The following is a 56,412-nucleotide window of genomic DNA, read 5'->3' as shown; positions in this document are numbered from 1 at the left end:
AGGTGACGTCCCGCTCGAAGCATCCGCTCCTGGTGATCGACGAGTTGCCTTACCTGCTCCAGCACTCGCCCGAGATCCCGGGACTGCTTCAGCAGCTCTACGACGAGCGCCAGCGCGGTGCCCGGCGTGGTGCCGGGCCGGGACCGCGGCTGATCCTGTGCGGCTCCGCGATGAGCGTCATGCACGAACTGCTCTCGGGAACCAAGCCGCTGCGGGGCCGGGCCGTGGTCGATCTGCGGCTGGGCGCCTTCGACTACCGCGACAGCCGGGACTTCTGGCAGATCACCGATCCGCTGACCGCGCTGAAGGTGCACGCGGTCCTCGGCGGGGCACCCGGCTACCGACCGGTGGCCGGCCGTCCGCATCCGGACGACGGCTTTGACGCGTGGCTCACTCGCACACTGCTCGATCCGGGCCGGGCGGTGTATTCGCGTACTGAGACCGAGTATCTGCTGCGCGAGGACCCCAGGATCACGCAGCACACCCTGTACTACGACATCCTCACCGCGATCGCGAACGGCGCCACCACCCCCAGCAAGATCGGGGCTGCTCTGGAGCGCCCGCGCAATGCGGTCGCTCACCCCCTAGGTGTGCTGGAGTCCACCGGCTACATCCGCAGGGAGCAGGACATCCTCCGCTCCAAGCACCCCGTCATCACCCTCGCCGACCCCGTCATCCGCTTCAACCAGCTCATCACCCTCCCGCAGGCGGCTGCCGTGGAGCAGGGCTTCGCAGAGCAGGTCTGGCAGCAGGCCGCCCCGACCTTCAACTCCAAAATCCTCGGGCCGCACTTCGAGGACCTGGCCCGAGACTTCACCCGCCGCTACGCGCACACCTTGCTCCCCGGTGGGCTGCCCGGGCCGGTCGGCACCACCGAGGTTGCCGACCAGGCCGCCCGCACGAAGCACGAGGTCGATGTCATCGCGCTGGCAGCCGGCGAGCGCCCGCAGGCACCCCGAGCGAGGATCGCGCTGCTGGGCGAAGCCAAGGCGACCGCCGCTCGCCGTGGGACCGGCGACCTGGAACGCCTGGAACGCATCCGTGGCCTGCTCGCAGATCAGGGGCACGACACCGCTGCCACCACTCTGGCTCTGTACTCCCTGCACGGCTTCTATCCCGACCTGGTCGACCTGGCCGATCGTCGTGACGACCTCCTTCTGGTCGATCTGCCCGCCCTCTACGGCAGTTGACCAAGACAGCCAAGGCTCCTGCCGAAGCTCGCTGAGCCATGGGCGGAACAGCGCGATGTCGGCCTACGTGCAATGGCTGCTGACGGGTGGGTCGGGGTGAGGAGGGCCTGACGTGCGACGAAAGTCTGGTCGGGTTCACTGGCCAGACCGCGCCATGGCCCAGCACGGCGAGCGCCGAGTCGAAGAGGCCCGAGACCCAACATCCGGGACGGTTCAGTACCTCGTACTGGATAGGATCACGCGAGGTATCCGGCCGGTTGGTCACGCGGTGGCCACGTTCGTCACGGAATCTGTGTATCGCCGCAGGTCAGAGACCTGAGACCGAAGCAACGGCCGGGGCCGCCACCCCCCACAGGAGAGGCCCCGGCCGTCGCGCGGTCGGGCCGCGCGGCGGCCCGTACTCTCTACAGCGCCGTGAGTGCGGTTTCTGTCACACCCCGGGTACAGCGCGCCCTCATCAGGGTGGTTGCATGGTGTACGGACATGGACGAGCGGCGGTTTCAGGTCGTAACGTGCCTTTCGCGCCGGGCGCGGAAGACGAACGACCATCGCGGACCATCGCAACGATCGGCGGCCTCGACGCCGCGACCATCGAACGAGGAACCATCGGGTGCTGGGGGACGACGCGGAGCTGACCGCCGCGGTGCTTGCGGCACAGGACGGGAACGAGACCGCGTTCCGGACTGTGTACCGAGCCGTGCATCCGCGGCTGCTCGGGTACGTCCGCACGCTCGTCGGCGACCCGGACGCCGAGGACGTCACGTCCGAGGCCTGGCTGCAGATCGCCCGTGATCTGGACCGGTTCAGCGGCGACGCGGACCGCTTTCGCGGCTGGGCCGCCCGGATAGCCCGCAACCGCGCGCTGGACCACATACGGATGCGCGGCCGCCGCCCCGCGATCGGCGGCGACGAAACGGAACTGACGGGCAGGGCCGCCGAGTCCGACACCGCCGGTGAGGCCATGGAGTCCCTGGCCACCGACCACACGCTCTCGCTGATCGCCCGGCTGCCGCAGGACCAGGCCGAGGCCGTCGTGCTGCGCGTGGTCGTGGGCCTCGACGCCAAGACCGCCGCCGAGACGCTGGGCAAGCGCCCGGGGGCCGTACGCACGGCGGCGCACCGCGGTCTGAAGCGGCTCGCGGAGCTGCTCGGCGAGGATCCGGAATCGAGCGTCGGCCTGGACGGGCTGCCGCCCCAGAGGGAACCGCGCGGCCGCGCGGTGACGTCCGCGAGTGTGACGCAAAGCGTTGCGCGGACGCAGAAGGACATGTGATGGCCGACGAGCGCTGTGCCTTTCCGGGGGATTCGGAGTCCGCCGGCGGCTCCGCCGCGGGCCCGGCCCCCGCCCGGTGGTTGGACCGCGAAACAGCGGAGCTCCTGCTGCGCGGAGAGTCACTCGAAACTGTCGATGCCGCCGCCCGCGACCAGGCCGAACGGCTCGCGAAGACCCTCGAAGGGCTGATCGTCGAGTCCCCGCCGAGCAGCGCGGAACTCCCCGGCGAGGCCGCCGCGCTGGCCGCCTTCCGAGCGGCCCGGTCCGGCGCGCTCCCCGAGCAGGCCGTCGCCGGCCCCCACCGTGCCCGTCCCCGGAACTCCGACGCGGGGCTCGTCCGCATCGGCGGCCCCGCCCCGGGCCCCCGGCGCTCCCGCTGGGGCCGGCCCGCGCGCTTCGGGCTGACGGCCGTACTGGCCGCCGGCATGGTCGGCGGTGTCGCGTTCGCGGCGACGACCGGAGTGCTCCCGGCGCCGTTCGGCCACGACGAGCCCCACCCCGTGACCTCCGTCTCGGTCGGCGCGAGCCCCCGTCCGCTGGTGTCGCCCTCGCAGAACAGCGCGTTGGGCGCCCCCACCCCCGACGGCTCCAGCTCCCCTTCCGCCGGCCCGACGACCCCGCACGGCCGGGCGGACGGCGGCTCCTCGGCCAAGCCCGGCTCCGGCTCCGACGACGGGCGGGCCACCGGCGGCTGGTGGCTCGGGGCCCCGTCGGCCTGCCGTGACGTGCGCGACGGCAGGGAACTCACCGCCGACCGCAGGCGTGCCCTGGAGGGCGCGGCGGGCGGCTCCGGCGCGGCCCGCGTCTGGAAGTACTGCAAGAACGTCCTCGCCGGCACCGACGGTGCGTCCCGCAGCGGCGACGACAAGGACGGCAAGGGCAAGGGCAAGGGCGGACAGGGCCACGAGAACGGCAAGGGCGGCGACCAGGGGGACCAGGGTGGTGACGGCGACGGCCATCACATAGCCCCCGGCCCCACCGTCATGCCGTCCCTCCCGCCCCTGCTGCCGAGGCACCTGGTGACCACGCCGACCCCGTCGCCGAAGCCGACGTACAGCGCGCTCTGACCTGCGGTTTTGTAGCTCCCAAAATTTTCTTTGGCCTGCCAGTAACGTTTTCGGCCCCACCCGCGCAGTACTGAGTGAGCCGACTGGTCATCGGCCGTCGCACAGAGCCGGGGTTCCCCCCGTACCCACGGCTCGTGCATCGGCGCGGGCGGGACACGTTCCCCCGGTCCCGCCCGCGCCCCACTCACTTCTCTCCCGCTTCCGGGACTCACCGGTACACGACGACCTTGTCGCCGTTGTTCACCTGCGCGTACAGACCCGCGATCGCCGTCTCGTCGCGGACGTTGACGCAGCCGTGCGAGGCGCCGGCGTAACCGCGGGCTGCGAAGTCGTACGAGTAGTGCACGGCCTGGCCGCCGCTGAAGAACATCGCGTACGGCATGGACGAGTCGTAGAGCGTCGACCAGTGGTGGCGGGACTTCCAGTACACGTGGAAGACGCCCTCGCGGGTGGGCGTGCCCGTCGCGCCGAAGCGGACCGACATGGTCGACACCGTCCGCCCGTCGATCATCCAGCGCAGGGTGCGGGTCGTCTTGTCGATGCACAGCACCCGCCCGGTCAGACACCGCGGGTCGGCAGGACCGGCGGGCTGACCGCCCATCAGATACAGCTCCCACTTCCCGGGTTCGTGCGTCATCTTCAGCAGCCGATGCCAGGTGACGGTGTCCGTCTCCCCGGTCCTCGGCAGCCCGCGCTTGCCCTGGAACCCCCTGACCGCGTCCTCGGTCAGGTCGTCGTACGTCCCGGTCGGACCGTCGTAGAGCCAGGCGACCTGACGCAGCCGGGCCTGGAGTTCACGCACGTCGTCCCCGGAGTCGCCGCGGGACCACAGCACGGCCGGACCTGCGGTCGAGGGGGACGCGCTCGGCTTGCTGCCGGAGCCGGAGCCGGAGCCGGAGCCGGAGCCGGAGCCGGACCCCGAGCCGGACCCGCCGGAGGGAGCCTTGCTGCTCGGCAGCTGGATGTGCACGGGCGAGTGACCCTTGCCGTCCGTGCCCTGCACGGTGCAGCCGCACACGGTGACCAGGGCCGCGAGTGCCGCCGCAGCGGCGATCGATCTCCCCATGCCCGTCTTACGCACAGCGACCCCCGTCGTCTCACCGATGCAACCGAAAGACCCGCGTGTCACCTGAGATGCTGCCCGCGGATGACTGGTTGCGAACGGCGGGGCATGGTTGTGACGGAGACCGCAAAAGCGCTGTGAGGAAGCTCCCAGCGTGCTTCCCTCCACCGGCTGCACGCACCCCGCTACAGTCCGCAGGAGGGTCGGTCTGTACTGGCCAGTAAATCGGCGGGAGGCATCACACCATGGCGCGCGACTCGGAGTCCGGACTGCCCATCGAACCGGTCTACGGGCCTGAGGACCTTGCGGGCTGGGACCCGGCCGGGAAGCTGGGCGAGCCCGGCCGGTACCCCTTCACCCGCGGTGTCTACCCGTCGATGTACACGGGCCGCCCCTGGACCATGCGCCAGTACGCCGGTTTCGGCACGGCGGTGGAGTCCAACGCCCGCTACAAGCAGCTCATCGCCAACGGCACGATGGGCCTCTCGGTCGCCTTCGACCTGCCGACCCAGATGGGCCACGACTCCGACGCCCCCATCGCGCACGGTGAGGTCGGCAAGGTCGGCGTGGCGATCGACTCCGTCGAGGACATGCGGGTGCTGTTCGGCGGCATCCCGCTGGACAAGGTCTCGACGTCGATGACGATCAACGCGCCGGCGGCCCTGCTGCTGCTCATGTACCAGCTGGTCGGCGAGGAGCAGGGCGTGCCGGCCTCCCAGCTCACCGGCACGATCCAGAACGACGTGCTGAAGGAGTACATCGCGCGGGGAACGTACATCTTCCCGCCGAAGCCCTCCCTCCGGCTGATCGCCGACATCTTCAAGTACTGCAAGGCCGAGATCCCGAAGTGGAACACGATCTCGATCTCCGGCTACCACATGGCCGAGGCGGGTGCCTCCCCCGCGCAGGAGATCGCCTTCACCCTGGCCGACGGCATCGAGTACGTCCGCACGGCGGTCGCCGCCGGTATGGACGTCGACGACTTCGCGCCCCGGCTCTCCTTCTTCTTCGTGGCCCGTACGACGATCCTCGAAGAGGTCGCCAAGTTCCGTGCGGCCAGGCGCATTTGGGCCCGCGTGATGAAGGAGGAGTTCGGCGCGAAGAACCCGAAGTCGCTGATGCTGCGCTTCCACACGCAGACCGCGGGCGTCCAGCTGACGGCGCAGCAGCCGGAGGTGAACCTGGTCCGGGTCGCCGTCCAGGGCCTGGCCGCGGTCCTCGGCGGCACGCAGTCGCTGCACACGAACTCCTTCGACGAGGCGATCGCGCTGCCCACGGACAAGTCCGCGCGGCTGGCCCTGCGTACCCAGCAGGTGCTGGCCTACGAGACCGACGTGACGGCGACGGTCGACCCCTTCGCGGGGTCGTATGTCATCGAGAAGATGACGGACGACGTGGAGGCGGCCGCCGTCGAGCTGATGGCCAAGGTGGAGGAGCTGGGCGGCGCGGTCAACGCGATCGAGCACGGCTTCCAGAAGTCCGAGATCGAGCGCAGCGCCTACCGCATCGCCCAGGAGACCGACTCCGGCGAGCGGGTCGTGGTCGGCGTCAACCGCTTCCAGCTGGACGAGGAGGAGCCCTATGAGCCGCTCCGCGTCGACCCGGCCATCGAGGCCCAGCAGGCGGAACGCCTGGCGAAGCTGCGCGCCGAGCGGGACCAGCCGGCGGTCGACGCCGCCCTGGCGGCCCTGAAGAAGGCGGCGGAGGGCGAGGACAACGTCCTCTACCCGATGAAGGACGCGCTGCGGGCCCGGGCGACGGTGGGCGAGGTGTGCAACGCGCTGCGGGAGATCTGGGGGACCTACGTCCCCTCGGACACCTTCTGAGCAGGGGTTCCGTCATGTGATCCGCCCGGGGGGAGTGTCGTACCGTCGTGCGACACTCCCTCTCATGCTTGGCGTCATCGATCTGCCCACCTATTTGGCAGGACTTGTCCTGATCGTCCTGCTTCCCGGGCCCAACTCCCTGTACGTGCTCTCGGTTGCCGCTCGCCGTGGGATACGGGCCGGGTACACCGCCGCGGCCGGAGTGTGGTGCGGGGACACCGTGCTGATGACCCTCTCCGCCGCCGGGGTCGCCTCGTTGCTGCAGGCGAATGACGTGCTGTTCGGGATCGTGAAGTACGCGGGGGCCGGCTATCTGACGTGGCTGGCGGTCGGGATGATGCGGGCCGCGTGGGGGATGTGGCGGACCCGGCGGGAGCAGCCCCGGCACGAGGAGGAGGCCGTCGTCACCGACGAGCGGCCCTACCGGCGGGCGTTCGTCGTCAGTCTCTTCAACCCCAAGGCGATCCTGTTCTTCGTCGCCTTCTTCGTGCAGTTCGTCGACCCCGGATACGCCTACCCGGCGCTGTCCTTCGTCGTCCTCGGCGCCTTCGCCCAGCTCGCGAGCTTCCTCTACCTCAGCGCGCTGATCTTCGGCGGCACCAAGCTCGCCACCGCCTTCCGCCGCCGCAAACGCCTCTCGGCGACGGCCACTTCGGCGGCGGGGGTCCTGTTCCTGGGCTTCGCGGTGAAACTGTCGCTGGCGAGTGCGTGAGCGTTCCACGGGGGCGAACTCCTGCCGGGGCGGTGTGACGTTTCGGCTCGGTGACCGCATCCGGCACGCGGCTCCGGCCGGTGGGCGCCCCGTCGCCGCGGTTCATCCGACCCGGATGCCGTACCGCGCCGCGTAGTCCGGCAGGCCCTCCGCCGTCCGTCCCGCCCAGCCCACGTAACCGTCGGGACGGATCAGGAAGACGCCGGTGCCGTACGCCTCGTGAGACGGGACGCAGACCGTCGGGACATCGGCCCGGGGGGCTTCGGAGCCCACCGCGAGCAGCGTCCAGTGCGGGCCCCGGAACGCGTCGAAGAGCCGTACGTCCCCCACCGTCCCGTCCGGTGCCCGGTCCCCCGCACGGACCGGGCCCGTGGCCGCGCGTGTGTCCTCGGTGAGGGGCGACTGCCGGTAGCCGAGGCCGAGTTGGACGGTGGCGGCGCCGCGTTTGACCTCGCCGCGGTGGACCCCCGTGGAGATGTCGAGCATCTGCGCCGCAATCGGACGCCGCTCCTCCTCGTACGTGTCCAGCAGGGCCGTGTCCGTGCCGTTCCGCAGTACCGCGCCCAGCTTCCAGCCCAGGTTGTAGGCGTCCTGGATGCTGGTGTTGAGGCCCTGGCCGCCGGCAGGGGAGTGGACGTGGGCCGCGTCTCCGGCGAGGAAGACCCGGCCGGAGCGGAAGTGGTCTGCCAGGGCCGCCCGGGGGCGGAAGTCCGAGGCCCACCGGACCTCCGTGATGTCCTGAGGCGCCAGGTGCGAGCGTGCGGCGGCGACCTTGCGGATGCCGTCCAGGGACAGGTCCACGTCCGTGCCCTCCGGGAACTGGGCGACCAGTTGGAAGTCCTCCGTGCCGGCGAGCGGGCAGATGGCCATGTAGCCGTCGCCGTCCCCGCTCGGCGGGAAGACATGCCAGTTGTCGCGGTCCAGGCCGGTGATCCGGACGTCCGAGACCAGGACCGGGTTCGGGTCGACCTCCCCCGCTTTCGCATTCGGTCGAGCGGGGGCACCCCCGCCGCCGGTCATGCCGATGCCGAGCGCGCGCCGGACCGCCGAGCGTCCGCCGTCCGCGGCGACGGCGTACCGGGCGCGCAGACCGGGCCCGGACGCGAAGTGCAGGGTCACGCCGTCCTCGTCCTGGTCGAGTCCGGCGACCTCCCGGCCGAACTCCACCCTGCCGCCCAGCTCCCGGAGCCGCGCGAAGAGGATCTCCTGCGTCCGCCACTGCGGCACCATCCACGGCTCGGTGAACGCCGAGTCCCCGGCCGCCTCCTTCACCTCGTCGGCGTCGAACATCCGGTGCTCGCCGACCCGCTCGCCGTCCTGCCAGATCATCCCGACCGGGTAGCGCCCGCCGGCCGTGAGGATCGCGTCCAGCACCCCGAGGTCCTCCAGGACCTCCATCGTGCGCGGCTGGATGCCCTTGCCGCGCGAGCCCGGGAACAGTCGGTCCGCCTTCTCCACGACCAGCGCGTCCACTCCCCGCCGGGCGAGGTCGACGCCCAGGGCCAGACCGGTCGGGCCCGCGCCCACGATGACGACATCGAGATCGTTCATGATCCACTCTCCTTAACGCTGTTAAGTGCCAACGGATCCGAGAGTGCCCTTAACGCTGTTAAGCTGTCAAGTGTGAGTACGGAGAAGCGCGCACCCCTGGACCGCAAGCGGGTCGCCGACACGGCCCTGAAGCTGCTGAACGAGGTCGGCCTGGACGGCCTCACCCTGCGGGCCATCGCCAAGGAGCTGGACGTCAAGGCGCCCGCCCTGTACTGGCACTTCAAGGACAAGCAGGCGCTGCTCGACGAGATGGCGACGGAGATGTGCCGCCGGATGGTCGCGGGCGCCGCCCTCGATCCGGCCGACACCTGGCAGGAGCGGCTGCTGAAGGCCAACCGCGGTCTGCGTGCGGCCCTGCTCGGCTACCGCGACGGCGCGAAGGTGTACAGCGGCTCACGCTTCACGGGCACCGATCATGCCCGGGAGTTGGAGGAGAACCTGCGCCTGCTCACTGCCGCCGGCTTCACCCTCACCCAGGCGGTGCGCGCGGGCGCCACGGCGTACTCGTACACCATCGGTTTCGTCACCGAGGAACAGGGCGTCCGGCCCCTGCCCGACGAACGCCGCGAGGGCTACGGCGTCGAGGAGAGGGCCCGCCTGCTGGCCGACTTCCCGCTCGCGGCCGCGGCCGGCGCGGAGATCTTCGAGGACTACGACCGGCACTTCGAGGAAGGGCTGGAGCTGGTCGTCGCGGGGATCGAGGCGCGGTACGGCAGTACCTGAGCGCTGCGTCGGCGTCCGGTGAGCGGGCCTCAGCGCGGTCCGGACAGTGCCGCCCGCAGCTTCGGCGTCAGTCGCTTCTCGACGTAGCGATTGAGCAGCCAGGCCAGCAGCAGCATCGATGCGATCGTCAGGACGAAGGTCGCTGCCGACGGCAGGCCGAGGCTGATGTGCAGGGCGTGGATCACCACCCAGCCCAGGTGCTCGTGGACCAGGTAGAACGGGTACGTCAGCGCCCCGGCCACGGTCAGCCAGCGCCAGTTCGCCCAGTTCAGCCAGCCCAGAGCGATCGCGGCGACCGCGACGAAGCCGAATGCGACGATGAGGGTGATGCCGAGCGAGGAGCGGTGGGCGAAGGCGTTCGGGTCCGACGCGTTCCACAGGCTGCGCACCGCGTAGTGCTGCCCGATCAGGAAGCTCACGGCCACGATGCCCCAGGCGTAGACGTCGCGCCGGTCGCGGTGGACGAGGTAGAGCCCGACACCGCCGATGAAGAAGGGCGCGTACTCGGGTATCAGCACGATGTCGAGCAGCGGCATCTTCGCTCCCTGCGCGATCGCCGCCGCCAGCGTCCAGCCGGCGCAGAACAGGATCACGCGGCGACGGGTCGCCCCAGGCAGTACGACGCACAGCGCGAACAGCGCGTAGAAGCGGATCTCCGCCCAGAGCGTCCAGCACACCCCCAGCACCCGGTCCACGCCCAGCGGTTGCTGAAGCATCGTCAGGTTCACCAGGGTGTCGCTCGGCGACAGGGCCTTGTAGGCGACCATCGGCAGCGCGAACACCGCCGACACGATGAGTATCGCCGCCCAGTAGGCCGGCAGCAGCCGGGAGGCGCGGGAGGCGAAGAACGACTTCAGGGGCCGGCCCCAGCCGCTCATGCAGATCACGAATCCGCTGATCACGAAGAAGACCTGGACACCGAGGCAGCCGTAGGCGAAGTAGCCGTGCAGCGCGGGGAACTGGTGCTTGGCGGAACTTCCCCAGGCTCTGGTGACCTCGCCGCCGCGTCCGCCGTAGTGATACGCCGCCACCATCAGCGCGGCGATCAGTCGCAGTCCGTCCAGGGCGCGGAGCCGGGTCTCGCGGGGTGCCGTCCGTATCGGCCGATGGTTTACCGGCGCGTTTGCCGGCGTGTCGGGCACCGGTCGGACGGTCGTGCTGGTCACTGGATTCCCCTCGCTGCACTCACTCTCATGGGTGTGTCACAGCACATTAGTCCGAATCACAGGGTTGCCTTGATGTGCAGGCCGACCATTTGTCTTACGGTCCCGGCAAGTTCATCTGAATGTCGTTTTAACTTCCTGGGCATGCCCAGAATCCCCCCATGGCGCACGCGATGGCTGCGCCGGGTTCCTGACCCAGAACGGCGGGTCCTCACACCGGTGGGGACCCGCCCTCCTTTATCGCGCTACGGCCTTCTTCAGCGCCCGCGCCCGGCGGACCACCCGACGGGCCGTGGAGTTGCGGGGGAGGAACGCCAGACGCTCCGGGATGCCGCCCGGCAGCCCCAGCGCGGTGAGCCGCTTCCGCCTGAAGTACCGCTTGGTGCGGGCCGAGAGGTGCTTGGAGAGGTGTCGTTCCGCAGCCGTCCGCAGGGACGGGTAGATCTGCGGCTGCATCGTGTAGCTGAGAGCGTCGAGCAGACCGTCCAGGGTGCTCGCGGGCAGCGTCTTCTCGTTCTTGCCGTCTTCCAGGTCCGGCAGCAGCGCGTCGGCCAGGACGACCGGGACCCGGTTGCTGTTCTGGAACGGCGTGAGACCGTCCAGCAGCGGTGCCGTACCGATGCGGGCGACCGGGAGGCCGTAGAACGCGGACGCCGTGAAGAGCGCCGTGGAGAAGCAGCCCACGACCAGGGCGGGCCGCGACTGCTCGAACAGCACCTCGGCGAGGACGGGCAGGTCGAGGACGGTGAGGTCCACGCCCAGCTTCCCGGCCTCGGTCTCCAGGGCGCGGCTGTAGCGGGCCGGCGCGGTGGGGTGCGGCTTGAAGACGATCGAGCGGTGCCCGCGCTCGACCGCTCCGCGCATCATCCGCACGTGCAGGTCCTCCTCCTCCTCGGGGGAGAGGATGCCCAGAGCGGACAGGTACTGGCCGAGCAGCAGCGCCGAGTTGTCGGGGAGGACGGGCAGGTCCTCGACGGAGGAGGTGAGTTCGCCCATCACCTTCAGGAACGCCTCGGTCGACACGAGCTCCGCCGGTACGTCGAACTCGGTCAGCAGGCGCGGGGTCAGCCCCGGCACCAGGTCCAGGTGGAGCAGGCGCCGCACGCGCGTGCCGACCAGCGGGTCGATCTTGTTGCGGGTGGGGCCGTAGCTCATCAGGCCGTCGGCGTAGACGTGCACGGGCGCGTCGGTGAACAGCTGGGCCACCGTCAGCGCCGGGGCGACCTGGATGGACTCCACGACCAGCTCCACCCGGTCGTCGCCCAGGCCCCAGAGCAGCCGCAGATAGCGCTCGAAGAGCGGGATGTCGTCCTGGCGCGGGGTCCAGGCACCGGGATGGAAGGGGCGGATGGCCTCGTTCCAGGACAGGACCTCGTCGAAGTGGTCGCGCAGCGGCTCGAAGCCCGGCATCTCGTCGACGGGCGGCGTCGTCTCCGGGGTCGCCGAGTTGTTGAAGACCAGCAGCAGACTGCGGTCCTCGTCCTCGAAGCAGTCCGAGTCCAGCGCGGCGGCCAGGGTGGCGGCGCCGTACAGGGTCGAGACGCAGTAGATGCGGGTGGTACGGGGCATCAGGCAGCCGCCTTCGCTGTCGTGATCCTGCGCCGCAGCCGCCGCAGCTTGGAGGAACGGTGCATGTCCATCGTTTCGAGTACGTCGCCGAGCATGTCCTGCGGCAGGCGCTGGATGGCCGCCGCGCTCCTCGCCCGCAGCTGCCGGTACACCGACGGCTCCCACTTGTCCTCGTCCGAGACGTGGTGGGCGATGATCGCGCAGTACGTGCGCACCGCCTTCGGCAGCAGCCGGTCCGCGTCCGGGTCCTTCGCCGTCTCCTCGATGACCTGGTCGAAGGCGCGGATGAAGTCGAGCTGGCGGACGTCGCCGATCTGCGTCAGGGAGGACGCCACCCCGCGCCGGTAGAAGACGCCGAGCAGACTCACCACGGCGAACGACTCCGCCTCGCGGTGCAGCTTCCAGATCCAGGGCCGGTCCTCGGCCGTGCGCAGCCCGTCGGTGAAGTGCAGCAGGCCCTTGTCGAGGAGCCGGCGGTGGTAGGCGCCGGCCCAGGCGAAGGCGTAGTCCACGGAGGTCGAACGGTCGGCGGGCAGGATCGCCTCGCGCGGGTTCAGTGCCTCCCAGCGGCGCCCGATGGGGACCCGGTTCACGCTGCGCGCGCGGGCGGTCGCCTGCACATGGTCGGTGCGCACGAAGTCGACGCCCAACCCTTCGATGGCCTCGACCAGTTCGGCGAAGTAGCCGGGAGCCAGCCAGTCGTCGCCGTCCAGGAACGTCAGGTACTCGCCCTGCGCCGCGTCCAGGCCGGTGTTGCGGGCGGTGGCGAGTCCCCCGTTCTTCTCATGGCGGATATACCGCACCTGCGCCACGTCGGAGAGCTCCTCGGCCGCGCGTTCGAGAATCGCCGGAGTTTCGTCCTTCGAATGGTCGTCGACCAGTACGAACTCGAAATCCCGTCGCGCGTTCAAGCGAAGGCTTTTGAGGGTGTCCGGGGCGTATTGCTGCACGTTGTAGAACGGCACGATCACGGAAAGCTTTGGCACATGCGAAAGCGTAGGAGGCAGTCCGGCGGCGTACCTTTCCGGTGCCCGTACAGGGGGTGAACTCAATGTGTCGGAACGGTGCATCGACTGTAGCTCCGGGGATTTGGCGGGCCAGTTCGGCTGTCGGCGGGGTGTTGTTAACTTTTTGTTGAGGTGCGGTTGGGCCGCTCCTCGGAATTGCTTCCTAGCGTCTTCGTCGTGCCACCAAGTACCTCGAAGCCCACGCGAATCGCCGTACTCGCGGACTCCGACACCCGCTGGAAATGGGGTGCGCTGACCGCGGCTCGTATCGCCCCGGGCCCGTCCATGGAAACCGCAGCCGGCGAGGACGCGCAAGTCGGTCTCGAGCTGAGCGGATTCCTGCTGCGCGGGCGGGCGACCCCGACCCCCCGCCAGCTGGCGGAGGTCGGTGTGCGCGCCGACTCCCTTCGCGAGGTCACGGCCGTGGAGTTCCTGCGCGCCATGGGCGAGGAGGAGTACGACGTCGTCGTGCTCGCCCTCGTCGGCGGCGGCGTCCAGGCGATGCTGCACGGGCTGCGGCGGTTGTGGGAGGGCCGCGAGCGGCGTCCCGTCGTCGTCACCGGCTATGTCGGCGTCGTCTACGAGAAGCTCGCCGACGGCCTCCTGCTGCGACACGGCGCGGACCTCGTCCTCGCCAACTCCCGCCAGGACGCGGAGCGTTTCCGGGCCGTGTACGAGGGGGTGGGCGCCGACGCCTCGTCGGTGACCGAGGTGGCACTCCCGTTCCTCGGCGGAGCGGCCTACGAAGGTGAACACGATCCGTACACGGTGGTGTTCGCCGTCCAGCCGTCCGTCCCGGACAGCCGCAAGGACCGCACATACCTGCTCAACCGGCTGATCCAGCACGCCCGGCTGCACCCCGAGCGCGAGGTGCTGCTGAAGCTGCGCTCCAAGCCGGGCGAGCACACCACGCACATCGAGGAGCAGCCCTACCAGAAGCTGGTCCAGCGGCTCGATCCGCCGGCCAACTTCCGCCTGGTGTACGGGAACATGGGCGAGGTCCTCGACCGCACCGACCTGCTGGTCACCATCAGCTCGACGGCCGCACTGGAGTCGCTGCACCGCCGGATCCCGACGGTCGTCCTGACCGACCTCGGTGTGCGCGAGGTGCTCGGCAACCACCACTTCGTGGGCTCCGGATGCCTCGCCTCCTGGGACCAGCTGGACGCCGGGCACCGGCCGACCGCCGACGAGGAGTGGGTGGCCCGGCAGGGCGTCGTCGCGGACGGCTCCTACGCCACCGCCTTCGACGCGGCCCGCGAACGCATCGCCAAGCTGCTCGACCGCGGCCCGGCCCCCCTCACCCCGTACTACACACCGGCGACCGCCCCCGGCTACCTGCCCGGCATCCTCGCCCGCCACCACCTCGGTCCGGACGGCAGCCCGCTGCCCGGCGCCCCGGCCGCCGACAGGGAGCCGGGCCCGGTCCGCCAGATCGTGCGCCGCGCCGCGCGCGGTGCCTATCGGCACGGGGTGCAGCGGGTGGCCCCGGTGATCCGGCGGATGGGGGAGCTGTGAGCACCGACCGGACGACCGGCGCGCAGGCCGCAGGCGCCGCGGAAGCGGCGGTCGCGCGAGTCGTGTCCGCCGTGACGGCGGGTGCGGTCCCGCAGGGCGGCGGGCGAAGCAGGCCCGGCGAAGTCCGTTGCGGTTCGGCCGCGCCCCAAGGGGGCGCGGGGCTGTATCGATCTGCGGCTCCGCCGCGATGGGGGTCCCCCCGCTCGAGCGAAGCCGAGAGTGGGGGAGCGACCAGCCACGACGAACCGGCAGACGACCGACGTCCCAGCGCGGCCCCGCGGCCGGGCCGCACATCGGCCCAGCCCGCGGAGCGCCCCACCCCGATGTCTCCGCAAGGAGCCCAAGGAGTAGTCCCCATGTCCAACCCGCAAGCGGGCCAAGGCGCTTCCGTGCGTCGGGTGCTCGCGGTGATTCCAGCGCGCGGCGGCTCCAAGGGCGTGCCCGCGAAGAACCTCGCCCCCGTCGGCGGTGTGCCGCTGGTGGCGCGGGCGGTGCGCGAGTGCCTCGCCACCCGCCTCGTGACCGATGTCGTCGTGTCCACCGACGACCAGGCCATCGCAGCCGCCGCCCGCGAGGCCGGCGCCGAGGTCGTGCTGCGCCCCGCCGCCATCGCCGGGGACACCGCGACCTCCGAGGCCGCCGTCCTGCACGCCATGGACGCCCACGAGGCCCTGCACGGCGCGGCCGTCGACGTCGTGGTGTTCGTGCAGTGCACCAGCCCGTTCATCATCCGCGAGGACATCGACGGAGTGGCGGCCGCGGTCGCCGAGAACGGCGCCGACACCGCCGTCACCGTGGCCCCCTTCCACGGCTTCATCTGGCGCGACGCCGAGGACGAGGTCGCCGCCGGCACCGTCTCCGAGGCCGACGCGGCCACCGGCGGCGGCTACGGCGTCAACCACGACAAGTCCTTCCGCCCCCGCCGCCAGGACCGCCCCCAGGACCTCCTGGAGACCGGCGCCGCCTACGCGATGGACGCTCCCGGCTTCCGCAAGCACCAGCACCGCTTCTTCGGCCGCACCGAACTCGTGCGCACCGACCCCGCGCGCGTGCTGGAGATCGACGACCCGCACGACCTGGCCCGCGCCCGGGCGCTGGCCCCCCTCTTCGACGCGGACCGCCCCGGTTCGCTGCCGACCGCCGACGACATCGACGCGGTCGTACTCGACTTCGACGGCACCCAGACCGACGACAGGGTGCTGATCGACGCCGATGGAAAGGAGTTCGTCTCCGTGCACCGCGGAGACGGGCTGGGCATCGCCGCGCTGCGCAAGAGCAGCCTGAAGATGCTGATCCTCTCCACGGAGCAGAACCCGGTCGTCGCCGCCCGCGCACGGAAGCTGAAGATCCCCGTGCTGCACGGCATCGACCGGAAGGACCTCGCACTGAAGCAGTGGTGCGAGGAGCAGGGCATCGCGCCCGAGCGCGTGCTCTACGTCGGCAACGACGTCAACGACCTCCCGTGCTTCGCCCTCGTGGGCTGGCCCGTGGCGGTCGCGAGCGCCCACGACGTGGTACGCGGCGCCGCCCGTGCGGTCACCACCGTCCCCGGTGGCGACGGCGCGATCCGAGAGATCGCCAGCTGGATCCTCGGCCCCTCTCTCGATTCCCTAACCAAGTAAGGACAGTTCCTGCCATGAGCACCAACTCCCGTCTGCGCACGTTCGGTTCGAAGACCGCCGGCCCGGGTCAGCCCGTCTACGTCGTCGGCGAGATCGGCATCAACCACAACGGCGAGCTCGAGAACGCCTTCAAGCTGATCGACGCCGCCGCCGAGGCCGGCTGCGACGCGGTCAAGTTCCAGAAGCGCACCCCCGAGATCTGCACCCCGCGCGACCAGTGGGACATCGAGCGCGACACCCCCTGGGGCCGGATGACGTACATCGACTACCGCCACCGCGTGGAGTTCGGCGAGGACGAGTACCGCCAGATCGACGAGTACTCCAAGGAGAAGGGCATCGCCTGGTTCGCCTCCCCGTGGGACACCGAGGCCGTCGCCTTCCTGGAGAAGTTCGACGTCCCGGCCCACAAGGTGGCCTCCGCCTCCCTCACCGACGACGAGCTGCTGCGCTCCCTGCGCGCCACCGGCCGCACGGTCATCCTCTCCACCGGCATGTCGACGCCGAAGCAGATCCGTCACGCCGTCGAGGTCCTCGGCTCGGACAACATCCTGCTCTGCCACGCCACTTCGACGTACCCGGCGAAGGCCGAGGAGCTCAACCTCCGCGTCATCAACACCCTGCAGGCCGAGTACCCGAACGTCCCGATCGGCTACTCCGGCCACGAGACCGGCCTGCAGACCACCCTCGCCGCGGTCGCCCTCGGCGCCACCTTCGTCGAGCGCCACATCACCCTGGACCGCGCGATGTGGGGCTCCGACCAGGCCGCCTCCGTCGAGCCGCAGGGCCTGACCCGCCTCGTCCGCGACATCCGCACCATCGAGGCCTCCCTCGGCGACGGCGTCAAGAAGGTCTACGAGTCCGAGCTCGGCCCCATGAAGAAGCTGCGCCGCGTCGCGGGCGTCGTCGCCGAGGCGGAGATCGCCGCGGCTGCGGGCGAGCCGGTCTCGGTCTGACCCTGATCCGAACACCCTGTAACGCTCTACGACGGGACGGTCGTACGTAGGATGAGCCCCCGCGCCGGGTCAGCCGGCTCCCACACTCTCGCGTTCGTCGAGAGCCCGGTACAGCTGCTGAACGTGCTGGAGTGGGCGCACCTCCATGCCCTCAGGGACCTGGAGGCACCCGGAGGGGGACTCACCCTCGTCGTCCTGTCCCCGAACGACCCCATGAGCCGCGGCCAGCTGCGCCGGATGGCCGAGCTGGCCCGGGACGAGGGGTACGAGGTCCGCTGGGAGGAGGCGCGCGGCGGTCCGGGCGCCCCCTTCCACACCATCGGCGGCCTCACCCCGCTGCTGCGCAGGGCCCGCCGGGTCGTGATGGGCGATCCTTTCTCCCGCTACGTACAACTCCTGCTGACGATCACCAAGGCCCGTGATCTCGTCGTCGTGGACGACGGCACGGCGACCATGGAGTTCGTCGCCCAGCTGGCCCGCGGCGAACGCCTCGTCCGCTGGCACCGCAAGGGCGGCCGCCCCGGCGCCCGGGACCTGATCTTCGCCCCCGTCTCCTCCTCGGCCCGCCGCCGGCTCACCCCCAGCGCAAAGCGGCACGTGGAGATCTTCTCCTCCATGCCGATGGACGAGAAGCCGGACGGCGTGACGGTGACGGCGAACGACTTCACCTGGACCCGGGCCCGCTTCGGCCCGCCCCGCATCACCAAGGGCGCCGACATGGTGGGCACCTCGCTGGTGGAGACCGGCGTGGTGGACGGCGACCGCTACCTGGAGGCCGTCCGCAGCCTGGCGAAGACCCACGGCGCCACCCGCTACTTCGCCCACCGCCGCGAGAGCACGGACAAGCTCCACCGGCTGGCCGCCGAGACGGGCCTGGAGATCGTCCGCCCCGACCTCCCCCTGGAGCTGATCGCCCGCCGCGGCCCCATCGGTCGCACCATCCTGAGCTTCCCCTCCACCGTCGTCCACACCCTCCCCCTCGCCCTGATAGGCACAGAGGTCCGGGTCGCGGTCTGCGACATCGACCCCGGCTGGCTGACGGAGAACGCATCACCGCGGGCACAGGGGTTCCTGTCGGGGGTGACGGGAACGGCACGGGATGTGACCCGCCTTTCGGCGGTCACGGCAGCGTGAAGCGCCCCAAGGGGCCCGGGGCTGTGTCGATATGCGGCTCCGGGCGCGACAAGCCACGACGGGCCGGCAGACGATCGACGGCATATCGCGGCACTCCCTAATCGCCGCCCTCCCCAGCGGAGCGCTTCCGCGCCAGCAGAAACGCCCGCGGCCGCGTCTCCTCCTCCTGAGGCTCACGCAGCACACGGGCGTGCAGCCGCAGCCCTGCCTTGACCAGATGCTCGGCCACGGCCTCCGGCGTACGCCAGTAATAGTCCAGCGAGATCTCCTGGCCGAAGCGCTCCGAGAGGTGCAGGCGCCCGTCCTCCTCACCGCTCTGGAAGCCCAGCAGCACATGCCCCCCGGGCACCAGCACGCGCCGGAACTCGTCGAAAACCGCCGACAGGTGCTCGTCCGGGACATGGATGATCGAGTAGAGGGCGAGCACCCCGCCCAGCGTCTCGTCCGGCAGGTCCAGCGAGGTCATCGAACCCACGTGGAACCGCAGCCCGGGATGCGCCTGCCGGGCCAGCGCCACCATGCCGGGCGACACGTCGACCCCGAAGGCCGGCACCCCGAGCGCGTCGAGCCGGGCGGTGACATGACCGGGCCCGCTGCCGACATCGGCGACAGGCGCCGTACCGGCCGCACGGACGAGCTCGGCGAATGCGGTGATCAGGGCCAGGTCCAGCGGTCTGCCGCTCAGATGGTCGGCGAACTGCTCGCTGTACGGGCGGGCGATCGCGTCGTAGGAGGTTCGGGTGGCATGCAGGAAATCCGGGCTGCCCGGTATCGCGGAGCTCACGGGCCCGCACCCTACTAGCGGTCGTCCGTCGTCCAGGTGAAACCGCCGAGAGAGTCCTGCGACGACTGTTCGAACCTTTCCCCGGACCTCTCCCCGAGGCCCTCCCCGGATGTCTCGCCGACCTCGTCCGACCACGGCGGGTACCGCCACCGTCGGTACAGCGAGACCGTCAGCACCAGCAGCCAGCCCGCCAGGATCATCGCGACCAGCAGGCCCAGGAACAGGCCGGCCGTGCCGAGCAGACCGAATTTCGCCAGCATCCAGGGGATGTGTTCCTCACCGCAGCCGCATGCCTCCATGGGGGCATGCTGCCCGCGACCCACCCGCCGTGTGCGCTGCGTGGCGGAAACGTCGCGCGGTGGTGATGATTCCGGGATCCGGGCCCGTATGTCCCACAGTGCGGTCCCGACAGGTGGAACGGAACCACCGGACAGACGCGGGGCGTGGTATGCGTAGAGAAAAGCAAGGTATACCCACCTCAACCCTTGCCCATGCGTCGAGCGGCCAGATTTTCTCCCCCTGACGGGTTGAATTTTTGTTGATCGAGGGGCAGCTGGCCACCCCGGCGTCCTACGCTTTAGAGGGTGAAGCAACTGATGTCACCAGAGTCCGAGGTCGATCATCCCGGGGCAGCCGTGCTCCCCGGCACGCTGCCCGAGGCGCTGCGTGCCGAACTCGTGGCCTTCCGGCGCGACTTGCACATGCACCCCGAGCTCGGCAACCAGGAGTTCCGTACCACCGCGGCGATCAAGGAGCGGCTCGAGGCGGCAGGCCTGCAGCCCCGTGTGCTCGCCACCGGTACCGGGCTCGTCTGTGACATCGGGGAGTGGGACGGCGGGCGGCCCATGCTCGGCATGCGCGCCGACATCGACGGCCTGCCCATCCCGGACACGAAGACCGAGTGCTCCTACCGCTCGACCGTGCCCGACCGCGCGCACGCCTGCGGTCACGACGTGCACACGACCGTGGTGCTGGGCGCCGGCCTGGTCCTGGCCGAGCTGCACAGGCAGGGGAAGCTTCCGCGGCCCGTGCGGCTGGTGTTCCAGCCGGCCGAGGAAGTACTCCCCGGTGGCGCCGCCGACGCCATCGAGTGCGGGGTGCTCGACGGGGTGGGACGGATGATCGCCGTGCACTGCGACCCCCGGGTGGACGCCGGGCGCATCGGCCTCAGGCAGGGCGCCATCACCTCCGCCTGCGACCGGCTCGAGGTCGCCCTGGACGGGCCCGGCGGGCACACCGCCCGCCCGCACCTCACCACCGACCTGGTCACCGCCGCCGCCCGCGTCGCCATCGACGTGCCCGCCCTGGCCGGGCGGCGCATGGACACCCGCAGCGGGCTCGCCATCACCTGGGGCCGCATCGAGTCGGGGCACGCCCCGAACGTCATCCCGCAGCACGCCGAGCTCTCCGGAACCGTCCGCTGCCTCGACCTCGAGGCCTGGCGGCAGGCGCCGGACCTCGTGGTCGCCGCCATCGACGAGGTCGCGAACCTGCACGGCGCCAAGTCGGAGATCAACTACGTGCGGGGCGTCCCGCCCGTGGTCAACGACGCGGACGTGACCGACCTGCTGCGCGACGCCATGACCGCCCGCCGCGGCGCCCTGTCCGTCGAGGACACCGAGCAGAGCCTCGGCGGCGAGGACTTCTCCTGGTACCTGGAGCATGTACCCGGCTCCATGGCCCGCCTCGGCGTCCGCACCCCGGGTGAGCGCACGGTGCGCGACCTGCACCAGGGCGACTTCGACGCCGACGAGTCGGCGATCACGGTCGGTGTCGAGCTGTTCACGGCGGCGGCCCTGCTGGACGCGGCGGAGTGATCCGAGCGTGCCGAGCGGCCCCCTCGGGGGCCGTTCCGCCGACCGGCGCAACATGCTCGTAAGCCAATCGTGCACGCATCGAAATCCTGGTGTGTGACGGCGTAAGAGCCTGAGTTCAGGCAGTGTTTGCCTCGAATCGATAACGGCTTCGGTAGGGGTGTTTTTCTGACATCTACGCGCGTTACGATGCCGCGAAGCCGACGCCGCAGGGGCGTCCGGGCCCGAGCACTGGCAAGGTGCTCACATGAAGCGCCGACATGGCGCTCAGGTCAGGTGAAGGAGCCTCCCGTGCGCCGGGTAGCCAAGCTTTCCGCTGCGTGTATCGCCACCGCAGCTCTTGCACTGACTGCCACAGCCTGTGGCAGCACCTCGTCCGAGAAGGACAACGCGTCCTCCTCCGCTTCCTCCGGCGGCGGCAAGGGCATCAAGATCGGTCTCGCCTACGACGTCGGCGGCCGTGGTGACCGTTCCTTCAACGACTCCGCCGCGCGCGGTGCCGACAAGGCCGAGAAGGAGTTCGGCGGTTCCATCAAGGAGCTGACCGCGAAGAACTCGGACACCGAGGCCGACCGCGAGCAGCGGCTGACCGACCTGGCGGACGCCGGCTACAACCCGATCGTGGCCGTCGGTTTCTCCTACGCCACCTCGGTCGACAAGGTCGCCGCGAAGTACCCGAAGGTCAACTTCGGCCTCATCGACTCGGTCGCGACCGCCAAGAACGTCGACAGCATCACCTTCACCGAGGAGCAGGGCTCCTACCTGGCCGGTGTCGCCGCGGCGCTGAAGACCAAGAAGAACCACGTCGGCTTCATCGGCGGTGTCGACACCCCGCTGATCAAGAAGTTCGAGGCGGGCTACGTCCAGGGCGTCAAGGACACCAAGCCGAGCGTCAAGGTCGACGTCCAGTACCTGACCCACGGCTCGGACCTGTCCGGCTTCTCCAGCCCCGACAAGGGCAAGGAGGCCGCGTCCGGCATGCTCGACAACGGCGCCGACGTGGTCTACGCCGCGGCCGGCTCCTCCGGCAACGGCTCGATCGAGGCCGTCAACGGCGTCAAGGGTGCCTGGGCCATCGGCGTGGACTCGGACCAGTACAACATCCCGGGTCTGGCCAAGTACAAGAGCTCGATCCTGACCTCGATGGTCAAGAACGTGGACGTCGGTGTCTACGACTTCATCAAGTCCGTGCACGACGGCAAGCCGCTGACCGGCAACCAGTCCTACTCGCTCGCCAAGGACGGTGTCGGCCTGGCCACCAGCGGTGGCTTCATCGACGACATCAAGGCCCAGCTGGACGCCGCGAAGAAGAAGATCGTCGACGGCACCGTCAAGGTCAAGACCGCCCCGTGATCTGACGGTTCCCGCCGAACCCCGGCTCGGCGAGGGCTGGTTCCCACAGCCCCTCGCCGAGCCATAACAATGTGTCAACTCTACGCGTGTAGCATGGAGTTGCCGCGCTAGCGTCGCCGACGCCTGCCCTCCCCCTCAGCCCCTTTGTCCCCCGAGGAGAGTGCGCCATCAACGCGTCCAGCCCTCCCGCTGCCGTCGAACTGCGCGGCATCACCAAGCGATTCCCCGGTGTCGTGGCCAACAAGGACATCGACATCACCGTCCGTACGGGCACCGTCCACGCCCTGTGCGGTGAGAACGGCGCCGGCAAGTCCACCCTGATGAAGATCCTCTACGGCATGCAGCAGCCGGACGAGGGCACCATCACGGTGAACGGCGAGAAGGTCACCTTCAACAACCCCGCCGACGCCATCGCCCGCGGCATCGGCATGGTGCACCAGCACTTCATGCTCGCCGACAACCTCACCGTCCTGGAGAACGTCGTCCTGGGCGCCGAGAAGCTGTACGGCATCGGCTCCAAGGCCCGCGCCAAGATCAAGGAGATCTCCGGCGCGTACGGTCTGAACGTCCGCCCCGACGTCCTCCTGGAGGAGCTCGGCGTCGCCGACCGCCAGCGCGTGGAGATCCTCAAGGTCCTCTACCGCGGCGCCAAGACCCTCATCCTCGACGAGCCCACCGCCGTCCTCGTGCCGCAGGAGGTCGACGCCCTCTTCGACAACCTGCGCGAGCTCAAGGCCGAGGGCCTCACGGTCATCTTCATCTCCCACAAGCTGGGCGAAGTCCTGTCCGTGGCCGACGAGATCACCGTCATCCGCCGCGGCACCACCGTCGGCACGGTCGAGCCGGCCGGCACCACCCCCAAGCAGCTCGCCGAGCTGATGGTCGGCAGCGAACTGCCCACGCCGGAGACCGAGGAGTCCACGGTCACGGACGTCCCGCTGCTGAAGCTGGACGGCCTGCGCCTGGCCCAGACCGACCTCGACGGCGTCGAGCGGATCATCCTCGACGACATCTCCTTCACCATCCACAAGGGCGAGGTCCTCGGCATCGCCGGCGTGGAGGGCAACGGCCAGTCCGAGCTGGTCGAGGCGATCATGGGCATCCGCGACCCGGACGGCGGAGTCATCACCCTCGACGGCACCGACATCTCCCACGCCCCCACCCGCGACCGCCGCGAGGCCGGCGTCGGCTACATCCCCGAGGACCGCCACCGCCACGGCCTGCTCCTCGAAGCCCCGCTGTGGGAGAACCGCATCCTCGGCCATGTCACCGAGAAGCCCAACTCCCGCGGCCAGCTGCTCGACATCAAGGGCGCCCGCACCGACACCCAGCGCATCATCCAGGCGTACGACGTCCGCACCCCCGGCATCGACGTCACCGCCGCCTCCCTCTCCGGCGGCAACCAGCAGAAGCTGATCGTCGGCCGCGAGATGAGCCATGCGCCCAAGCTGCTGATCGCCGCCCACCCCACCCGCGGTGTGGACGTCGGCGCGCAGGCAGCGATCTGGGACCACATCCGCGAGGCCCGCCGCGAGGGCCTGGCCGTGCTGCTGATCTCCGCCGACCTGGACGAGCTCATCGGCCTGTCCGACACCCTGCGGGTGATGTACCGCGGCCGCCTGGTCGCCGACGCCGACCCCGCCACGATCACCCCCGAGGAGCTGGGCTCCGCCATGACCGGTGCGGCCACCGGCCACCTGGAGCACACAGAGGACTCCGCCGAGGACCACGAGGACGACGCCCGATGAACAAGCTGACCCAACGCATCGACAAGGAGCGGCTGCTCCTCGGCATCGCGGCGCCGCTGCTGGCGATCGTCGCCGCGCTCGTCGTCACCGCCCTGGTCATCCTCGCCACCGGCAAGAACCCGGGCTCCGCCTTCAGCGACATGGTGAGCTACGGCACCGCCAGCGACAGCCAGGTCTACATCCTCAACAAGGCGACGACGTACTACCTGGCGGGCGTCTCGGTGGCCATCGGCTTCCGGATGAACCTGTTCAACATCGGCGTCGACGGCCAGTACCGGATCGCCGCGTTCTTCGCCGCCGTCCTCGGCGGCGCGCTGACCACGCCCGGCTGGATCTCCATCCCGCTGATCATCCTGTGCGCCATGGCGACCGGTGCCCTGTGGGCGGCCATCGCGGGTGTCCTCAAGGTGACCCGGGGTGTCAGCGAGGTCATCTCGACGATCATGCTGAACTCGATCGCCACCGCGATCATCGCCTACCTGCTGCAGCCAGGGAAGCTCGCCGAGCTCCAGAGCGGCGGCACGGTGATCTCCACCAAGCCGCTGCCTTCGTCCTCGTACTTCTTCCAGATCGACACCGGCGCGGCGGGCGAGCTGTGGGGCTTCATCGTGATCGCCGTGGCCGTCGGCATCGCGTACTGGTTCGTGCTCGGCCGCACCCGCTTCGGCTTCGACCTGCGCACCGTCGGCCAGTCCGAGAGCGCGGCCGCCGCGAGCGGTGTCTCCGTCAAGAAGATGATCGCCACCAGCATGGTCATCTCAGGCGCGGTGGCCGGTCTGATCGGCATGCCCACCCTGCTCAACGACAGCCACCAGTTCAGCAACGACTTCCCGACGGGCATCGGCTTCACCGGTATCGCCATCGCCCTGCTCGGCCGCAACAACCCGGTCGGCATCGCGCTCGGCGCGCTCCTGTGGGGCTTCCTGGAGCGCACCACCAACCACCTCGAGTTCGAGGGCTACGACAAGGAGATCCTCGGCGTCATCCAGGGCGTGATCGTCCTGTGCGTCGTCATCGCCTACGAGCTCGTACGCCGCTACGGCCTCAAGCGCCAGCAGCAGCGGGTCGGCGCCGAGCTCGCCGCCCAGGCCGCTGCCACGACGAAGAAGCAGGAGGTGGCGTGATGACTGCCACGATGACCGACACGCCGCCCCCCGCGGCTCCCAAGGCGGACAGCGAACGCGGCCGCTCGGGCCGCTCGCTCGGCCAGATCCTGATGATCGTCGCCGGTGCGCTGCTGCTCGTCGCCGCGGTGCGCGTCATCTCCGGCTCGGACCAGCTCACCTCCGAGGGCCAGGTCTCCGCCGCGCTCAGCCTCGCCGTGCCCATCGGCCTCGCGGGTCTCGCCGGCCTGTGGTCCGAGCGGTCCGGCGTGGTCAACATCGGCCTCGAAGGCATGATGATCCTCGGCACCTTCGGCGCCGGCTGGATCGGCTGGCAGTCCAACCCGTGGCTCGGCCTGCTGTGCGGCATCGGCTTCGGTGTCCTCGGCGGCCTGGTGCACGCCGTCGCGACCATCACCTTCGGCGTCGACCACATCGTCTCCGGTGTCGCGGTCAACCTCCTCGCACTGGGCACCACCCAGTACCTCGCCAAGATCTTCTTCGCGGACGGCAAGGCGGCCGACGCGGGTGGCAACCCCAAGCAGTCCCCGCCGGTGGACTCGCTGCCCAACATCGACGTACCGGGCCTGTCGGACGGTCTGAAGTCCCTCGAGAACCACCACTGGTTCCTGATCTCCGACATCGCCGGCATCCTCGGCGGCCTGGTCACCGACCTGTCCGTGGTGACGATCTTCGCCATCCTGCTGTTCGTCGGCAGCTGGTGGCTGCTGTGGCGCACGCCGTTCGGTCTGCGGCTGCGCTCCTGCGGTGAGAACCCGATCGCCGCGGAGTCCCTCGGCGTCAACGTCTACAAGTACAAGTACGCGGCCGTCGCCGTCTCCGGCGGCCTCGCGGGCCTCGGCGGCGCCTTCCTCGCGCTGGTCACCTCGCACACCTACCTGGAGGCCCAGACCGGCGGGCGCGGCTTCATCGGTCTCGCGGCCATGATCTTCGGCAACTGGCGAGTCGGCGGCCTCGCCATGGGCGCGGGCCTGTTCGGCTACTCCGACGCGCTGCAGCTGCGCAACGGCGGTGCGACCGTCCATGCGCTGCTGCTCCTGCTGGTGGTGCTGCTCGCGGCGATGGCGGGCTGGAAGCTGTACAAGAAGGCGCTCTGGCAGGGCGGCATCAGCCTCCTGGTGGGCGCGGGTGTCCTGGTCTGGTACCTGGTCACCGACGAGGTCCCGAGCGACTTCGTGGGCGCCACCCCGTACGTCGTCACCCTGCTGGTGCTGTCGCTGTCCGCGCAGCGCCTCAGGATGCCCAAGGCGGACGGTATGCGTTACCGGAAGGGTCAGGGCAAGTGACCCCGCCGGCCGCCGTCGACTGGGAGGCGCTCCGGGACCTGGCCCGCGAGGCCATGTCCCACGCGTACGCCCCCTACTCGGGCTTCCCGGTCGGAGTGGCCGCCCTGGTCAACGACGGCCGTACGGTCTCCGGCTGCAACGTCGAGAACGCCTCCTACGGCCTCGGCCTGTGCGCCGAGTGCGGGCTGGTCTCGGAGCTGCAGCGCACGGGCGGCGGCCGGCTGACGCACTTCACATGCGTGGACGGGCGGGGCGAGATCCTCGTCCCGTGCGGCCGCTGCCGTCAGCTGTTGTACGAGTTCGGGGGCCCGGAGCTCCTCCTGGAGACCCCGGCGGGAATCCTCCCCCTCTCGGAGATGCTGCCGCAGGCCTTCGGGCCGGGCCATCTCGACAAGTAACTCCCGTGCGGCCCCTCCGGCTTGAACCCTTCGAGCGGAGGGGCCGCACACTTCCATGAACCTCGGAAGGAACGCACCCCATGGCCATGGACGCCATCTCCGTCATCCGCACCAAGCGGGACCGCGGCGAGCTCAGCGACGAGCAGATCGACTGGGTCATCGACGCGTACACCCGCGGGGAGGTCGCCGACGAGCAGATGTCCGCGCTCGCCATGGCCATCCTCCTCAACGGCATGAACCGCCGTGAGATCGCCCGCTGGACCGCGGCGATGATCGCCTCCGGCGAGCGCATGGACTTCTCGTCCCTGTCCCGCCCGACGGCCGACAAGCACTCGACGGGCGGCGTCGGCGACAAGATCACCCTCCCGCTGGCGCCCCTGGTCGCGGCCTGCGGAGCGGCCGTTCCGCAGCTGTCGGGCCGCGGCCTCGGCCACACCGGCGGCACCCTGGACAAGCTGGAGTCGATCCCCGGCTGGCGCGCGCTGCTGTCGAACGAGGAGATGCTGAACGTCCTCGACACGACCGGCGCGGTGATCTGCGCGGCGGGCGACGGCCTGGCCCCCGCGGACAAGAAGCTCTACGCGCTGCGGGACGTGACCGGCACGGTCGAGGCGATCCCGCTGATCGCCTCCTCGATCATGTCCAAGAAGATCGCCGAGGGCACCGGCTCCCTGGTCCTGGACGTGAAGGTGGGCACGGGCGCCTTCATGAAGACGATCGAGGACGCGCGGGAGCTGGCGTCCACGATGGTCGGCCTGGGCACGGACCACGGCGTGAAGACCGTCGCGCTGCTGACGGACATGTCGACCCCGCTGGGCCTGACGGCGGGCAACGCCCTCGAAGTCCGCGAGTCGGTCGAGGTCCTCGCGGGCGGCGGCCCCTCGGACGTCGTGGAACTGACCATCGCGCTCGCCCGCGAAATGCTGGACGCGGCCGGAGTGAAGGACGCCGACCCGGCGAAGGCCCTGGCCGACGGCTCCGCGATGGACGTGTGGCGCCGCATGATCGCGGCCCAGGGCGGCGACCCGGACGCGGCCCTGCCCACGTCGAAGGAACAGCACGTCATCAAGGCCCCGTCCTCGGGCGTCCTGACCCGCCTCGACGCGTACGACATCGGCGTCGCCGCCTGGCGCCTCGGCGCGGGCCGCGCCCGCAAGGAGGACCCGGTGCAGGCGGGCGCGGGCGTGGAGATGCACGCCAAGCCGGGCGACACGGTGACGGCGGGCCAGCCCCTGCTGACCCTGCACACCGACACCCCCGAGCGCTTCGAGTACGCGCTGCAGGCGGTGGAGGGTTCTTACGACATCGGGGCGGCGGGGACGCAGTTCTCGGCGTCGCCGGTAGTGCTGGAACGTATCGCCTGACCTGGGGTTTCCTCGTATGGGTTAACGGGATCGGTGGACCGCCGCCGGTCCCGTTCGGCATGCTGGGATCGGTGACGACCGATTGGAGACCGCCATGAGCGCACTCGCCGCCGAGTCCGGATCCTCCAGGGGAACGGGCTGGGACGAGATCGTCCGTATCTGGGAAGAGACGGACGCTCCCGAGGGCAGCAAGGTGGAGATCATCGAAGGGGTCGTCACCGTGGCGCCGCCGCCGTCCGAAGAGCACAACGACACTGCTGAGCTGGTTCAGCGCCTTCTGTACACGGCGATTCCAGACGACTGGGGGGTCTATCAGACACTCGGCCTCGCATGCCCTGAGACGGGCGGCCTCTTCATGCCCGACCTGTGCGTGGTGCCGAGGGCCGCTCTGCGCCGCGGAACGCGCGTGCATGCGGGGGAAGCCGAACTCGTCGTAGAGGTCACGTCGAAGAGCAACGCGAACCACGACCGCATCAAGAAGGCGCATGGCTACGCTGTCGCCGGCGTACCTCTCTACCTCCTGCTGGATGCGTGGCAGTCGGGGCGTCCCACGGCGACGCTCTACGGAGAACCGCAGAGCGGCACCTATCGAGTCCTCGCTTCGGTGGAATATGGCGAGGAACTGACGCTGCCCGCACCCTTCAAGTTAGTCCTGGACACGGGCATCTTCCCGCTGGGCTGAGGTCCCCTCAGCCCAGCAGCGCCGCCACGACCACCAGCACCGGCACCGACAACACCGTCGACAACAGGATCGAGTCCCGGGCCAACCCCTCCGCCACCCGATAGCGACTCGCGTACGTGTAAAGGTTCTGCGCGGCCGGCAGCGCCGACGTCACCACCACGTCGAGGAGTTGGTGGCCTTCCAGCCCGAACACCCCCACCGCCAGGCCCCAGGCAGCCATCGGCTGGCCAACCGCCTTCAGCGCGACGGACAGGAACACGGGGAACCTGTCGGCACCCCGCCCCGGCATCGTGCTGCCGCACAGGGAGATGCCGAAAGCCAGTAGGACCGCGGGCACCGACATGTTGCCGATCAGGGTCACCGGGTCCATGACCGGATCCGGGACATGAACGCCGGTCGCGGCCACCGCGACGCCGGCCAGTGAGCCGACTGCGATCGGGTTACGCAGGGGCGTGAGCAGCCGGAGCCACAGCGGACCCTTCTCGCCCTTCCCCGACAGGTCCAGGACCGTCAGCGCGATCGGGGTGACCCCGATGAGCTGGAACAGCAGCACCGGAGCCACCAGCGAGGCGTCACCCAGCACATACACCGCGATCGGGATGCCGAGGTTGCCCGAGTTGACGTAACTGGAGCACAGGGCGCCGATCGTCGTACGGCCCACACTCCAGCCCCGTACGACACCGACCGCGACGAAGACACTCGCCGCCGCTGCTGTGCTCATGGCCGTCACCAGCAGCCGGCTGGAGAAGATCACCGACAGGTCGGCCCGGGCGAGCGTGGTGAACAGCAGGGCCGGGGATGCCACGTGGAAGGCCAGCTTGGTCAGCACCTCGCGTCCGTGCTCGCCGAGATGGCCCTGCCGTCCGATGACGTAGCCCACCCCGATGACGACCGCGATGACCGCGAAGCCCGTCAGCACTCCCTGCACGGTGCCCCCTCGGCGGGGAGGAGGCCGTCGGGTATCCAGGGCGGTGCTGATGCTTGGGGCATACACCCAACCCTCTGGGGCAGGAGGTCACCGGGTCAATGTGATCCCGGTCGGCGGACACGCCCCGTAGGCGGGCGCCGCCGATGAGTTCCGCCCGCCCGCACGGTCTACCGCTCGTGGACGAGATGACACCCGCCGTACTCCTGCTGCCCGGCCCCGTCACCCGTGACGAGGCGGCCGGGCTGTGCGAGGACGTGCGCGCGCTGCTGGGGTCCACCGGGGCCGCGGTCGTGGTCGTCGACGTCGCCGCGATCGGGCCGCCGGGGCTGGGTGCCGTGGATCTGCTGGCGCGGCTGGAGCTGGCCGCCCGGCGGGCCGGGGGCCGGATACGGCTGCGCGATCCCGCCCCGTCCCTACACGCCCTCCTCGACCTGGTCGGGCTCCGCTTCGAGGTGGAGGGGCAGGCCGAACAGCGGGAACCAGCGCTCGGTGTCGAGGAAGAAGTGGAACCCGGAGAGCCCGCCGTCTGATATCTCCAGCACCTGCACCGCCCACGGGGTGAAGCCGCCCTTCTCCGGGTCCGGCTTGTACTGGGCGAACCCCGGCAGGCCGTTGACCTGGACCGGAAGCAGCCGGGAGCCCTCGCAGGCGGAGCCCAGGGTCGTCATGAAGCCCGTGATGTCGTCATGGCCCGTCAGCCACAGGTCGAACGGCGGCATCGTCATCACGGCGTCCTCGTGCAGCAACGCCGTGAGTGCGGTCATGTCGTACCCCTCGAAGGCCGCCACATAGCGGTCCAGGAGCTTGCGCTGCTCCTCGTCCAGAAGGTCGGAGACGGCCGCGGCCGCCGCCCTGTCGCCCTGCTCGCGCTCGGCGAGCGTCGCCCGCGCCCGCTGCAGGGCGCTGTTGACGGACGCGACCGAGGTGCCGAGCAGCTCGGCGACCTCGCTCGCCTTCCAGGCCAGGACCTCGCGGAGGATCAGCACCGCCCGCTGCTTGGGCGGCAGTTGCTGCAGGGCCGCCATGAAGGCGAGCCGCACGGACTCCTTGGCGACGGCGGCTTCCGCCGGGTCCTCGACGGTCGGCAGCACGCGGGCGTCCGGCATCGGCTCCAGCCAGGTGTCGTCCGGGCGGGGGGAGAGGGCGGCTTGGGCGAGGGGCGTCGACTCGCGCAGGTCCATCGGGCGGGCGCGCTTGTTGCCGGCGGTCAGCATGTCCAGGCAGACGTTCGTCGCGATGCGGTAGAGCCAGGAGCGGAGGCTGGAGCGGCCCTCGAACTTCTCGTAACTGCGCCAGGCGCGGACCATGGTGTCCTGTACCGCGTCCTCGGCCTCGAAGGAGGAGCCGAGCATGCGGTAGCAGTAGCCGGTCAGTTCGACGCGGTGCTTTTCCAGCCTGACGTCGAGGTCTGTTGTCGTCGTCGCCGTACCGTCGGTCATGGTCCACCCACCCCTGTGGCATTCCTGTCGCGCGCCTTTGCGCCCAGCACGTTCGAAGCTAGCGCAGGGCACTGACAATGGCGTGCCGAGCGGGGAAATGTGCAGGTGGGTAGCGGTCGCCGTCCGCTGGGGGCTGCCGCCCCCAGACCCCCCGCCTTCGGCCTGAACGGCCTCGTCCTCAAACGCCGGACGGGCTGAAGAACTCAGCCCGTCCGGCGTTTGAGGAGCGGGGGTCCGGGGGCGAGGAAAGTTCAGTGCGCCGGCACCGGGGCCCGCCGCGCAGCGACCCGCGCCGCTCGCGTCCCGAACACCGTGATCGTCACGACCCCCAGCACCGCCAGCAGCCCGACCAGCACCGTCCCGGCCCAGCCGCCCGCGTGGAAGGCCAGCGCCCCGACCGTGCTGCCCGCACTGGACCCGATGTAGTACGCCGACTGGTACAGCGCGGAGGCCTGCGCCCGTCCCGCCGTCGCCGTCTTGCTCACGGCCGACGACGCGACCGCATGCCCGGCGAAGAACCCCGCGGTGATCAGCACCAGCCCCAGCAGCACCGGCACCAGCGACCCCGCGAGGGTCAGGGCCAGGCCCGTCGCCGTCGTACCGCCCGCCAGATACAGCGCCCCACGGCGGCCCAGCCGCCCCACCAACCGGCCCGCGGTCGAGGCGGACACCGTACCCACCAGGTACACCAGGAAGATCGACCCGATGACGCCCTGCGGCAGCGAGAACGGCGCCTCCGTCAGGCGGTAACCGATCACCGTGTACACCCCGCCGAACACCGTCATGAACAGCGCACCGATCGCGTACAGCCGGCACAGCAGCGGGTTCGACAGGTGGTCGCGCACCGTACGGGCCAGGACCCGCGGCCGCAGCGAGCCCGCCCTGAAATGGCGCGGAGCGGGCAGCAGCAACCGGAATGCCACGGCACAGACCACCGCGATCGCCCCGATCACACCGACCGCGGCCCGCCAGCCCCACTCCTGCGCGACCCACCCGGTGATGACCCGGCCGCTCATCCCGCCGACACTGTTGCCCGCGACGAACAGCCCGATCGCCGTGACCAGCGCCTTCGGGCGGACCTCCTCCGCGAGATACGCGGTCGCCGACGCCGGAAGCCCGGCCAGCGCAGCCCCCTGCACCGCCCGCAGCACGACCAGCGCGGTCAGCGAGGGTGCGAACGGGACCAGGAGCCCCACCGTCACCGCAACCGCCAGCGAACCCGTCATCACCGTACGACGCCCGAACCGCTCCGACAGCGCACTCATCGGAAGGACGAACACCGCCAGACCACCGGTCGCAGCCGCCACCGTCCAGCTCGCCTCACTCGCCGCCACCCCGAACTCGCCCGAGATCAGCGGCAGCAGGGCCTGAGTGGAGTAAAGCAGCGCGAAGGTCGCGACCCCGGCGAGGAAGAGCGCGAAGCTCATACGGCGGTAGCCGGGCCCACCCGGCGTCATACGGGAATCGACGACAGGGACGACGGGGACAACGGATTCGGCGCCCACGACGGTGGACGCCCCGGTACTGGCGGGAGACATGCCTCGAAGCTACGTACGGCCCCGCTCATCCGTCCAATGCATGGAATCGCCATAATCGTTCCCATGGTGCATCAGCAGAGGTCACAAGCTCGCTTGTCACCGTCCAGTGACACAAAAGACACCGAGGACATCGTCTCGCTGCTCGCCCCGCGCCTCGCCCACTTCGCCGGCGTCGCCCGCACCGAGCACGTCACGCGCGCCGCCCAGGAGATGCAGGTCCCGCAGTCCACCCTCTCCCGGGCCATGGTTCGCCTCGAACAGGACCTGGGCGTCGACCTGTTCGCCCGCCGCGGCCGCACCGTCTCCCTCACCCCGGCCGGCCGTACCTTCCTCGGCTCCGTCGAACGCGCCCTCGCCGAGATCGAGCGCGCCGCCGAGGAGGTCCGAGCCGACGCCGACCCGGCCACCGGCAAGGTCGCCTTCGGCTTTCTGCACACCATGGGCGCGGAGACGGTCCCGGGTCTCATCCAGGCCTTCCGCGTCGACCATCCCCGCGTCCGCTTCAGCCTCGTCCAGAACTACGGCGAGGCGATGCTGGAGAAGCTGCGCGCGGGCGAACTCGACCTCTGTCTGACCTCCCCGGTCCCCGACGCCCCCGACCTGGTGGCCCGCCGACTCGACGAACAGAAACTCCGCCTGGTCGTCCCCGCCGACCACCCCCTCGCGTCCCGCCGCCGCATCCGCCTGGCAGAAGCGGCCGACGAGACCTTCGTGACCCTCGAACCGGGCTACGGCATGCGCCTCATCACTGACGACCTCTGCAAGGAGGCCGGCTTCCGCCCGAGGATCGCCTTCGAGGGGGAAGAGGCGGAGACCCTACGGGGCCTGGTTGCAGCGGGCCTCGGGGTAGCGCTCCTGCCCCCACCCGCCTTCCCCCGCCCAGGAGTTGTGGAACTCACGGTCACCGCCCCAAGAGCGGCCCGCGATATCGGCGTCGCCTGGCTGGACGGCCACCCGGACACACCCCCGGTGGCAGCCTTCAAAAAGTTCCTGCTCTCGAGGCGGGGCAACTTGCTGCCAACCTGAACGGGAGCGCCCCTTCAGGGGCGCGAGAAACCACGACGCACCCGCACCCCGCACACAACCCGAACCCCCGAGCTCTCACCGGCGCAGAGACTTACCGAACCCCGCAGCCAACGGCATCCGCAACCCCAACGGCGGCGGAGCCGCCAACGCGTCCTCCACCGGCCGCGAAAAGGCACGTCCGAACAACGCCCCCATCACGAAGTCCTCGGCCAGCGCCTGCACTTCGCTCCGGTACTGGTGCAACCCATGACCGTCGGAGTGCACTTCGAACCGGCACACGTCCCGGTTCGTCTTCTTCGCCCGCGCCGCCAGCCGGAAGGAGAGCTCGGGGTCCGAGACGTCGTCATTCGTGCCATGAACAATCAGCACCCGCCGCCCGGCGAGCTGCTTCACCGGTTCAGGCGAAGCCGCGACGTCCTCCTCCGGCAGCCAAGGCGCCATCGCCAGTACGGAGTTGACGGCCTCGTGGCCGCCCGCGCGCAGTGCGGCACGGCCGCCCATGCCGAGGCCGGCCAGGCACACGGGGACGTCCCCGTAGCGTCGTACGGCTTCGTCCGCGGCCCAGGACGCGTCCCGTGCCAGATGTGCCTCGCTGCCGTTCCAGCCGCGGTAGCGGTAGTGGACGACATGCGTGGCCAGGCCCTCCTGCCGCCCCGCGCGGGCCAGGCGGCGGCCCAGTGCGCGTACGGAGGCGGTCGCCAGCATGGGGGACGGTCTGCGGGCCGACTCCTCGTCGCCGCCGGGGAGCAGCAGAACCACTCCGCTCACCGCCGTCGGTTCCGGGCCGAGTGCCCTCCCCAGCCGGGCCCGTCGAACCGGCGTCGCTTGGTGTGCCATGACAGAACAGTGTCAGAAGCGCGGGTGTACGTGCCCCGTCCTTGCGGTCACCGTTACGTATCGACGGAGTTGTACACCGCGTGATCTACGCGCGTAGGAGGTAGAGTGCGGAAATGACGAGCCAGACCATCTCGAACACCCCGACGCCGGAGCAGATCCGCCGGGCGCCGAAGGTTCTGCTGCACGACCACCTCGACGGCGGTCTCCGCCCGGGGACGATCGTCGAACTCGCCCGCGACGCGGGCTATGACCGCCTCCCCGAGACCGACTCCGACAAGCTCGGCGTCTGGTTCCGGGAGGCCGCCGACTCCGGTTCTCTGGAGCGGTACCTGGAGACCTTCTCCCACACCGTCGGCGTGATGCAGACCCGGGACGCGCTGGTGCGGGTCGCGCGGGAGTGCGCCGAGGATCTCGCCGAGGACGGGGTCGTGTACGCCGAGGTGCGATACGCCCCCGAGCAGCATCTGGAGGGCGGGCTCAGCCTCGAGGAGGTCGTCGAGGCCGTCAACGAGGGCTTCCGGGAAGGGGAGCGGCTCGCGCGTCAGAGCGGTCACCGGATCCGCGTCGGCGCCCTGCTCACCGCCATGCGGCACGCCGCGCGTGCCCTGGAGATCGCCGAACTCGCCAACCGGTACCGGGACCTTGGGGTGGTGGGCTTCGACATCGCGGGCGCCGAGGCCGGTTACCCGCCCACCCGGCACCTCGACGCCTTCGAGTATCTGAAGCGCGAGAACAACCACTTCACCATCCACGCCGGCGAGGCCTTCGGGCTGCCGTCCATCTGGCAGGCCCTGCAGTGGTGCGGCGCCGACCGGCTCGGGCACGGAGTGCGCATCATCGACGACATCCAGGTGCATGCCGACGGCTCGGTGAAGCTCGGGCGGCTCGCCTCGTACGTACGGGACAAGCGCATCCCGCTCGAACTGTGCCCCAGCTCCAACCTCCAGACCGGGGCGGCCGAGTCGTATGCCGAACACCCGATCGGGCTGCTGCGTCGACTGCACTTCCGTGCGACCGTGAATACGGACAATCGACTCATGTCCGGCACGAGTATGAGCCGTGAATTCGAGCACCTTGTCGACGCCTTCGGTTATTCGCTCGAAGACATGCAGTGGTTCTCCGTCAATGCGATGAAATCAGCGTTCATTCCTTTCGATGAACGACTGGCGATGATCAATGACGTGATCAAGCCCGGATATGCCGAGCTGAAGTCCGAATGGCTGTTCCAGCAAACCGCTTCCACCAGCGGTTCTGTTCCCTCGGAGGGGTAACTGGGGATATTGGGGTGTGTGGAATGGGGACGGGTATTCACAACCCGTTCGCATTTCGATGTTTGCGGCGGGCGGGTGCCCGTGTTTACGGTCGTGGACACCGCTCACATTTCCCCAACCCCATTTCGAGGACGCATTTTATGAAGCAGTCTGCTGCCAAGACCCTCGGTGTCGCCGCTCTCGGTGCCGCCTTCGCCGCCACGGGCGCGGGCGCCGCGAACGCGGCCCCGGCGGTCCCGGACGCCACCGGCGCGCTGGGCTCCGTCACCAGTGCGCTCCCGGCGCAGAACGTCTCCCAGGCGCTGCCGGGTGCCCAGGCGGCGGTGGCCCAGGGCAAGCCCGCCCTCGAACGCGGTCTGTCCTCCGTGCGGCCGTCCGCCGGTGCGCTCACCGACGGCTCCGCGCCGGTCGCCGGCCTGCTCGGCGGTATGCCGGTGCAGTCGAGCCTGCCCACGCACGGTCTGCCCGTGAACGGTCTGCCGATCGGCTGACCCGCCTCGGAACGCGCCGATGGGGCGCACCCCCGGGCACGGGGTGCGCCCCATCGGCGTACCTGCGAGAAGGGCTCACCAGGCGGTGCGGGCCGCCTTCTCCTCCGAGGGCAGCAGGATCCACAGCGCTATGTAGAGCAGGAACTGCGGGCCCGGCAGCAGGCAGGAGAGCAGGAAGATCACGCGCATGGTGGTCGCGGAGGTGCCGAAGCGCCGCGCCAGACCGGCGCACACGCCGCCGATCATGCGGCCGTGGGTGGGGCGGACGAGGGCGGACATGTGCGGCTCCTTCGTGAGCGTCGGGTGAGGGGCCTCTTGGCGGCTTCCTCATCTGTCTTCAACGCTACGGAGACGAAGGGGGCAAAGCGTCGCTCTACGGTGCGATCCCGACCCTGGGAAACGTCGGGGTTCGACCCTGAACCGCTTCCTCCTGGCGGACGGCCGCCCGTTCCTCCCGCTCGGACCTGCGGCGGAGCCAGGAGCGGGCCGCGGGGACGACCGCGAGGTGGGCGAGGGCCACGCCCACGGTGTTCATGAGTACCGAGTCCACGTCCGGGACGCGGCCCGGGACCCCGGTCTGCAGCAGCAGAATGCCCAGGGAGACCAGCGCGCCCGCGGCGACCGTTCGGACGAACGAGGCGAACGGGAAGGCCCACAGCCTGCCGTGCGCCATCGGGAGCAGTACGCCGAGCGGCGCGAGGAGGCCGACGCCCTCGCCGATGCGGCGGGCCGCCGCCGGCCCGCCCAGGGCCAGGTCGGCGCGTATGCCGGCGAACGGATGCAGGTTGGGGGGCATCACCCAGGGCACATCCAGCGGGCGCAGCGTGAGCCAGGCGACGAACGCGAGGTGTGCGATGAGGATGACACTCCCTGTCGCACGGATGCGGATGCGCTCCGCGGGGAGGTCGGTCTGGAATCCGCGGGTTGGTTGTGGCTGGTCGCGCCGTTCCCCGCGCCCCTTCAGGGGCGCGGTAGTCCACCGGGGGTCACCTGTCCCGCCTTGACGCTGCACGACCCCCTAGACGCCGCCCGCGGCGGGATCGGTTCCGGCTTGGGCGCAGGTACCTGTATGAGGCCTCCACCACACCCGTACGTCAGCCGCCCGTAACGTCGGTCGAGGGCGGCTGCTCGGTGCCCGGGCGGGAGCGGACCTCGTCCGTGCACTCGTAGCGGCGCAGCGGCTCCTTGCCGGGGCCGCCGAGGATGACCGAGCCGTCGCCCTCGGCCGCCGCCGAGTCGGAGAACGTGCAGACGACCTGGGCGAGCGCGAAGGACGTGAGATCACCGGGCGGGTTGCTCAGCCGGAGCGTGTCGTCGGGGTCGCCGGAGCCGGGGCCGCGCACGGTCATGCCGCCACGGACGTCCGTGGTGTACCCGGCCTCCTTCTCGGCGGCCGACGGCGTCGCCGCGAGCTGGTCGAGCAGCCCCTGCGCCACCAGTACCCGCCGCTGCGAGTCCGGGGAGCCGTCCGGGACCCGTACCGTCCGGTCCACGGCGACCAGCGAGGACCCGCACAGCAGGAACACCTGCACCGGCAGCCCGCGCGAGGCCTGGGTCGAGACCTCCGGCTCGGCCGGCGAGCACTGCACCTGGGAGGGCGCGGCCCCGAAGTCCGTGGGCACCTCGGTGGGCCGGATGCCGCAGCCGGTGAGCAGCGCGGCCATTCCGACGAAGAAGGGGAGCGCCGGCAGGCGTCGTACGGTCATGAGGCGTTCCCGTTCTTCCCCGTGTCCTTCTCGGACTCCTCCGTCAGCGCCGACGCGTCCCGCGGCAGCCGCAGCGTGAACACCGCACCCCCGTCGGGGGAGTTGGCGGCGGTGATCTCACCGCCGTGGATGTGGGCGTTCTCCAGGGCGATGGACAGGCCGAGGCCGCTGCCCTCGGAGCGCGGGCGGGAGGCGCTCGCCTTGTAGAAGCGGTCGAAGACGTGCGGCAGGACGTCCTCGGGGATGCCGGGCCCATGGTCGCGGACGGCGATGACGATCGAGTCGTCCTCGGGCCGCACCGACACCCGCACCGGCGACCCGCCGTGCTTGAGCGCGTTGCCGATCAGGTTGGCGAGGATCACGTCCAGGCGGCGCGGGTCGAGACGGGCGTGGAGGCCGCGCTCGGCGTCCAGGTCCACCGCGTCCAGCCAGGCCCGGGCGTCGATGCAGGCGGTGATCTGGTCGGCGAGGTCGACGTCGTCCAGGACCAGCCGAGCGGTGCCCGCGTCGAAGCGGGTGACCTCCATGAGGTTCTCGACGAGGTCGTTGAGCCGCCGGGTCTCGCTGACGACGAGCCGCACGGCGGGCTCGATCATCGGGTCCATCGACCCGGACTCCGCCTCCAGCTCCTCCTCCAGGATCTCCGTCACGGCGGTGATCGCGGTGAGCGGCGTACGGAGTTCATGACTCATGTCGGCGACGAACCGCCGGGACGCATCGTCCCGCGCGGCCATGTCCTCGACCCGTTTCTCCAGCGCCTCGGCCGCGTAGTTGAACGTCCGTGACAGATCGGCGAGTTCGTCGGTCCCCGACACCCTGAGCCGGGTGTCCAGCTTGCCCTCGCCGAGCCTGCGCGCGGCCACCCCGAGCCGCTGCACCGGCTTGAGCACGGTCGAGGCGGCGGCCTGCGCGAGCAGCGCCGAGCCGACCAGCGCGAGCCCGGTGGCGATCCCCAGCGACCAGGCGAGGGAGTTGAGGTCCTTGGCCTCCGGCTCCAGCGACTTGAGCATGTAGCCGGTCGCCCCGCCGTTGATCACCCTCGTGCCCGCCACCAGGTAGGGCGTGCCGTGGTCGACGACGCGCTGCCAGTACAGGTGGTAGGCGTACTTGTTGCCGGAGTCGACCTGCTGCTTCCTGGTCACGGCCGCACGCAGCGACTTGGGCACGTCCCGCAGCGAGAAGCCGTCCAGGCCGCCCGAACTGCCGTAGACGGTCCTGCCGTCGGCGTCCTGCGCGACGAGCAGCACGCTGAAGCGCTGGCTGCTGTTCGCCATCTGCCCCGCGGTGTGCTGCAGTTCGTCCTGCGAGGGGTGCGCGGTCAGGGTGCCCGCCCGGGTCTGCATCGCCTGCCGGAAGTCGCCGAGCACCGCGTCCTGGGTGCGGGTGAGCACGGCCTCGCGGTTGAGCCAGTACGCGATCCCGGACGCGGAGACGGCCGCGGTGAGCGCCACCAGGCCGAACACGACGACCAGGCGGAGCCGGAGACTGGTGAAGCGCAGCCGTGAAAGATGTCCCTTGCGGGTCGCGGCCCAGCCGCGAACCCCCCCTTGCGCTTCGGTCACTGAGGCGTGTCCAGCCGGTAACCCACGCCCCGCACGGTACGGATCAGCGTCGGGGACGACGGAACGTCCTCGACCTTGGCACGCAGCCGCTGGACGCACGCGTCCACCAGCCGGGAGTCGCCCAGATAGTCGTGCTCCCACACCAGCCGCAGCAGCTGCTGCCGGGACAGCGCCTGGCCGGGCCGCCGGCTCAGCTCCAGGAGCAGCCTGAGCTCGGTCGGCGTGAGCTGCAGGTCCTCGCCGTTCTTGGTCACGGTCATGGCCGCGCGGTCGATGACCAGGCTGCCGAAGCTCGCCGCGTCGGTCGACTCGCGATCCCCGCGGCGCAGCACGGCCCGGATCCGGGCGTCGAGCACCCGCCCCTGGATCGGCTTGACCACATAGTCGTCCGCGCCGGACTCCAGGCCCACGACCACGTCGATGTCGTCACTGCGCGCGGTGAGCAGAATGATCGGCAGCTGGTCCGTGCGCCGGATGCGCCGGCACACCTCGAACCCGTCGATGCCGGGCAGCATCACATCCAGCACGATCAGGTCCGGCCGTTGCTCCCGCAGGAGCTTCAGACCGTCCTCACCGGTGGCAGCGGTGGCAACCCGGTGTCCCTGGCGCGTAAGAGACAGCTCCAGGGCCGTACGGATGGCGTCGTCATCCTCGATCAGCAACAGGGTAGGCACGCGCTCATTCTGGCCCATGGTGGGTCGGGGTTTCGACTCCTGCTGCGGACCTGTATGCCTGCGTGCCCGTACCGCTCTTCTCTGTGACCGTGCTGTGTCTTCCCTGCGGCCGACCCCTGTGACAGGTCTGTGACAGTCGGCGGACACGGCCATGAAGGTGCGAGGGCAAGCTTCTCGGCACAGGCAAGGAAGCACCGCAGAGATACACCGCCTGAGCAAGCCGAACACCGGAAGTCCACGACGGGGGGCGCGAGATGAACATGCTGCACAGCACGAGCACCAGCGCAGTGATCACGCGCCTGCACGACGTGAACGGGGGCCGGGGTTCCGAGAAGTCCGGTGCCGTGAGCGGGCGGGGGTGCGCTCGCGGCGCCGGGCGTCAGCACACCGCGTACATGACGGTGGTTGACACCTTCACGGGGGAAACGCACGGGGGAAGCGCGTACAGGGAGGACACGGGGGAGCGCCGTTCGCTGTCGGAGGCGGAGTTCACCGCCTACGTCCAGGAGCGCCGCGCCTCCCTGTACGCCACCGCCTACCACCTGACCGGTGACCGCTTCGAGGCCGAGGACCTGCTGCAGAGCGCGCTGTTCTCGACGTACAAGGCCTGGGACCGGATCAGCGACAAGGCCGCGGTCGGGGGCTACCTCCGCCGCACCATGACGAACCTGCACATCAGCGCGTGGCGCCGCCGCAAGCTGAACGAATACCCGACCGAGGAACTGCCGGAGACGCCCGGCGACACGGACGCGATGCGCGGCACGGAGCTGCGCGCGGTCCTGTGGCAGGCGCTCGCCCGCCTCCCCGAACTCCAGCGCACCATGCTGGTCCTGCGCTACTACGAGGGCCGCACGGACCCGGAGATCGCGGAGATCCTCGACATCAGTGTCGGCACGGTGAAGTCCAGCATCTGGCGGTCGCTCCGCCGGCTGCGCGAGGACGAGGTCCTCAGCTTCGGCCGTGACGAGGAGGACGCCTTCGGGGAGCTCGTCGCCTGAGGGTTGGGGGGGACAGTAAGTAACGGGGGAAGTACGGGGGAGCAGTAACCGGGGGGACCCACGGGGGACCAACGGGGTTCGTGGGGGAAGCACCACGGGGGAACGGGGGAAGCGGGACTGGAGGGCCGGGGGGTCCGTCCAGTCCCGCTTTTGCTTGTGCTCCCGCTTTTGTGTGTGCGGTCAGCGTGTGGGGGTCGCCGCCGGGCGCCGGCCCACCGCGGCCGCGGCCAGCCGGCCCAGGGCCTCGTCGCGGTCGCAGGCGTGGGCGCCGAGGGCGGTCTGGCGGGCGATGATCGAGCGTTCCTGGCGCATCAGGCGCCAGCCGCGGCGCAGCAGGAACGGGACCGACTTGCGGCCCTCCTTGAGGTCGCGCAGGAAGCGGCGGCGGAACGTGCGGACCGCGCCGCGGTTCAGGCACAGGGCGTCGGCCAGCAGCCCCAACTCCCGGCAGCGCTCGACTATCTCGGCCGCGAAGATGCCCTCCGCGATGAACAGCGGGGTCCGCCCTATGTCGACGGTCTCCTCGCCGGTGCGGGCGGAGCGGGAGATGTCGTAGACGGGAACCTTCGTACGGCCCGTGCGGCACAGCTCCGCGATCGCGGCGACGGCCGTGTCCGTGTCCCAGGAGTCCGGGTGGTCCCAGTCGATGTCGGAGCTTCCCGCCACCAGCGGCAGAGTCGGGTCCTCGCCCTCCTTGTAGAAGTCGTCGAGGCGCAGCACGGGGAGGCCCGAGCGGGCGGCGACAAGGGACTTGCCCGAGCCCGAGGGGCCGCAGAGCAGCACGACGCGGGCGGGGGAGGGGAGATGGATGCTCACGGGACACCAGTTTGACGTATTCCGTACGTCCTGCCGACCCCGCGGGTCGGCTTTGGAGTGCGCATCACATCTCAACTACCCTTCGTGTCGACCTGATTACTCAGCGAATCCAGTGAATACAAGGTGACTACTGCCATGGCACGACACGCTTCCCCCTCCAAGCCCCACGCCCGGCGCGTCCTGATCGCCCTCGCGACCGTCTCGGCGGCCCTGGGTGCGAGCGCGGCGACGGCGTCCGCGGACTCCACGGCCGCCGTGAAGGTGCCGTTGTCGCCGACGACCGCGGCGAACGCGCTCAGCAAGCTCGACGCGCAGAAGAGCCTGCAGGCGCCGACCGGCCAGGTGCGGTCCGTCACCGGCTCCGTCCAGGGCCTCAAGCGGGGCGCCCTCACCCGCAACCCCGTCGACCCGACGAGCAACCACATCGCCGGCCCGCTCTCCGGGCTGAGCTACCTCGCCGAGACGAGCCCGGTCGGTACGGTGCCGGCGGCGCTGACGACGGCCGCCATGCTGCTGGGCGGACCCCGCCTGGTCTGAACCCGGCCCGCGCATGAGAGAGAGCCGCGTCTTCCCCGGACGGAGGGAGGACGCGGCTCTCAGCTTTGAAGAGGGCTCAGTACGCCGAGCCCGACGCGCCCAGCGAACCCGTCGGGTGCCAGACCGTCTTCGTCTCCAGGAACGCCGTCATGCGCTCGGTGCCCGGAGTTGTCGACCAGTCGACTTCATCCACAGGCTGTGGACGGAGAACCCGCTTCAGGTTGTCCGCCGCCGCGATCTCCAGTTCCTTCGCCAGGCCATCGTCTGTGCCGGCGCCGGCGAGGTCGATCGCGTTGACGTCCTGGTGCGCCGCCAGCGGCGTGGCGATCTCCGTCGTACGGCCGGAGAGGACGTTGACGACGCCGCCGGGGAGGTCGGAGGTGGCCAGGACCTCGCCCAGGGACAGCGCGGGCAGCGGGGACTTCTCGGAGGCCACCACGACCGCCGTGTTGCCCGTCGCGATCACCGGGGCGATCACCGAGACCAGACCGAGGAACGACGACTCCTGGGGGGCCAGGACCGCGACCACGCCCGTCGGCTCGGGCGAGGACAGGTTGAAGTACGGCCCCGCGACCGGGTTTCCGCCGCCGACGACCTGGGCGATCTTGTCGGTCCAGCCCGCGTACCAGACCCAGCGGTCGATTGCGGCGTCGACGACGGCGGCGGCCTTCGACTTTGACAGGCCCTCCGAGTCGGCCACTTCGCGCACGAACTGCTCGCGGCGGCCCTCCAGCATCTCGGCGATGCGGTAGAGGATCTGACCGCGGTTGTACGCCGTCGCACCCGACCAGCCGCCGAACGCCTTGCGGGCGGCGACCACCGCGTCACGGGCGTCCTTGCGGGACGAAAGGGGCACGTTCGCCAGCCAGTTGTTCTTCGAGTCAGTCACCTCGTACACCCGGCCGCTCTCGGAACGCGGGAACTTCCCGCCGACGTACAGCTTGTAGGTCTTGAAGACCGACAGGCGCTGCTCGGTCTTTTCGGTCTTCTCAGACATCGAGGTACGCCTCCAGGCCGTGGCGGCCGCCCTCGCGGCCGAAGCCCGACTCCTTGTAGCCGCCGAACGGCGAGGTCGGGTCGAACTTGTTGAACGTGTTGGACCAGACGACGCCCGCACGGAGCTTGTTCGCTACGGCGAGGATCCGCGAACCCTTCTCCGTCCAGATACCCGCCGACAGTCCGTACGGGGTGTTGTTGGCCTTCGCGACCGCCTCGTCCGGGGTGCGGAAGGTGAGGACGGACAGCACGGGGCCGAAGATCTCGTCGCGGGCGATCCGGTGCGCCTGGGTGACGTTCGTGAAGAGCGTCGGGGCGAACCAGTAGCCGGAGGACGGGATTTCGCAGGCCGGGGACCAGCGCTCGGCGCCCTCCGCCTCGCCCTGTTCGACGAGGGTGGTGATGCGGGAGAGCTGCTCCTCGGAGTTGATCGCGCCGATGTCCGTGTTCTTGTCGAGCGGGTCGCCGAGCCGGAGGGTGGAGAGGCGGCGCTTGAGCGAATCCAGGAGCTCGTCCTGGATCGACTCCTGGACGAGGAGCCGGCTGCCCGCGCAGCAGACCTGGCCCTGGTTGAAGAAGATGCCGTTGACGATGCCCTCGACCGCCTGGTCGATCGGGGCGTCGTCGAAGACGATGTTGGCGCCCTTGCCGCCCAGTTCGAGGGTGAGCTTCTTGCGCGAGCCCGCCACCGTGCGGGCGATCTCCTTGCCGACCGCCGTCGAGCCCGTGAACGCGACCTTGTTGACGTCCGGGTGCGCGACGAGCGCGGCGCCCGTGCCGCCATAGCCGGGAAGGATGTTGACGACGCCCTTGGGGAGGCCGGCCTGGCGGCAGATGTCCGCGAAGAACAACGCCGACAGCGGGGTGGTCTCGGCCGGCTTCAGCACCACCGTGTTGCCCGTCGCCAGCGCGGGCGCGATCTTCCACGCCAGCATCAGGAGCGGGAAGTTCCAGGGGATGACCTGGCCGGCGACGCCCAGCGGTCGCGGGTTCGCTCCGAACCCGGCGTGGTCGAGCTTGTCGGCCCAGCCCGCGTAGTAGAAGAAGTGCGCGGCGACCAGGGGGAGGTCGGCGTCGCGGGTCTCCTTGATCGGCTTGCCGTTGTCGAGGGTTTCCAGGACCGCCAGCTCACGGCTGCGCTCCTGGATGATCCGCGCGATGCGGAACAGGTACTTGGCGCGCTCCGAGCCGGGCAGCGCCGACCACTTGTCGAACGCCTTGCGAGCGGCCTTCACCGCGCGGTCGACGTCCTCGGAACCGGCCTGGGCGACCTCCGACAGCACCTCCTCGGTGCTCGGGGAGACCGTCTTGAAGACCTTGCCGTCGGCCGCATCCGTGAACTCGCCGTCGATGAACAGGCCGTAGGACGGCGCGATGTCGACGATCGAGCGGGACTCGGGTGCCGGGGCGTATTCGAATGCGGATGCCATGGTGATCAGTCCACCGTCACGTAGTCGGGGCCGGAGTAGCGGCCGGTGGCCAGCTTCTGACGCTGCATCAGCAGGTCGTTCAGGAGCGAGGAGGCGCCGAAGCGGAACCAGTGGTTGTCCAGCCAGTCCTCGCCCGCGGTCTCGTTGACCAGGACGAGGAACTTGATGGCGTCTTTGGAGGTGCGGATACCGCCGGCGGGCTTCACGCCGACCTGGATGCCGGTCTGCGCGCGGAAGTCGCGCACGGCCTCCAGCATCAACAGGGTGTTGGCGGGGGTGGCGTTGACCGCGACCTTGCCGGTGGACGTCTTGATGAAGTCCGCGCCCGCCAGCATGCCGAGCCAGCTCGCGCGGCGGATGTTGTCGTACGTCGACAATTCACCCGTCTCGAAGATGACCTTGAGGCGGGCCGACGTCCCGCAGGCCTCCTTCACGGCGACGATCTCGTCGTACACCTTCATGAAGTTGCCCGCGAGGAACGCCCCGCGGTCGATGACCATGTCGATCTCGTCGGCGCCCGCGGAGACGGCCTCGCGCACGTCGGCCAGTTTCACGGCGATCGGCGCGCGGCCCGCCGGGAAGGAGGTGGCGACCGAGGCGACCTTCACGGAGGAGCCGGCGACGGCCTCCTTCGCGGCGGGCACCATGTCGGGGTAGACGCAGACGGCCGCGGTCGCGGGGGTCGCAGGGTCCGTGGGGTCGGGGTGGACCGCCTTGGCGCCGAGCGCCCGGACCTTGCCCGGGGTGTCCGCGCCTTCCAGCGTCGTCAGGTCGACCATCGAGATGGCGAGGTCGATGGCGTACGCCTTCGCGGTCGTCTTGATGGAACGGGTGCCGAGCGAGGCGGCGCGCGCCTCCAGGCCGACCGCGTCGACGCCGGGCAGCCCGTGGAGGAAGCGGCGCAGCGTGCTGTCGGACGCGGCGGCGTCAGCGAGAGCGTGTGCTGTGGGTGCAGTGGTGGGCATGGTCACCAGACGAGCATATCTACGCGCGTAGCGGCTGTACACCCCGGAAGAGCGACTCTATGAACCGCAGGGGACGAATCCGACCTCAAGGGCGCGAGGCACTGCACGACAAGCCACCCACGACCAGCACCCGCGGACGGACAGATCCCCCACGGCGAACAGGCGCATCCGCTCCCGCCGGCAGGCTGAGGCAGAATCGGCAGTATGACGACCCCGGACCACGAGTCAGCAGCACCGAAGCCCCCGGCCTCCGAGTACAAGGACCGGGCCTACCGGTCGTCCGGGGGTATCGCCGGCGGCGTGCTGCTGCTCGCCATCGCGGGCTGGCTGGGCATCGACGCGATCGTCTCGGGGCACGGCCGCACCCCCTGGCTGGCGCTCGCCACGCTGATCCTCGTCGTGCCGCTGATCGTGGCCTTCACGCTGCGCCCGGCCGTCCACGCCAACGAGGAGCGGCTGCGCATCCGCAACCCCTTCCGCATCGTCGTGGTGCCCTGGGGCGAGGTCGTCCTGCTGCGGTCCGGCTACTCCAACGAGGTCGTGGTGAAGGCCGGCGGCAAGTACCAGCTGTGGGCCGTCCCCGTCTCGCTGCGGGCGCGGAAGAAGGCGGCGCGGCAGGAGGCCAGGGGGACGATGGACCGGTCCGGCGGGGCGAGCCGCGTGGCCGCGGGGGGCCGTCTGAGCGGTGTCTTCGGGCGCGGCGGGCTCCCGACCGGCGCCACCGTCCCCGAGGGGCCCGTGCGCGCCGAGAGCGACAAGGTCATGGACGACCTGCGTGCGCTGCTCGAGGCCCATGAGCAGGTGGAGACGGCGCAGGGCGAGGTGACGGTCCGCTGGGCGTACGAGATCGCGGGTCCGGCGCTGGCCGGGGCGGTGCTGCTGGCGATTCTGGTGGCTACGGGCTGATCGGCATCTGATCCGCCGGGCAGGCCCTGGCCGTGATCTCGGGGCTACCGCTTCACAGCTTTGTTCGGCATGCTCGCCTCACACCTCGGCCACGACGGCCATCCCCCCACCCGGACGGAACCGAGGACCGCTGCCACCTCGGTGGTCCTGAGTGTCTGGGAAACCATGAGTGCCACTCCCCGGCAGCTGCCCGCTGCCGCGATACCCGACGGCTGCCCGCCCTGGGAAGGCATGCACACGCGCCGCTGGACGCAGGCGTCGGCGCCGCGCTGGGTGCCGGTGCGGGTGCCTCTGCGCGTGATCCTGCTGGTGGACCTGTGCGCCCTGCTCGCGGCTTGCGGGCTCGCCGACTGGGGGGTGCAGCCCTTCGCCGCCGCGTTCCTCGCGCTGCAGGTGGTGTGGCTGCTGGTGCGGCCCGAGATCGTACGGATCACCGCGGCGCTGCAGGTCCTCGTGGTCGTCGTACTCCCGGTTGCGCCGTCCGCGTGGGTGGTGCCGTGCGCTGTCGTGCTGGCGGGTGTCTCCGCGCTGGCCGCGCAGCTGCGCATGGAGGCCCGGAAACGGCAGTCGGACGCGGCGCTCGCGGCGTCCGGCGGGGTGACGGCCCCGGTGCCGCAAGGGCAGCAGTGGCGCGGGAGGTTCTTCAACATCATCGGGGTCGTGCTCGTGGTGGCGGGCACCGCGTCGGCCGTCGCCGCCCGTGACGCCGGTGCCGTCGACGACCGGCGGGTGGCCCTGGCTGCCGGGTTCTTCCTCGCCGGGCTCGGCCTCACCGCGCTGCTCTCCGGCATCCTGGGCCGCCGCAGGTCCGCCGCGCTGCGGCGGGAGCCTGCGCCCGTGCTGCGCGTTCTGGTGCGTGCCGGCGGGCTGCTGGACACGCAGGTGTTCGCCGCCGACGACGTCGGAGCGCTGCGGCCGCTGTTCACGGTCTCGTTGACCGAGGTGGACGGCAAGGACGGCAAGGACGGCCGGGACGACGAGGACCTCACCGACGACGATCCCGGCCCCCTCCGCGAGGCCGTCCTGTACGGGGCCCCGTACGACGGCGCCGAGGTGCTGCTGGTCTGCGCGGCCGAGAAGCCGGGCGAGGAGCCGACGGTGGAGCGGTCGATCGGGCCGGTGCGCCCCTTGTCCGACTCCTACGTCCGCGTCGCCCTGCGCGTGGAGAAGAGCAGGGCGGCCCGCGACGCGGTCTACGAGGAACGCAGCCGCGCGGCCGCCGAGACCGTCGCCAGGGCTCCCTACGCCGTGGCCGGCAAGGGTGTGCGGCGGTGGCGTTCGGGGTGGGCGGACTGGCTGACCGCCGCGATGGCCGTGGCGGGTGCCGTGCACTTCGCCTGGAACGAGGACGACGTGTGGTGGTACGGCGTCGGCGGCATCCTGGGGCTCGTCGCCGTGCGGGTGCTGCCGAAATGGCTCGCCTGGCGCATCACCGCCGACCGGGACGGTCTCTGGTTCAACGGGCTGTGGCGCGCCCGGCACATCGCCTGGGACGACCTACGGCTCGTCGAGTGCAAGGGCCAGGAACTGAAGATCGACAGCCGGGGCCCCATCGGCGAGTGGTCGGTGATCGGCTTCCGGTGGGCCTGGCTGGAGCGGAAGCTGGGCTTCGTGCACCCCTACGAGCGGGCGGCCGCCGAGATCACGGCGATGTGGCGGGAGCCCGCCTACCGGCCGTTCGCCGCGGCCGGTGAGCGGGAGCGCAGACGTCTGCTGTGGCCGGTGGCCGTGCTCGTGGCGCTCGTCTGGGCCGCGGGTCTGATCCTGGCGTAGGTCCGGCTCCCGGCGCGCTCGGCCACAGCAGGACCCTGTTCGCGCTGAGGCACGCCGAGCCGAGCACGGCAGCCGTCTGAAGAGGGTGCGGTAGCGGCCGGAGGCGCAGGTCAGGTGCAGGGCCACCGGCAGCAGGAGCGGGAAGCCCGGCATGGGAAGCGGGCGCGGGAAGCAGACACCGCCGCTGCCCACGACGATCGCCGACAGGACGCGGACCGCACGCCATGGGGCTGCGGCTCTCAGCCGGAGGGCGCGGCTGTCGCTCCGGGTGTCGGCCGGAGTGCCGTCGTGGACACGGCGGCTCCGGGGCCGGCTCGGCGGTGCGCTTCCGGTCCACCGTTGCCCGGGCGTCCGGGGGGTGCGGCCGGGTCAACAGCCCTGGGTAAAACACTCGAAGGGGTGCCCCGGGCGGTGGCCCGGGGGCGCCCCTTCAAGTTCGAGCGGTACGGCAGGTCCACTCAGGATTGCCTCGCGATGTCCGCACCGGTCATCCCGGCCGACCTGCCTTTCTGCCGGGGGTCCGGGGGTCGTCCCTCGGGAAAGCGCAGTGAGCGGTACGGCTCAGATGCCGGCCGCCGCCGACAGGTCCCGCTTGATCGCCGCGAGGAGGCCGCCCGCGGTGGCGTGGGCCGCCGGGAGGTCGGCGTGCGTGGCGACGGGGACCACGACCTCCAGGTAGCACTTCAGCTTGGGCTCCGTGCCGCTCGGGCGGACGATGACCCGGGCGCCGTCGAGCGTGTACCGCAGCCCGTCGGTGGGGGGCAGCTTGTCGGTGCCGCGGGTGAGGTCCTCGGCCCTGGTGACGGCGAGGCCCGCGAGCTCGGTCGGCGGCTGCTCCCGCAGCTGCTGCATGGCGCGCGCGATGACCGACAGGTCCTCCACCCGGACCGAGAGCTGGTCGGTGGCGTGCAGACCGTGCTCCACGGCGAGGTCGTCGAGGAGGTCCGGCAGGGTCCGCCCCTCCTCCTTGAGCTCGGAGGCCAGCTCGGTGATCAGCAGCGCGGCGGTGATGCCGTCCTTGTCGCGCACACCGTCCGGGTCCACGCAGTAGCCGAGGGCCTCCTCGTAGCCGTAGCGCAGCCCCTCGACGCGGGCGATCCACTTGAAGCCGGTCAGGGTCTCCTCGTACGGCAGACCTGCCTTCTCGGCGATGCGGCCGAGGAGCGAGGAGGAGACGATCGACTCGGCGAAGGTGCCCTGGGCGCCGCGCCTGACCAGGTGGGCGGCGAGCAGCGCGCCGACCTCGTCGCCGCGCAGCATCCGCCAGTCGCCGCCGTCCTTGACGGCCACGGCGCAGCGGTCGGCGTCGGGGTCGTTGGCGATGATCAGGTCCGGGTCGGTCGCACGGGCCTGCGCGAAGGCGAGGTCCATGGCGCCCGGCTCTTCCGGGTTGGGGAAGGCGACGGTCGGGAAGTCCGGGTCGGGCTCGGCCTGCTCGGCGACGAGGACGGGCTCCGGGAAACCGGCGCGGGCGAACGCGGCGAGCAGGACGTCCCTGCCGACGCCGTGCATCGCCGTGTAGACGGTGCGCGCGGTGCGCGGGGAGCCGGTGGCGAGCACCGCGTCGGTGCGGGCCAGATAGGAGTCCAGGACGCTGTCGTCGAGGGTCTCCCAGCCGGCTTCGGGACGCGGTACGTCGTCCAGGGAGACGATCGCGTCGATCTCGGCGGCGATCTCCGCGTCGGCCGGCGGCACGATCTGCGAACCGTCCCCGAGATAGACCTTGTAGCCGTTGTCACGGGGCGGGTTGTGGCTGGCGGTGACCTCCACGCCCGCGACCGCGCCGAGGTGCCTTATCGCGTAGGCGAGCACGGGGGTGGGCAGCGGGCGGGGGAGCACCGCGGCCCGGAAGCCCGCGCCCGTCATCACGGCCGCCGTGTCGCGCGCGAAGTCCGCGGACTTGTGCCGGGCGTCGTAGCCGATGACGACGAGCCCGCCGCGCTCTCCCTTGGCGTTGAGATACGCGGCCAGCCCGGCGGCGGCACGGATGACGACCGAACGGTTCATCCGCATCGGCCCGGCACCGAGCTCACCGCGCAGACCTGCGGTGCCGAACTGGAGAGTGCCGCTGAATCGCTCTTCGAGCTCCGCGACGTCACCGGCCTCGATGAGCTTGGCGAGCTCGTCGCGGGTCTCGGGGTCGGGGTCCTCGGCGAGCCACGCGTTGGCGCGGGTCAGCAATTCGTCGTGCACGTCGGGGTCAGCCTCTCGTTGTCTCGTGGTGCGGGTCCTGGGGGCTGCGCCCCCAGGACCCCCTTCGGCCCGAAGGGCCTCGTCCTCAAACGCCGGACGGGCTGAATATGCCGCACCGGCCCCGAGCAGTACTGCCTTACAGCCGCCCGAGCACCTGAGCCAGCAGCGAACCCATCCGCGTCGCGCTGTCCCGCCCCGCCTGCAGAACCTCCTCGTGGTTCAACGGCTCGCCCGTCATCCCCGCAGCCAGGTTCGTCACGAGGGAAATACCCAGCACCTCGGCCCCCGCCTCCCGCGCCGCAATGGCTTCCAGGACCGTCGACATGCCCACCAGGTCCGCCCCGATCACCCGGGCCATCCGGATCTCGGCCGGCGTCTCGTAGTGCGGGCCGGGGAACTGGGCGTAGACGCCCTCCTCCAGGCTCGGGTCGATCTCCTTGCACAGGGCGCGCAGCCGCGGGGAGTACAGGTCCGTCAGGTCGACGAAGTTCGCGCCGACGATCGGCGAGGTCGCCGTCAGGTTGATGTGGTCGCTGATCAGCACCGGCTGCCCGGGCCGCATGCCCTCGCGCAGCCCGCCGCAGCCGTTGGTCAGCACCACGGTCTTGCAGCCGGCGGCGACGGCGGTACGGACGCCGTGCGCGACGGCGGCGACACCGCGGCCCTCGTAGAAGTGCGTACGGCCCAGGAAGACCAGGGCCCGCTTCTCGCCGATCTTGTACGAGCGGATCTTGCCGCCGTGCCCCTCCACTGCCGGCGGCGGGAAACCGGGCAGCTCGGTGACGTGCAGCTCGGCGTCGGGTGCGCCGAGGGCGTCCACGGCCGGTGCCCAGCCGGAGCCCATCACGAGGGCGACGTCGTGGGTCTCGGCGCCGGTCAGTTCGCGCAGGCGCGCGGCGGCGGCGTCGGCGGCGGCGTGCGGGTCGCCCTGGATGTCGTCCGGAAGAAGAGATGCGTTCACGCGTCGAGAGTAGCGGCTCAACGCCTACGCGCGTAGATGGCAGAGCTCACGGGACGGCGATCGTTGTCTTGTCGTTTCCAACGAACCCTGTGACACAGCGGGACCTTTGCGGCCCCTGTGGTCCAACTGTGAACCTGCCGCGCCTCAGCAGGGCCGTTTCCGCAGCTCCATCACATAGTCGTGCGGCGCGCCCGCGGACTCCGCGGCATCGGCGATCTCGCCCAGATACCGCGCCGACGGCAGACCGCCCTCGTACCCGTCGAGGACGTACGTCCACGCCGACTCCTCGCCCTCCAGCGTGTGCACCCGCACCCGCATCCGGCGGTAGACGCCCAGGCCGACGCCCTCCCAGCGGTCCATGGACTCCTCGTCCGGCGGCGCGATGTCGTACAGCGCGACGAAGACCTGCGAGAACGGGTCCTCCACGATCGTCGCCAGCGCCCCCTCCCAGCCCATGTGCTCGCCGCCGAACGTCAGCCGCCACTCGTTCAGCCAGCCCGTGGCGCGCATCGGCGAGTGCGGGGCGCGGCGGGTCATCAGCCGCGCGTCGAGGTTGCCGGCGTACGCGGCGTAGAGCGACATGCGTCGAGAGTACGGCAGCCGACCCATGCACCCCTGACGTATCAGCGGCCCCTTGCCAACCCATTGCCCCGCCCCCGGGCAGTAGCACCTTGAGCGGTGCGGGACAATGGGGTACGTGACTCGGATCGTGATCATCGGTGGCGGACCCGGCGGATACGAGGCGGCCCTGGTGGCCGCCCAGCTCGGCGCGGAGGTGACCGTCGTCGACTGCGACGGTCTGGGCGGGGCGTCGGTGCTGACCGACTGCGTACCGTCGAAGACCCTTATCGCTACGGCCGAGGTGATGACCACCTTCGACTCGTCGTACGAGGAGCTCGGCATCATCGTCGCCGACGACACCCCGCCGCTGGAGCAGGCGGCCCGGGTGGTCGGCGTGGACCTGGGCAAGGTCAACCGCCGTGTGAAGCGGCTCGCCCTCGCCCAGTCGCACGACATCACCGCCTCCGTCACCCGCGCCGGCGCCCGGGTCATGCGCGGCCGCGGCCGACTGGAGGGCATGCAGGCGCTCGACGGCTCCCGCAAGGTGATCGTCTCCGCCGCCGACGGCACCGAGGAGACCCTCACCGCCGACGCCGTACTGATCGCCACCGGCGGCCACCCGCGCGAGGTGCCCGACGCCCAGCCCGACGGCGAGCGCATCCTCAACTGGACGCAGGTGTACGACCTGAACGAGCTCCCCGAGGAGCTCATCGTGGTCGGTTCCGGTGTCACCGGCGCCGAGTTCGCCGGTGCCTACCAGGCCCTCGGCTCCAAGGTCACCCTCGTGTCCTCCCGGGACCGTGTGCTGCCCGGCGAGGACCCGGACGCCGCCGCGGTCCTCGAGGACGTCTTCCGCCGCCGCGGCATGAACGTCATGGCCCGCTCCCGCGCCGCCGCCGCCAAACGGGTCGGCGACCGCGTCGAGGTCACCCTCTCCGACGGCCGTGTCATCACCGGCACGCACTGCCTGATGGCGGTCGGCGCCATCCCCAACAGCGAGGGCATGGGCCTGGAGGAGGCCGGCGTCAAGCTGCGCGAGTCCGGGCACATCTGGACCGACAAGGTCTCGCGGACGACCGCTCCCGGTGTGTACGCCGCCGGTGACGTGACGGGCGTCTTCGCCCTCGCCTCCGTGGCCGCCATGCAGGGACGTATCGCCATGTACCACTTCCTCGGCGACGCGGTGGCCCCGCTGAACCTGAAGACCGTCTCGTCCAACGTCTTCACCGACCCGGAGATCGCCACCGTCGGCTACACGCAGGCCGACGTCGACGCGGGCAAGATCGACGCCCGAGTGGTCAAACTCCCGCTCCTGCGCAACCCGCGCGCCAAGATGCAGGGCATCCGCGACGGCTTCGTGAAGCTCTTCTGCCGCCCGGGTACGGGCATCGTGGTCGGCGGTGTGGTCGTGTCCCCGCGCGCCTCGGAACTGATCCATCCGATCTCGATCGCCGTCGACAACAATCTGACGGTCGAACAGATCGCGAACGCGTTCACCGTGTATCCCTCCCTTTCGGGGTCGATCGCGGAGGTCGCCCGGCAGCTGCACACGCGCAAGACCGGCGGCGAGGTCTGACGGCCGAAACCGACTCCTCGCTGGTCACAGGGAGTTGTCGAGCATGCGTACGGCATAGTCGGGGCGGGTAGGTCCTATACCACTTCCCGCCCTGGTGTGCGAACAACTTCTGCTATTCGGCGCAAACTGCTGAAAGCAGACGGTCGTTGGGGTTACTGTCAGTTTCGTGTTCGCTGCAGAACGTCGCCAATTGATCCTCGAAATGGTGCGAGCGAATGGGGCCGTGTCGCTCCGTGAGCTCGCCCGCGTCGTCCAGACCTCCGAAGTGACCGTACGGCGGGACGTGCGCGCACTGGAGGCAGAAGGACTCCTCGACCGCCGGCATGGCGGTGCGGTACTGCCGGGCGGGTTCACGCGGGAGTCCGGCTTTCCGCAGAAGTCACATCTCGCGACCGCCGAGAAGACGGCCATCGCCGACCTCGCCGCCAACTTCGTGGAAGAGGGCGAGGCCATCGTGGTCGGGGCGGGTACCACCACACAGGAGCTGGCCCGTCGGCTCGCCCGGGTCCCCGGGCTGACCGTCGTCACCAACTCGCTGCTGGTCGCCCAGGCGTTGGCCCATGCCAACCGCGTGGAGGTCGTGATGACCGGCGGCACCCTGCGCGGCTCCAACTACGCCCTGGTGGGCAGCGGCGCCGAGCAGTCCCTGCAGGGGTTGCGGGTGTCCCGTGCCTTCCTGTCCGGGAGCGGGCTCACCGCCGAGCGCGGGCTGTCCACGTCCAACATGCTGTCGGCGTCCGTCGACCGGGCGCTGGTGCAGGCGGCTGCGGAGGTCGTCGTGCTCGCCGATCACACCAAGCTCGGTACGGACACGATGTTCCAGACCGTGCCGACCGATGTGATCACCCGGCTGGTGACCGATGAGCCGCCGGTGCATGACGACCGGGCCGCTACCGAGTTGCAGGCTCTCGCCGATCAGGGCGTGCAGATTGCTGTGGCCGGGGCCTCGGGGAACTCGGGCGGTGATTCCGTCCCCCCGCGGCAGCCGCGCCGGGACGTCGCCCTGCCGGGGCCGCGGCGCGGGCAGGTGGCCTCCGGCCTTCGGACGGCAACGGTGCTTGATCCCTCCGGGGCGGAGCGGGAGCGGGCTCGGGTTGCGGATTTGCGGCGGCGTTAGGTTCTTTTCGCCTGATCGCCGTAGGGGTTCGTGTTGTTGCGCGGGTGCGGGCTCGTTGTGGCTTGTCGCGCCCACGCGGCGGAGCCGCATATCGACACAGCCCCGCGCCCCTGAAAAACCTCAACCGGCGGCTTTCAAGCCCCGCAGGGTGAGGGTCAGCAAGCGGTCTGCCAAGTTCGGGTCTCCCGGGGACTCTTCCGCTGCCAAGGCGATTGCGTTGGTCAGTTGGAGGAGGTCGGTGATGGTGACGTCCTCGCGGACCTTGCCTGCTTGCTGTGCGCGCTTCAGCAGGGCGGCGCCCGCCTCGCGCATCGGGGCGCTGCAGCTGGCCAGGGCCGAGGTGCCGTCGGAAGTGACGGACATGAGGGCAAGGGCCAGACCGCGGTACTCGCCGGCGTGGGTGACGATCTCGCGGAGCCAGGTCACCAGGGCCGTGCACGGCTCGGGGGCGCCCAGGAGTTCGTGGGAGCGGTCCAGGAGGTCGCTCACCGCTTCCTCGAAGACGGCGCTCAACAGGGCGTGACGGTTGGGGAAGTGGCGGTACAGGGTGCCGATGCCGACGCCCGCGCGCCGGGCCACGTCCTCCAGGGACGCGTCCGTGCCGTGCGCGGCGAAGGTGGCGCGGGCCTCGGTGAGCAGCCGCTCGTAGTTGCGGCGGGCGTCGGCACGCATGACGCGCGGGGGCGCCGGCGTCACCTCTGAGCCGCCGTTCGCCGCAGTCCCCGCCGACGTCGTGCCCACCATGCCTCCCACCTGCCCTCGCGCGCGCCCCCGTCTGCCTCCAGCATGCCATCGAGGATGCGCGACCGGGCGGACCGGACCGTCCGCGGGCCGTGGCCCACCGACGCGGGGGCCGGGGAACGGGCGAAAGACGAGGCGCCCGGCGGACTGACTGCTCCAGTCCGCCGGGCGCCTCGGGATGTCGTACGGGACGACCGTGCTGTGTCAGTGCTTGATCCCGGTCAGTCCTTGATCTCGCAGATCGCGGCGCCGGAGCTGATGGAGGCGCCGACGTCGGCGGACAGGCCCTTGATGGTGCCGGACTTGTGCGCGTTGAGCGGCTGTTCCATCTTCATGGCCTCCAGGACGACGACCAGGTCGCCCTCCTTGACCTCCTGGCCCTCCTCGACGGCGATCTTGACGATGGTGCCCTGCATCGGCGAGGCGAGGGTGTCGCCGGAGGCCAC

At 70.5% G+C, this 56,412-nt stretch carries 53 protein-coding genes (2 of these 53 running past the window's edge); 28 read left to right on the top strand and 25 right to left on the bottom strand.

What is annotated here, in order from left to right:
- The 3 genes from IH68_RS0106995 to IH68_RS0106985 form a co-directional block, all read left to right on the top strand.
- Window positions 1-1,190: the 3' portion of an ATP-binding protein gene (locus IH68_RS0106995; protein ID WP_030930046.1), read on the top strand. Its footprint begins 316 nt before the window's first position; only the last 1,190 of its 1,506 coding nucleotides appear in the window; its start codon lies beyond the left edge, outside the window; its stop codon occupies window positions 1,188-1,190.
- A 610-nt stretch (window positions 1,191-1,800) separates the two neighbouring features.
- On the top strand, window positions 1,801-2,463 hold the full coding sequence (locus IH68_RS0106990) for an RNA polymerase sigma factor (protein ID WP_030930043.1): 663 nt from the start codon (window positions 1,801-1,803) through the stop codon (window positions 2,461-2,463).
- Window positions 2,463-3,530: a hypothetical protein gene (locus IH68_RS0106985; protein ID WP_051833248.1), complete on the top strand. Its 1,068-nt coding sequence runs from the start codon at window positions 2,463-2,465 to the stop codon at window positions 3,528-3,530. Before IH68_RS0106990 ends, IH68_RS0106985 begins: the two co-directional genes overlap by 1 nt.
- Before the next feature lie 208 nt (window positions 3,531-3,738).
- Here IH68_RS0106985 and IH68_RS0106980 read toward each other — a convergent pair whose 3' ends face one another.
- On the bottom strand, window positions 3,739-4,596 hold the full coding sequence (locus IH68_RS0106980) for a L,D-transpeptidase family protein (protein WP_030930038.1): 858 nt from the start codon (window positions 4,594-4,596) through the stop codon (window positions 3,739-3,741).
- Window positions 4,597-4,838: 242 nt separating this feature from the next.
- Here IH68_RS0106980 and IH68_RS0106975 point away from each other — a divergent pair, with 242 nt between their 5' ends.
- Together IH68_RS0106975 and leuE are read left to right on the top strand one after the other, a co-directional pair.
- The gene (locus tag IH68_RS0106975; protein ID WP_030930036.1) at window positions 4,839-6,419 is read left to right on the top strand and encodes an acyl-CoA mutase large subunit family protein; all 1,581 of its coding nucleotides are present in this window, start codon (window positions 4,839-4,841) and stop codon (window positions 6,417-6,419) included.
- A 64-nt stretch (window positions 6,420-6,483) separates the two neighbouring features.
- On the top strand, window positions 6,484-7,131 hold the full coding sequence (gene leuE / locus IH68_RS0106970) for a leucine efflux protein LeuE (protein WP_030930034.1): 648 nt from the start codon (window positions 6,484-6,486) through the stop codon (window positions 7,129-7,131).
- Between the two features lie 102 nt (window positions 7,132-7,233).
- Here the strand turns inward: leuE and IH68_RS0106965 are convergent, their stop codons facing one another.
- A complete protein-coding gene (locus tag IH68_RS0106965) occupies window positions 7,234-8,682 on the bottom strand; it encodes an FAD-dependent monooxygenase (protein WP_030930032.1) in 1,449 nt (482 codons plus the stop codon).
- A 72-nt stretch (window positions 8,683-8,754) separates the two neighbouring features.
- Here IH68_RS0106965 and IH68_RS0106960 point away from each other — a divergent pair, with 72 nt between their 5' ends.
- Window positions 8,755-9,405, top strand: coding sequence for a TetR/AcrR family transcriptional regulator C-terminal domain-containing protein (locus IH68_RS0106960; protein ID WP_030930029.1), 651 nt, complete (start codon window positions 8,755-8,757; stop codon window positions 9,403-9,405).
- Window positions 9,406-9,434: 29 nt separating this feature from the next.
- Here the strand turns inward: IH68_RS0106960 and IH68_RS0106955 are convergent, their stop codons facing one another.
- The 3 genes from IH68_RS0106955 to IH68_RS0106945 form a co-directional block, all read right to left on the bottom strand.
- Window positions 9,435-10,571, bottom strand: coding sequence for an acyltransferase family protein (locus tag IH68_RS0106955; protein WP_030930026.1), 1,137 nt, complete (start codon window positions 10,569-10,571; stop codon window positions 9,435-9,437).
- Window positions 10,572-10,805: 234 nt separating this feature from the next.
- Window positions 10,806-12,137: an alpha-2,8-polysialyltransferase family protein gene (locus tag IH68_RS0106950; protein ID WP_030930023.1), complete on the bottom strand. Its 1,332-nt coding sequence runs from the start codon at window positions 12,135-12,137 to the stop codon at window positions 10,806-10,808.
- The gene (locus IH68_RS0106945) at window positions 12,137-13,123 is read right to left on the bottom strand and encodes a glycosyltransferase family 2 protein (protein ID WP_030930020.1); all 987 of its coding nucleotides are present in this window, start codon (window positions 13,121-13,123) and stop codon (window positions 12,137-12,139) included. The genes IH68_RS0106950 and IH68_RS0106945 overlap by 1 nt, the downstream gene beginning before the upstream one ends.
- Window positions 13,124-13,321: 198 nt before the next feature.
- On the opposite strand from IH68_RS0106945, the gene IH68_RS0106940 reads away from it, so the two are divergent.
- The 4 genes from IH68_RS0106940 to IH68_RS0106925 all read left to right on the top strand — a co-directional run bounded on the left by IH68_RS0106940 (window position 13,322) and on the right by IH68_RS0106925 (window position 18,371).
- The gene (locus IH68_RS0106940; RefSeq protein WP_030930017.1) at window positions 13,322-14,662 is read left to right on the top strand and encodes a DUF6716 putative glycosyltransferase; all 1,341 of its coding nucleotides are present in this window, start codon (window positions 13,322-13,324) and stop codon (window positions 14,660-14,662) included.
- 356 nt (window positions 14,663-15,018) lie between these two features.
- Window positions 15,019-16,284 carry an N-acylneuraminate cytidylyltransferase gene (locus IH68_RS0106935; RefSeq protein ID WP_030930015.1) on the top strand — a complete coding sequence of 422 codons (1,266 nt, stop codon included), beginning with the start codon at window positions 15,019-15,021 and terminating at the stop codon, window positions 16,282-16,284.
- Window positions 16,285-16,298: 14 nt separating this feature from the next.
- Window positions 16,299-17,237 carry an N-acetylneuraminate synthase family protein gene (locus IH68_RS0106930; RefSeq protein ID WP_030930014.1) on the top strand — a complete coding sequence of 313 codons (939 nt, stop codon included), beginning with the start codon at window positions 16,299-16,301 and terminating at the stop codon, window positions 17,235-17,237.
- Between the two features lie 51 nt (window positions 17,238-17,288).
- Window positions 17,289-18,371 carry a hypothetical protein gene (locus IH68_RS0106925; protein ID WP_030930012.1) on the top strand — a complete coding sequence of 361 codons (1,083 nt, stop codon included), beginning with the start codon at window positions 17,289-17,291 and terminating at the stop codon, window positions 18,369-18,371.
- A 97-nt stretch (window positions 18,372-18,468) separates the two neighbouring features.
- Here the strand turns inward: IH68_RS0106925 and IH68_RS0106920 are convergent, their stop codons facing one another.
- A complete protein-coding gene (locus IH68_RS0106920) occupies window positions 18,469-19,155 on the bottom strand; it encodes a class I SAM-dependent methyltransferase (protein WP_107057411.1) in 687 nt (228 codons plus the stop codon).
- A gap of 14 nt (window positions 19,156-19,169) precedes the next feature.
- On the bottom strand, window positions 19,170-19,454 hold the full coding sequence (locus IH68_RS49655) for a hypothetical protein (protein WP_037884590.1): 285 nt from the start codon (window positions 19,452-19,454) through the stop codon (window positions 19,170-19,172).
- A gap of 297 nt (window positions 19,455-19,751) precedes the next feature.
- Between IH68_RS49655 and IH68_RS0106910 the strand changes: the two genes are divergently transcribed.
- The 8 genes from IH68_RS0106910 (at window position 19,752) to IH68_RS0106875 (ending at window position 28,924) form a co-directional block, all read left to right on the top strand.
- A complete protein-coding gene (locus tag IH68_RS0106910; protein WP_030930007.1) occupies window positions 19,752-20,972 on the top strand; it encodes a M20 family metallopeptidase in 1,221 nt (406 codons plus the stop codon).
- A 288-nt stretch (window positions 20,973-21,260) separates the two neighbouring features.
- Window positions 21,261-22,322, top strand: coding sequence for a BMP family lipoprotein (locus IH68_RS0106905; protein WP_030930005.1), 1,062 nt, complete (start codon window positions 21,261-21,263; stop codon window positions 22,320-22,322).
- Between the two features lie 233 nt (window positions 22,323-22,555).
- On the top strand, window positions 22,556-24,070 hold the full coding sequence (locus IH68_RS0106900; RefSeq protein ID WP_030930003.1) for an ATP-binding cassette domain-containing protein: 1,515 nt from the start codon (window positions 22,556-22,558) through the stop codon (window positions 24,068-24,070).
- Window positions 24,067-25,194 carry an ABC transporter permease gene (locus IH68_RS0106895; protein ID WP_030930001.1) on the top strand — a complete coding sequence of 376 codons (1,128 nt, stop codon included), beginning with the start codon at window positions 24,067-24,069 and terminating at the stop codon, window positions 25,192-25,194. The genes IH68_RS0106900 and IH68_RS0106895 overlap by 4 nt, the downstream gene beginning before the upstream one ends.
- Window positions 25,194-26,480, top strand: coding sequence for an ABC transporter permease (locus IH68_RS0106890; protein ID WP_030929999.1), 1,287 nt, complete (start codon window positions 25,194-25,196; stop codon window positions 26,478-26,480). The genes IH68_RS0106895 and IH68_RS0106890 overlap by 1 nt, the downstream gene beginning before the upstream one ends.
- Entirely contained in the window at window positions 26,477-26,878 is a 402-nt protein-coding gene (locus tag IH68_RS0106885; protein WP_030929984.1) for a cytidine deaminase, read from the top strand. Before IH68_RS0106890 ends, IH68_RS0106885 begins: the two co-directional genes overlap by 4 nt.
- Before the next feature lie 80 nt (window positions 26,879-26,958).
- Window positions 26,959-28,242: a thymidine phosphorylase gene (locus IH68_RS0106880; RefSeq protein ID WP_030929982.1), complete on the top strand. Its 1,284-nt coding sequence runs from the start codon at window positions 26,959-26,961 to the stop codon at window positions 28,240-28,242.
- Window positions 28,243-28,336: 94 nt separating this feature from the next.
- Window positions 28,337-28,924 carry a Uma2 family endonuclease gene (locus tag IH68_RS0106875; RefSeq protein WP_030929979.1) on the top strand — a complete coding sequence of 196 codons (588 nt, stop codon included), beginning with the start codon at window positions 28,337-28,339 and terminating at the stop codon, window positions 28,922-28,924.
- Window positions 28,925-28,931: 7 nt separating this feature from the next.
- On the opposite strand, the gene IH68_RS0106870 is transcribed toward IH68_RS0106875, so the two are convergent.
- Complete coding sequence (locus IH68_RS0106870; protein WP_030929975.1) at window positions 28,932-29,852, bottom strand: AEC family transporter; 921 nt, start codon at window positions 29,850-29,852, stop codon at window positions 28,932-28,934.
- A 143-nt stretch (window positions 29,853-29,995) separates the two neighbouring features.
- Between IH68_RS0106870 and IH68_RS52825 the strand changes: the two genes are divergently transcribed.
- Complete coding sequence (locus tag IH68_RS52825; RefSeq protein WP_159403651.1) at window positions 29,996-30,382, top strand: STAS domain-containing protein; 387 nt, start codon at window positions 29,996-29,998, stop codon at window positions 30,380-30,382.
- Here the strand turns inward: IH68_RS52825 and IH68_RS0106865 are convergent.
- Both IH68_RS0106865 and IH68_RS0106860 read right to left on the bottom strand, forming a co-directional pair.
- On the bottom strand, window positions 30,266-31,291 hold the full coding sequence (locus IH68_RS0106865) for a sigma-70 family RNA polymerase sigma factor (protein WP_030929972.1): 1,026 nt from the start codon (window positions 31,289-31,291) through the stop codon (window positions 30,266-30,268). The two genes, IH68_RS52825 and IH68_RS0106865, sit on opposite strands and share 117 nt — an antisense overlap.
- A gap of 251 nt (window positions 31,292-31,542) precedes the next feature.
- Window positions 31,543-32,829, bottom strand: coding sequence for an MFS transporter (locus IH68_RS0106860; RefSeq protein WP_030929969.1), 1,287 nt, complete (start codon window positions 32,827-32,829; stop codon window positions 31,543-31,545).
- A gap of 63 nt (window positions 32,830-32,892) precedes the next feature.
- Between IH68_RS0106860 and IH68_RS0106855 the strand changes: the two genes are divergently transcribed.
- Window positions 32,893-33,855 (top strand): LysR family transcriptional regulator, encoded by a 963-nt coding sequence (locus IH68_RS0106855; RefSeq protein WP_030929966.1) that lies wholly within the window; start codon window positions 32,893-32,895, stop codon window positions 33,853-33,855.
- Window positions 33,856-33,930: 75 nt separating this feature from the next.
- On the opposite strand, the gene IH68_RS0106850 is transcribed toward IH68_RS0106855, so the two are convergent.
- Window positions 33,931-34,692: an alpha/beta hydrolase gene (locus IH68_RS0106850; RefSeq protein WP_030929963.1), complete on the bottom strand. Its 762-nt coding sequence runs from the start codon at window positions 34,690-34,692 to the stop codon at window positions 33,931-33,933.
- Window positions 34,693-34,805: 113 nt separating this feature from the next.
- Here IH68_RS0106850 and IH68_RS0106845 point away from each other — a divergent pair, with 113 nt between their 5' ends.
- On the top strand, window positions 34,806-35,963 hold the full coding sequence (locus IH68_RS0106845) for an adenosine deaminase (protein ID WP_030929961.1): 1,158 nt from the start codon (window positions 34,806-34,808) through the stop codon (window positions 35,961-35,963).
- A 140-nt stretch (window positions 35,964-36,103) separates the two neighbouring features.
- Window positions 36,104-36,454 carry a hypothetical protein gene (locus IH68_RS0106840; protein WP_030929957.1) on the top strand — a complete coding sequence of 117 codons (351 nt, stop codon included), beginning with the start codon at window positions 36,104-36,106 and terminating at the stop codon, window positions 36,452-36,454.
- Window positions 36,455-36,529: 75 nt separating this feature from the next.
- Here IH68_RS0106840 and IH68_RS0106835 read toward each other — a convergent pair whose 3' ends face one another.
- The 5 genes from IH68_RS0106835 to afsQ1 all read right to left on the bottom strand — a co-directional run bounded on the left by IH68_RS0106835 (window position 36,530) and on the right by afsQ1 (window position 40,396).
- Window positions 36,530-36,733 carry a PspC domain-containing protein gene (locus IH68_RS0106835; RefSeq protein ID WP_030929945.1) on the bottom strand — a complete coding sequence of 68 codons (204 nt, stop codon included), beginning with the start codon at window positions 36,731-36,733 and terminating at the stop codon, window positions 36,530-36,532.
- A 94-nt stretch (window positions 36,734-36,827) separates the two neighbouring features.
- The gene (locus tag IH68_RS0106830) at window positions 36,828-37,343 is read right to left on the bottom strand and encodes a VanZ family protein (RefSeq protein WP_030929943.1); all 516 of its coding nucleotides are present in this window, start codon (window positions 37,341-37,343) and stop codon (window positions 36,828-36,830) included.
- Between the two features lie 205 nt (window positions 37,344-37,548).
- Complete coding sequence (locus IH68_RS0106825) at window positions 37,549-38,160, bottom strand: hypothetical protein (RefSeq protein ID WP_030929941.1); 612 nt, start codon at window positions 38,158-38,160, stop codon at window positions 37,549-37,551.
- On the bottom strand, window positions 38,157-39,722 hold the full coding sequence (locus tag IH68_RS0106820) for a sensor histidine kinase (protein WP_030929938.1): 1,566 nt from the start codon (window positions 39,720-39,722) through the stop codon (window positions 38,157-38,159). The genes IH68_RS0106825 and IH68_RS0106820 overlap by 4 nt, the downstream gene beginning before the upstream one ends.
- Window positions 39,719-40,396, bottom strand: a complete 678-nt coding sequence (afsQ1, locus tag IH68_RS0106815) for a two-component system response regulator AfsQ1 (RefSeq protein ID WP_030929935.1) — start codon at window positions 40,394-40,396, stop codon at window positions 39,719-39,721. Before afsQ1 ends, IH68_RS0106820 begins: the two co-directional genes overlap by 4 nt.
- Before the next feature lie 254 nt (window positions 40,397-40,650).
- Here afsQ1 and IH68_RS0106810 point away from each other — a divergent pair, with 254 nt between their 5' ends.
- Window positions 40,651-41,394, top strand: coding sequence for a SigE family RNA polymerase sigma factor (locus IH68_RS0106810; protein ID WP_030929932.1), 744 nt, complete (start codon window positions 40,651-40,653; stop codon window positions 41,392-41,394).
- Between the two features lie 180 nt (window positions 41,395-41,574).
- On the opposite strand, the gene IH68_RS0106805 is transcribed toward IH68_RS0106810, so the two are convergent.
- Window positions 41,575-42,210 carry a uridine kinase family protein gene (locus IH68_RS0106805; RefSeq protein ID WP_030929929.1) on the bottom strand — a complete coding sequence of 212 codons (636 nt, stop codon included), beginning with the start codon at window positions 42,208-42,210 and terminating at the stop codon, window positions 41,575-41,577.
- Between the two features lie 135 nt (window positions 42,211-42,345).
- Between IH68_RS0106805 and IH68_RS0106800 the strand changes: the two genes are divergently transcribed.
- Window positions 42,346-42,747 (top strand): hypothetical protein, encoded by a 402-nt coding sequence (locus IH68_RS0106800; protein WP_030929927.1) that lies wholly within the window; start codon window positions 42,346-42,348, stop codon window positions 42,745-42,747.
- Between the two features lie 76 nt (window positions 42,748-42,823).
- Here the strand turns inward: IH68_RS0106800 and IH68_RS0106795 are convergent, their stop codons facing one another.
- From IH68_RS0106795 to deoC, 3 genes are read right to left on the bottom strand one after another with little or no spacing between them, the layout of a single operon-like run.
- Window positions 42,824-43,744, bottom strand: coding sequence for an aldehyde dehydrogenase family protein (locus tag IH68_RS0106795; RefSeq protein WP_030929925.1), 921 nt, complete (start codon window positions 43,742-43,744; stop codon window positions 42,824-42,826).
- Window positions 43,737-45,173 carry an aldehyde dehydrogenase family protein gene (locus IH68_RS0106790; RefSeq protein WP_030929923.1) on the bottom strand — a complete coding sequence of 479 codons (1,437 nt, stop codon included), beginning with the start codon at window positions 45,171-45,173 and terminating at the stop codon, window positions 43,737-43,739. The genes IH68_RS0106795 and IH68_RS0106790 overlap by 8 nt, the downstream gene beginning before the upstream one ends.
- A 5-nt stretch (window positions 45,174-45,178) precedes the next feature.
- Window positions 45,179-46,138, bottom strand: coding sequence for a deoxyribose-phosphate aldolase (gene deoC, locus IH68_RS0106785; protein ID WP_030929920.1), 960 nt, complete (start codon window positions 46,136-46,138; stop codon window positions 45,179-45,181).
- 204 nt (window positions 46,139-46,342) lie between these two features.
- Between deoC and IH68_RS0106780 the strand changes: the two genes are divergently transcribed.
- The gene (locus IH68_RS0106780) at window positions 46,343-47,044 is read left to right on the top strand and encodes a PH domain-containing protein (protein ID WP_030929916.1); all 702 of its coding nucleotides are present in this window, start codon (window positions 46,343-46,345) and stop codon (window positions 47,042-47,044) included.
- 165 nt (window positions 47,045-47,209) lie between these two features.
- Window positions 47,210-48,817 (top strand): hypothetical protein, encoded by a 1,608-nt coding sequence (locus IH68_RS0106775; RefSeq protein ID WP_030929911.1) that lies wholly within the window; start codon window positions 47,210-47,212, stop codon window positions 48,815-48,817.
- Between the two features lie 561 nt (window positions 48,818-49,378).
- On the opposite strand, the gene IH68_RS0106770 is transcribed toward IH68_RS0106775, so the two are convergent.
- The 3 genes from IH68_RS0106770 to IH68_RS0106760 form a co-directional block, all read right to left on the bottom strand.
- Entirely contained in the window at window positions 49,379-51,010 is a 1,632-nt protein-coding gene (locus IH68_RS0106770) for a phospho-sugar mutase (protein ID WP_030929909.1), read from the bottom strand.
- 136 nt (window positions 51,011-51,146) lie between these two features.
- Entirely contained in the window at window positions 51,147-51,971 is an 825-nt protein-coding gene (locus tag IH68_RS0106765; RefSeq protein WP_030929906.1) for a purine-nucleoside phosphorylase, read from the bottom strand.
- 144 nt (window positions 51,972-52,115) lie between these two features.
- A complete protein-coding gene (locus IH68_RS0106760) occupies window positions 52,116-52,553 on the bottom strand; it encodes a gamma-glutamylcyclotransferase (RefSeq protein ID WP_030929904.1) in 438 nt (145 codons plus the stop codon).
- Window positions 52,554-52,659: 106 nt separating this feature from the next.
- Between IH68_RS0106760 and IH68_RS0106755 the strand changes: the two genes are divergently transcribed.
- A complete protein-coding gene (locus tag IH68_RS0106755; protein WP_030929901.1) occupies window positions 52,660-54,108 on the top strand; it encodes an NAD(P)H-quinone dehydrogenase in 1,449 nt (482 codons plus the stop codon).
- A gap of 166 nt (window positions 54,109-54,274) precedes the next feature.
- Window positions 54,275-55,225 carry a DeoR/GlpR family DNA-binding transcription regulator gene (locus tag IH68_RS0106750; RefSeq protein ID WP_078912348.1) on the top strand — a complete coding sequence of 317 codons (951 nt, stop codon included), beginning with the start codon at window positions 54,275-54,277 and terminating at the stop codon, window positions 55,223-55,225.
- 120 nt (window positions 55,226-55,345) lie between these two features.
- On the opposite strand, the gene IH68_RS0106745 is transcribed toward IH68_RS0106750, so the two are convergent.
- Entirely contained in the window at window positions 55,346-55,969 is a 624-nt protein-coding gene (locus tag IH68_RS0106745) for a TetR/AcrR family transcriptional regulator (RefSeq protein ID WP_037884589.1), read from the bottom strand.
- A gap of 218 nt (window positions 55,970-56,187) precedes the next feature.
- Window positions 56,188-56,412 carry the final stretch of an acetyl/propionyl/methylcrotonyl-CoA carboxylase subunit alpha gene (locus tag IH68_RS0106740; RefSeq protein ID WP_030929891.1) on the bottom strand. The gene runs 1,548 nt beyond the window's last position, so 225 of the gene's 1,773 nt are visible here — the last part of the coding sequence; its start codon lies off the right edge, out of view; it ends in the stop codon at window positions 56,188-56,190.

This window comes from Streptomyces sp. NRRL S-646 (assembly GCF_000720765.1).
Classification (GTDB): domain Bacteria; phylum Actinomycetota; class Actinomycetes; order Streptomycetales; family Streptomycetaceae; genus Streptomyces.
The sequence above is the reverse complement of the archived record's forward strand: the minus strand, read 5'-3'. Positions and strand labels throughout refer to the sequence as shown.

Excerpts from the sequence above, each read along its gene's own strand:
- IH68_RS0106875 (WP_030929979.1), top strand. The coding sequence starts at position 28,337 with ATGAGCGCACTCGCCGCCGAGTCCGGATCCTCCAGGGGAACGGGCTGG.
- IH68_RS0106845 (WP_030929961.1), top strand. The coding sequence starts at position 34,806 with ATGACGAGCCAGACCATCTCGAACACCCCGACGCCGGAGCAGATCCGC.
- IH68_RS0106980 (WP_030930038.1), bottom strand. The coding sequence starts at position 4,596 with ATGGGGAGATCGATCGCCGCTGCGGCGGCACTCGCGGCCCTGGTCACC.
- IH68_RS0106890 (WP_030929999.1), top strand. The coding sequence starts at position 25,194 with ATGACTGCCACGATGACCGACACGCCGCCCCCCGCGGCTCCCAAGGCG.
- IH68_RS0106950 (WP_030930023.1), bottom strand. The coding sequence starts at position 12,137 with ATGCCCCGTACCACCCGCATCTACTGCGTCTCGACCCTGTACGGCGCC.
- IH68_RS0106965 (WP_030930032.1), bottom strand. The coding sequence starts at position 8,682 with ATGAACGATCTCGATGTCGTCATCGTGGGCGCGGGCCCGACCGGTCTG.
- IH68_RS0106880 (WP_030929982.1), top strand. The coding sequence starts at position 26,959 with ATGGCCATGGACGCCATCTCCGTCATCCGCACCAAGCGGGACCGCGGC.
- IH68_RS0106780 (WP_030929916.1), top strand. The coding sequence starts at position 46,343 with ATGACGACCCCGGACCACGAGTCAGCAGCACCGAAGCCCCCGGCCTCC.
- IH68_RS0106855 (WP_030929966.1), top strand. The coding sequence starts at position 32,893 with ATGGTGCATCAGCAGAGGTCACAAGCTCGCTTGTCACCGTCCAGTGAC.
- leuE (WP_030930034.1), top strand. The coding sequence starts at position 6,484 with ATGCTTGGCGTCATCGATCTGCCCACCTATTTGGCAGGACTTGTCCTG.
- IH68_RS0106930 (WP_030930014.1), top strand. The coding sequence starts at position 16,299 with ATGAGCACCAACTCCCGTCTGCGCACGTTCGGTTCGAAGACCGCCGGC.
- IH68_RS0106860 (WP_030929969.1), bottom strand. The coding sequence starts at position 32,829 with ATGTCTCCCGCCAGTACCGGGGCGTCCACCGTCGTGGGCGCCGAATCC.
- IH68_RS0106985 (WP_051833248.1), top strand. The coding sequence starts at position 2,463 with ATGGCCGACGAGCGCTGTGCCTTTCCGGGGGATTCGGAGTCCGCCGGC.
- IH68_RS0106795 (WP_030929925.1), bottom strand. The coding sequence starts at position 43,744 with ATGTCTGAGAAGACCGAAAAGACCGAGCAGCGCCTGTCGGTCTTCAAG.
- IH68_RS0106775 (WP_030929911.1), top strand. The coding sequence starts at position 47,210 with ATGAGTGCCACTCCCCGGCAGCTGCCCGCTGCCGCGATACCCGACGGC.
- IH68_RS0106745 (WP_037884589.1), bottom strand. The coding sequence starts at position 55,969 with ATGGTGGGCACGACGTCGGCGGGGACTGCGGCGAACGGCGGCTCAGAG.
- IH68_RS0106975 (WP_030930036.1), top strand. The coding sequence starts at position 4,839 with ATGGCGCGCGACTCGGAGTCCGGACTGCCCATCGAACCGGTCTACGGG.
- IH68_RS0106895 (WP_030930001.1), top strand. The coding sequence starts at position 24,067 with ATGAACAAGCTGACCCAACGCATCGACAAGGAGCGGCTGCTCCTCGGC.
- IH68_RS0106800 (WP_030929927.1), top strand. The coding sequence starts at position 42,346 with ATGGCACGACACGCTTCCCCCTCCAAGCCCCACGCCCGGCGCGTCCTG.
- IH68_RS0106935 (WP_030930015.1), top strand. The coding sequence starts at position 15,019 with ATGTCCAACCCGCAAGCGGGCCAAGGCGCTTCCGTGCGTCGGGTGCTC.
- IH68_RS52825 (WP_159403651.1), top strand. The coding sequence starts at position 29,996 with ATGAGTTCCGCCCGCCCGCACGGTCTACCGCTCGTGGACGAGATGACA.
- deoC (WP_030929920.1), bottom strand. The coding sequence starts at position 46,138 with ATGCCCACCACTGCACCCACAGCACACGCTCTCGCTGACGCCGCCGCG.
- IH68_RS0106850 (WP_030929963.1), bottom strand. The coding sequence starts at position 34,692 with ATGGCACACCAAGCGACGCCGGTTCGACGGGCCCGGCTGGGGAGGGCA.
- IH68_RS0106810 (WP_030929932.1), top strand. The coding sequence starts at position 40,651 with ATGAACATGCTGCACAGCACGAGCACCAGCGCAGTGATCACGCGCCTG.
- IH68_RS0106760 (WP_030929904.1), bottom strand. The coding sequence starts at position 52,553 with ATGTCGCTCTACGCCGCGTACGCCGGCAACCTCGACGCGCGGCTGATG.
- IH68_RS0106925 (WP_030930012.1), top strand. The coding sequence starts at position 17,289 with ATGAGCCCCCGCGCCGGGTCAGCCGGCTCCCACACTCTCGCGTTCGTC.
- IH68_RS0106910 (WP_030930007.1), top strand. The coding sequence starts at position 19,752 with ATGTCACCAGAGTCCGAGGTCGATCATCCCGGGGCAGCCGTGCTCCCC.
- IH68_RS0106840 (WP_030929957.1), top strand. The coding sequence starts at position 36,104 with ATGAAGCAGTCTGCTGCCAAGACCCTCGGTGTCGCCGCTCTCGGTGCC.
- IH68_RS0106825 (WP_030929941.1), bottom strand. The coding sequence starts at position 38,160 with ATGACCGTACGACGCCTGCCGGCGCTCCCCTTCTTCGTCGGAATGGCC.
- IH68_RS49655 (WP_037884590.1), bottom strand. The coding sequence starts at position 19,454 with ATGGAGGCATGCGGCTGCGGTGAGGAACACATCCCCTGGATGCTGGCG.
- IH68_RS0106865 (WP_030929972.1), bottom strand. The coding sequence starts at position 31,291 with ATGACCGACGGTACGGCGACGACGACAACAGACCTCGACGTCAGGCTG.
- IH68_RS0106790 (WP_030929923.1), bottom strand. The coding sequence starts at position 45,173 with ATGGCATCCGCATTCGAATACGCCCCGGCACCCGAGTCCCGCTCGATC.
- IH68_RS0106755 (WP_030929901.1), top strand. The coding sequence starts at position 52,660 with ATGGGGTACGTGACTCGGATCGTGATCATCGGTGGCGGACCCGGCGGA.
- IH68_RS0106835 (WP_030929945.1), bottom strand. The coding sequence starts at position 36,733 with ATGTCCGCCCTCGTCCGCCCCACCCACGGCCGCATGATCGGCGGCGTG.